We start from the raw sequence: 46,742 nt of genomic DNA on the forward strand, positions 1-46,742 counted from the left end.
TAGCGCCTTAGGCTGTGGCTGACCGTTGCACCTATGTCGCAGCCTCTGTGCACGACCCTCCTGTAGGAGCTGCGGAACGCTGCGATCTTTTTATTCCTGTGGTCAAGATCAGAAGATCGCAGCCTCGTTTCACTCGTCAGCTCCTACCGGGTTTTGCGTTGGAAATCGACCGCGAGCGCCGCGAAACCGTCCGGTCATGGCATAATCCGTCACCATTTTTTTCCAGCACCTGTAAAGGGGGCGATTCCTTGGCCGTTTCAAGTAAAACGTTGCACCTTTTCGGCATCAAAGCCTGCGACACCATGAAAAAGGCGCGCACCTGGCTCGATGAACACGCTGTCAGCTATGACTTTCACGATTACAAGACTGCCGGCATTGACCGTGAGCACCTGACCCAATGGTGCGACGAGCACGGCTGGCAAACCGTGTTGAACCGCGCCGGCACGACCTTTCGCAAACTCGACGACGAACGCAAAGCCGATCTCGACCAGTCGAAAGCCATCGAACTGATGCTCGCGCAACCTTCGATGATCAAGCGCCCGGTGCTCGATCTCGGTGACCGAACCCTGATTGGCTTCAAGCCAGATATCTACGCGGCCGCTCTGAAGTAAGCAGCCGTCACTCTTTGTAGAGGTATTCACATGTCCAATTCCCTGTTCAGCATCGCCTTTGGTGTCGGCACCCAGAACCGTCAAGGCGCATGGCTGGAAGTGTTTTATGCGCAACCCCTGCTCAACCCTTCGGCCGAGCTGGTCGCCGCCGTCGCGCCGATCCTCGGTTACAGCCAAGGCAACCAGGCCATCACCTTCACCACCGCCCAGGCGGCGCAACTGGCTGAAGCGGTGAAAGGCATCGACGCCGTGCAAGGCAAGCTGCTGACCCGTCTGGCCGAAAGCCACAAGCCGCTGGTCGCCACGCTGCTGGCCGAAGACGCGCAACTGACCTCCACGCCTGAGGCCTACCTCAAGCTGCACCTGCTCTCGCACCGTCTGGTCAAGCCGCACGGCGTCTGCCTCGCCGGTATCTTCCCGCTGCTGCCGAACGTGGCATGGACCAGCCAGGGCGCGATCGACCTGAGCGAACTGGCGGAAATGCAACTCGAAGCGCGTCTGCGCGGCGAGCTGCTGGAAGTGTTCTCGGTGGACAAGTTCCCGAAAATGACCGACTACGTCGTACCGGCCGGCGTGCGTATCGCTGATGCCGCGCGTCTGCGTCTGGGCGCCTACGTCGGTGAAGGCACCACCGTCATGCACGAAGGTTTCATCAACTTCAACGCCGGCACCGAAGGCCCGGGCATGATCGAAGGCCGCGTTTCCGCTGGCGTCTTCGTCGGCAAGGGTTCGGACCTGGGCGGCGGTTGCTCGACCATGGGCACCCTGTCGGGTGGCGGCAACATCGTGATCAAGGTCGGCGAAGGCTGCCTGATCGGCGCCAACGCCGGTATCGGTATTCCGCTGGGCGACCGCAACACCGTCGAGTCCGGCCTGTACGTAACGGCCGGTACCAAGGTGGCGCTGCTCGACGAAAACAACAACCTGGTCAAGGTAGTGAAGGCGCGTGAGCTGGCCGGTCAGACTGACCTGTTGTTCCGTCGTAATTCGGAAACCGGTGCCGTGGAGTGCAAGACCCACAAATCGGCGATCGAACTGAACGAAGCGCTGCACGCTCACAACTAAGCGCTTTAGGCCTGTGGGAGCGAGCCTGCTCGCGAAGCTTCTGGCGTCCTCAAGGACGCTTTCGCGAGCAGGCTCGCTCCCACAAGGTTTGGCGTACACCCCGCCCAATTTCACAGGGCTGAACACATGATGATTCCCTCCCCCTGGCGCGCCGATTTCCCGGCCATCGCCGCGCTGCAACGGCAAGACCAGACCTATCTGGACAGCGCTGCCACCACGCAAAAGCCCCAGGCCCTGCTTGACGCACTGACGCATTACTACGCCAACGGCGCGGCCAATGTGCACCGTGCGCAACACCTGCCCGGCGCCCATGCCACGCAGGCATTCGAAGACAGTCGGCGCAAGGTTGGCCAATGGCTGGATGCCGGTGACAGCGGGCAGATCATCTTCACCCACGGCGCCACCAGTGCACTGAATCTCCTCGCCTATGGCCTGGAACATCTTTTCAATCCGGGCGATGAGATTGTCATCAGCGCCCTGGAGCATCACGCCAACCTGCTGCCGTGGCAGCAACTGGCGCAACGCCGTCAGCTGAAACTGGTGATCCTGCCGCTGGATGCCGACGGTCTGATTGACCTTGCCGCCGCCGTGCATCTGATCGGCCCGCGCACCCGTTTGTTGGCGGTCAGCCAGTTGTCCAACGTGCTCGGCGCCTGGCAGCCACTGACCGCTTTGCTCGCCATGGCCAAGGCGCAGAACGCGCTGACCGTGGTCGATGGCGCGCAAGGCGTGGTGCACGGCCGGCATGATGTGCAGGCGCTGGGTTGCGACTTCTATGTGTTTTCCAGCCACAAGCTCTACGGCCCCGACGGCCTCGGCGTGCTGTTCGGGCGCAACGCTGCGCTTGAGCAGTTGCGGCCATGGCAATTTGGCGGCGAGATGGTGCTGGACGCCAACTATCACGACTCGCGCTTTCGTCCGGCGCCGCTGGGTTTTGAGGCGGGCACACCGCCGATCGCCAGCGTCATCGGACTCGGCGCGACCCTGGATTATCTGGCCGGGCTGGATCAGCAAGCCGTGTCGGCCCACGAAGCGGCGCTGCACGACTATCTGCTGCGCGGCCTCGCCGCTCGTAATGGCATTCGTCTGCTGGGCAAGCCGCAACTGGCGCTGGCCAGTTTCGTCGTCGAAGGCGTGCACAACGCCGATCTCGCGCACTTGCTCACCGAACAGGGCATCGCCGTGCGCGCCGGGCATCACTGCGCCATGCCATTGATGAAAAGTTTCGAACTGGCCGGCGCGATTCGCGTGTCGCTGGCGCTGTACAACGATTCGGAAGATCTCGAGCGCTTTTTCGAGGCGCTGGATCAAGCGCTGGAGTTGTTGCGATGAGCTTGCCGGTTGAAGCAGCCGAAGCGCTGCAGACTTTCCGGAATGCGTCGGGCTGGGAACAGCGGGCGCGGTTGCTGATGCAGTTTGGTGATCGTCTGCCGGCGCTGGATGACGCGCAAAAGTGCGAGGCCAATCGGGTGCATGGCTGTGAGAGTCAGGTGTGGCTGGTCGGGGAGTTGCGCGACGGGTACTGGCAGTTCAGGGCGAGCAGCGATGCGCGGATGATTCGCGGATTAGTGGCCTTGCTGCTACTGCGGGTCAATGGCTTGTCGGCGGCGGAGTTGCAGCAGGTGGATCTGCCTGAGTGGTTCACTCAGCTGGGGCTGTCGCGCCAGTTGTCGCCTTCGCGCAGTAATGGTTTGAATGCCGTGCTCACGCGGATGAATGAGTTGGCGCGCTAATCGCATTCGCGAGCAGGCTCGCTCCCACAGGGGAATGCATTTCAATGTGGGAGCGAGCCTGCTCGCGAAGAGGCCATCAGCCTCACCGATCAAACCTCGGGTTTAATGCGATCCGCCGGGCGCCGCACACCCGCGACAATCTTGTCCACAGCCTTGGTCGCCGCGACCATGCCAAACGTCGCGGTGACCATCATCACCGCGCCAAACCCGCCGGCGCAGTCGAGCTTTACGCCGTCGCCGACAAAACTCTTCTGCAGACAAATGCTGCCGTCCGGTTTCGGGTAGCGCAGCTGTTCCGTGGAGAACACGCACGGCACGCTGTAATGGCGGGTCACGGTGCGGGAAAAACCGTAATCACGACGCAAGGTCGAGCGCACTTTCGAGGCCAGCGGATCATTGAAGGTGCGGTTGAGATCGCAGACCTGAATCAGCGTCGGGTCGATCTGCCCGCCCGCTCCGCCGGTGGTGATGATCTGGATCTTGCGGCGTTTGCACCAGGCGATCAGCGCCGCTTTGGCGTTGACCGCATCGATGCAGTCGATCACGCAGTCGATGTAGGGTGTGATGTATTCGGCCATGGTGTCGCGGGTGACGAAATCGGCCACGGCGTGCACCGTGCAATCAGGATTGATCCCGCGCAGGCGCTCGGCCATCACCTCGACCTTGGGTTTGCCGACAGTGCTGTCCAGCGCATGCAACTGGCGATTGGCGTTGCTGACGCAGACGTCGTCGAGGTCGAACAGCGAGATCTCTCCCACCCCGCAACGGGCCATGGCTTCCGCCGCCCAGGAACCGACGCCACCGACGCCGACGATCGCCACATGGGCGGCGCGCAAGCGTTCCAGGCCCTCGATGCCATACAAACGGGCGATGCCTGCAAACCGCGGATCTTCTGTACTCATGACCATTACCCCAAAAACCGGCGCGCATTATAGGGCTACGCAGCGACAAGTTTTAAGCGGCAAGCGACAAGTGTAAGAACTTAAGTCAAAGAGGCTTGCCCAATGTGAGCCATTTCCCTGTCTGATGTACGACCGGCGAACTGTCGGTGTAGGATGCGCGCCCCTTTGGCGTATAGCCTACCGATCCTTCGTTCCACAGCCTTTGGAACCCGAAACAGCTATGTCATCGCGTAAATTTGGACTCAACCTGGTGGTGGTGCTGGCCATCGCTGCCCTGTTCACCGGTTTCTGGGCGCTGGTCAATCGCCCGGTCACGGCGCCGAACTGGCCGCAGCAGATCTCCGGCTTCTCGTATTCGCCATTCCAGCAGGGGCAGTACCCCCAAAGGGATCAGTACCCGTCGGACGACGAGATGCGCCGTGACCTGGAAATCATGAGCAAGCTGACCGACAACATCCGTATCTATTCGGTCGACGGTTCGCTGGGTGACATCCCGAAACTGGCTGAGGAGTTCGGCCTGCGCGTGACCCTCGGTATCTGGATCAGTCCGGATCAGGAACGCAACGAACGGGAAATCGTTAAAGCCATCGAACTGGCCAACACCTCACGCAGCGTCGTGCGTGTAGTGGTCGGCAACGAGGCGCTGTTTCGCGAGGAAATCACCCCTGAGGCCTTGATCGTTCTGCTGGATCGGGTGCGCGCTGCCGTCAAGGTGCCGGTGACCACCTCCGAACAATGGCACATCTGGGAGAAATACCCGCAACTGGCCAAGCACGTTGATTTGATCGCCGCCCACGTCCTGCCCTATTGGGAATTCATTCCCGTCGACAAGGCTGGCCAGTTCGTCTTCGACCGCGCCCGCGATCTGAAAAAACTGTTCCCGAAAAAACCGCTGCTGCTGTCCGAAGTCGGCTGGCCGAGCAACGGGCGCATGCGCGGTGGTGCCGATGCATCGCCAGCCGATCAGGCGATTTATCTGCGCACACTGGTCAACAAGCTCAATCGCCAAGGCTTCAACTACTTCGTGATCGAAGCCTTCGACCAGCCGTGGAAGGCCAGCGACGAAGGTTCGGTCGGCGCCTACTGGGGTGTGTTCAACGCCGCGCGCCAGCAGAAATTCAATTTCGAAGGCCCGGTGGTGGCGATTCCGCAATGGCGCGTGCTGGCGATCGGCTCGGTGGTGCTGGCGCTGCTGTCGCTGACCCTGCTGATGATCGACGGCTCGGCCCTGCGCCAGCGCGGCCGGACGTTCCTGACGTTCATCGCGTTCCTCTGCGGTTCGGTGCTGGTGTACATCGGTTACGACTACAGCCAGCAATACAGCACGTGGTTCAGCCTCACCGTCGGATTCCTTTTGGCGCTCGGTGCGCTAGGAGTATTCATCGTCCTGCTCACCGAGGCCCATGAACTGGCCGAGGCGGTGTGGATTCACAAGCGCCGGCGCGAATTCCTGCCAGTGCTTGGCGATTCCGACTATCGGCCGAAAGTGTCGATCCATGTGCCCTGCTACAACGAGCCACCGGAGATGGTCAAACAGACCCTCGACGCCTTGGCCAACCTCGATTACCCGGACTTCGAAGTCCTGATCATCGACAACAACACCAAGGACCCGGCGGTGTGGGAACCGGTGCGCGATTACTGCGAAACACTGGGCCCGCGCTTCAAGTTCTTCCACGTATCGCCGCTGGCCGGTTTCAAGGGCGGCGCGCTGAATTACCTGATTCCGCATACCGCCAAGGATGCCGAAGTGATCGCGGTGATCGACTCCGATTACTGCGTGCACCCGAACTGGCTCAAGCACATGGTGCCGCACTTCGCCGATCCGAAAATCGCCGTGGTGCAGTCGCCGCAGGATTATCGCGATCAGAACGAAAGCACCTTCAAGAAGCTCTGCTACGCCGAATACAAAGGCTTCTTCCATATCGGCATGGTCACCCGCAACGACCGTGATGCGATCATTCAGCACGGCACCATGACCATGACCCGCCGCTCGGTACTGGAGGAATTGGGCTGGGCTGACTGGTGCATCTGTGAAGACGCTGAACTCGGCCTGCGCGTGTTCGAGAAAGGCCTGTCGGCGGCGTATTACCACGACAGCTACGGCAAGGGCCTGATGCCGGATACCTTCATCGACTTCAAGAAACAGCGTTTCCGCTGGGCCTATGGCGCGATCCAGATCATCAAGCGCCACACCCGCAGCCTGCTGCGCGGCAAGGACACCGAACTGACCCGTGGCCAGCGTTATCACTTCCTCGCCGGCTGGCTGCCGTGGGTCGCTGACGGCATGAACATCTTCTTCACCGTCGGCGCGCTGTTGTGGTCGGCGGCGATGATCATCGTCCCGCAACGGGTCGATCCGCCGTTGCTGATTTTCGCGATCCCGCCGCTGGCGCTGTTCGTGTTCAAGGTCGGCAAGATCATCTTCCTCTACCGCCGCGCGGTGGGGGTGAACCTGAAAGATGCGTTCTGCGCGGCGCTGGCCGGCCTGGCGTTGTCGCACACCATCGCCAAAGCGGTGCTGTACGGTTTCTTCACCAGCAGCATTCCGTTCTTCCGCACGCCGAAAAACGCCGATAACCACGGCTTCTGGGTGGCGATCAGCGAAGCGCGTGAAGAGCTGTTCATCATGCTGTTGCTGTGGGGCGCGGCGCTGGGGATCTTCCTGGTCAACGGCATGCCGAGCAATGACATGCGCTTCTGGGTGACCATGCTGCTGGTGCAGTCGCTGCCATATCTGGCAGCGCTGATCATGGCGTTCCTGTCGTCGTTGCCCAAACCTGTGGCCCAGGCTGAGCCTGCCGCCGCTTGATCGGTTACTGCTTAACGTCAAACGGCGGCCTTCGGGTCGCCGTTTTGCATTAGAATGGTCGCCTTTTTCAATGCCAACACATCCCGTAGGAGCTGACGAAGGCTGCGATCTTTTGATTTTGCTGTTGATTTCAAAAACAAGATCAAAAGATCGCAGCCTTCGGCAGCTCCTACAGGTTTACCGTGCGCACCCCGGAGTTATTACATGACGGCCCACGCCGACCTATCGCCGACCCTTCAACTGGCCATCGACCTGATCCGCCGTCCCTCCGTGACCCCGGTCGACGCCGACTGCCAGAAGCAGATGATGCTGCGCCTGGGCGACGCCGGTTTCACTCTTGAGCCGATGCGCATCGAAGATGTGGATAACTTCTGGGCCACTCACGGCAACAATGACGGTCCAGTGCTGTGCTTCGCCGGTCACACCGACGTGGTGCCGACCGGTCCGGTTACCGCATGGCAGATCGACCCGTTCAACGCCGTGATCGACGAACACGGCATGCTCTGTGGCCGTGGCGCGGCGGACATGAAAGGCAGCCTGGCGTCGATGACCGTCGCCGCCGAACGCTTCGTCACCGACTATCCGAACCATAAAGGCAAGGTCGCCTTCCTGATCACCAGCGACGAAGAAGGCCCGGCGCATCACGGCACCAAGGCTGTGGTCGAGCGTCTGGTCGCGCGCAACGAGCGTCTGGACTGGTGCATCGTTGGCGAGCCGTCGAGCACCACGCTGGTCGGCGATGTGGTGAAAAACGGCCGTCGTGGCTCCCTCGGCGCCAGGCTCACGGTCAAAGGCGTGCAGGGTCATGTGGCCTACCCGCATCTGGCGAAGAACCCGATCCACCTCGCCGCTCCGGCGCTGGCGGAACTGGCCGCCGAGCACTGGGACAATGGTAACGATTTCTTCCCGCCGACCAGTTTCCAGATTTCCAACCTCAATTCCGGCACCGGCGCGACCAATGTCATTCCGGGCGATCTGGTGGCGGTGTTCAACTTCCGTTTTTCCACCGAATCGACCGTCGAAGGCTTGCAGAAACGCGTTGCCGATATTCTCGACAAGCACGATCTGGACTGGCACATCGACTGGGCGCTGTCCGGCCTGCCGTTCCTCACCGAACCGGGCGCGCTGCTCGATGCGGTGTCGTCGAGCATCAAGGACATCACCGGTCGCGAGACCAAGGCGTCGACCAGCGGCGGGACTTCGGATGGTCGTTTCATCGCGACCATGGGCACGCAAGTGGTTGAACTGGGCCCGGTCAACGCGACCATCCACCAGGTCAACGAACGCGTGCTGGCGGCGGATCTGGATGTGCTGACCGAAATTTATTACCAGACCCTGATCAAGTTGCTCGCCTGATGCTCGCATGCCCGATCTGCAGTGAACCGCTCAACGCGGTCGACAACGGCGTGGTCTGCCCCGCCGGGCATCGATTCGACCGTGCGCGCCAGGGTTATCTGAACCTGCTGCCGGTGCAGCACAAGAACAGCCGTGACCCGGGCGACAATCAGGCGATGGTCGAAGCGCGGCGTGATTTCCTCAACGCAGGGCATTACGCGCCAGTGGCCAAACGTCTGGCTGAATTGGCAGCCAGTTTTGCCCCGGAGCGCTGGGTCGACATCGGTTGTGGCGAGGGTTACTACACCGCGCAAATCGCCGAGGCTTTGCCCAATGCAGATGGCTATGCACTGGACATTTCCCGCGAAGCCGTCAAACGCGCCTGCAAGCGCAACCCGGCGCTTACCTGGTTGATCGCCAGCATGGCGCGGGTGCCGTTGGCTTCGGGCAGCTGCCAGTTTCTCGCCAGCGTCTTCAGTCCGCTGGACTGGGAGGAAGCCAAGCGTCTGCTCAGCGTTGGCGGCGGCCTGATGAAAGTCGGCCCGACTCGCGGCCATCTGATGGAGTTGCGCGAGCGCCTGTACGACGAAGTGCGCGAGTACACCGACGACAAGCATCTGGCTCTGGTGCCGGCCGGCATGGCGCTGGCACATAGCGAAACGCTGGAATTCAAGCTCACCCTGGACAAGCCCGAGGATCGCGCCAACCTGCTGGCGATGACGCCCCACGGCTGGCGTGCCAGTGCCGAGCGTCGCGCGGCAGTGATCGAACAGGCCGAGCCGTTCGAGACCACCGTGTCGATGCGCTACGATTATTTTGTTCTTCAATAACTTTTGGTCTCGGGCACAGGCCCGTGGCCGGCTAAATCCGCGAATGGATTTTTCAGACCCGCAGTGAGGACATCCATGCGCCAACCGGACATCGAGATTTACCTGAAAGACGCCGACGTCGACCACAAGGCCATTTCCGCCTGGCTCGGCGCAGCGCTGGGCCCGTGCAGCGATTGGGTACAGAAAGGCCAGACATACAAGTGCAAGGCCGGCAACGTGCCGGTGACCTGGCTGCCGAAAGCCGTAGGCAAGTGGAACAGCCTGTACCTGGAAAGCGACCAGACGCCCTGGGATGACGACATCGCCTGCGCCCGCGCAGCCTTTGCCGCGCTGAACGTCGAAGTGCGTTGCGCACCGGGGACGTGGGTCGAAGAAGAAGGAGAAGAAACCGCCGATCGCTGGATTCGCATCAGCGCAGACGGAGAAGAAGAGATCACCTGGAAAACGGCTTAAAAGCAGCTGCAAGTTACGAGCTGCAAGCTGCAAGCCTCAAGCGGAACTGCTTATAGCTTGTGGCTTGCAGCTTGAAACTTGAAGCTGCTGTTACAGACCTACAACATCCTCAGCCTGCAAGCCCTTCTCGCCGGTAATCACCGCGTACTCGACCTGTTGACCTTCGGTCAGCGAGCGATGCCCTTCGCCGCGAATCGCGCGGTAGTGCACGAACACGTCCACCCCGTCTTCGCGCTGGATAAAGCCGTAGCCTTTGGCGTCGTTGAACCACTTCACGTTGCCGGTTTCGCGTGTTGCCATCTGTTCATACTCCTTTTTTATTATTGAACAGGCTTTTCGCAGGAAAGCCTTCGAGGAACGTCAGCCTGCGTCCGACGTCCATGACAGGGCACCGGCAACAGAGCGCCGAGTATATGACAGGCGCAGAAACTCTCAACAGGAGATTAGTTCGGCGCTTTTTTGCCGATTTTCGCCTAATACGGCAAACTGTCCGCCCCGAGCGCCTGCTCGGTTTTATTCACTCACGCAGAAGCCGTATGACCCGTTCCCCGTTCCGCCGTCTTGTGTTTGGCACCCTGCGCCGCCTGTTGTATCTCTGGGTTCGCTCCGAGACCATCAATCAGTCGTCGTTCACCCTCAACCTCGACCGCAGTCGTCCGGTGTTCTACGTCCTGCAAAACCCCTCGCTGACCGATCTGGCCGTGGTCGACACCGAGTGCACCAAGGCCGGCCTGCCGCGTCCGGTGCTGGCAGTGTCGGTCGGTACGCTGATCGAGCCGGCAGCTTTTTTCTACCTGACGCCGGACCCGGACTGGCTCGGTCGCCAGGACAAACGCGGTGCGCCGCCGACCCTGACCCGTCTGGTCAGCGCGCTTACGCAGAACGCGGCCGAGGACGCACAGATCATTCCGGTCAGCGTGTTCTGGGGTCAGTCGCCGGACAGCGAAAACAGCCCGTGGAAACTGTTGTTCGCCGACAGTTGGGCGGTCACCGGGCGCCTGCGCCGGCTGCTGAGCATCATCGTCCTCGGCCGCAAGACTCGCGTGCAATTTTCCGCGCCAATCCACCTGCGCGAACTGATCGATCACAACAAGGGCCACGAACGCACCGTGCGCATGGCCCAGCGAATCCTGCGCGTGCACTTCCGCAACCTGAAAGCGGCGGTGATCGGCCCGGATATTTCCCACCGACGCAATCTGGTCAAGGGCCTGCTTAACCAGCCGCTGGTCAAGCAAGCGATCCTCGACGAAGCCGAGCGGGAGAACATCTCCCCGGAAAAAGCCAAGGCCCAGGCGCTGCGTTACGGCAACGAGATTGCCTCCGACTACACTTACACTGCGATCCGTTTTCTCGAAGTGGTGCTGAGCTGGTTCTGGAACAAGATCTACGACGGCATCAAGGTCAACCACATCGAGGGCGTGCAGAACGTCGCGCAGGGTCACGAAGTGATCTACGTGCCGTGCCACCGCAGCCACATCGACTACCTGCTGCTTTCGTATCTGCTGTTCCGCAACGGTCTGACCCCGCCGCACATCGCCGCCGGCATCAACCTGAACATGCCGGTGATCGGCAGCCTGCTGCGTCGCGGCGGTGCGTTCTTCATGCGCCGCACATTCAAGGGCAATCCGCTGTACACCTCGGTGTTCAACGAGTACCTGCACACCCTGTTCACCAAAGGTTTCCCGGTCGAGTATTTCGTCGAGGGCGGGCGCTCGCGCACCGGGCGCATGCTGCAACCGAAAACCGGCATGCTCGCGATTACTCTGCGCAGTTTCCTGCGTTCGTCGCGGATGCCGATCGTGTTCGTGCCGGTGTACATCGGGTACGAGCGCGTGCTCGAAGGCCGCACCTACCTCGGCGAACTGCGCGGGGCGAGCAAGAAGAAAGAATCGATCTTCGACATCTTCAAAGTCATCGGCGCGCTGAAACAGCGCTTCGGCCAGGTCGCGGTGAACTTCGGTGAGCCGATCAAACTCGCAGAATTCCTCGACACCGAGCAACCGGACTGGCGCCAGCAGGAACTCGGCCCGCAGTTCAAACCGGCGTGGCTCAACGAAACCACCAACCGCCTCGGCGAGAAAGTCGCCCGGCATCTCAACGAAGCAGCGGCGATCAACCCGGTCAATCTGGTGGCGCTGGCCCTGCTGTCGACTACGCGTCTGGCCCTGGACGATCGGGCCATGGCACGGGTGCTGGATCTGTATCTGGCGCTGCTGCGTAAAATGCCGTATTCGCCGCACACGACCTTGCCGGAAGGCGATGGCCGGGCGCTGATCGAGCATGTGAAAGACATGGATCTGCTCGCCGAGCAGAACGATGCGTTGGGCAAGATTCTGTATCTGGACGAGCAGAACGCGGTCCTGATGACTTACTACCGCAACAACGTCCTGCACATTTTCGCCCTGCCATCGTTGCTGGCGAGTTTCTTCCAGAGCACCTCGCGCATGAGCCGCGAACAGATCCTGCGCTACACCCGTGCGCTGTATCCGTACCTGCAATCGGAGTTGTTCATCCGCTGGAGCCTGGACGAACTCGACGCGGTGATCGATCAGTGGCTGGAAGCGTTCGTCGAGCAGGGCCTGCTGCGTTTCGAGAAGGATCTATACCTGCGCCCGGCACCGAGTTCGCGGCATTTCGTGCTGCTGACGCTGCTGTCGAAGAGCATCGCGCAGACCTTGCAGCGTTTCTACATGACCGTATCGTTGCTGCTCAACAGCGGCCAGAACAGCATCAGCGCTGAAGAGCTGGAAGACCTGTGTACGGTCATGGCTCAGCGCCTGTCGATCCTCCACGGTCTGAACGCCCCAGAGTTTTTTGACAAGAGCCTGTTCCGCCATTTCATCCAGACCCTGCTCGACCTCGACGTCCTGCGCCGCGACGAAGCCGGCAAGCTCAGCTACCACGAACTGCTCGGCGAGCTGGCCGAAGGCGCGGCCAAGCGCGTGTTGCCGGCAGAAATTCGCCTGTCGATCCGCCAGGTCGCGCTGCACCGCAGTGAAGATGCGGCGGATCAGGTCACGCCACAGCCTGAGGCTTGATGCCTTACCCCTGTGGGAGCGAGCCTGCTCGCGAAGGCGGATTGTCAATCGACATTTACATTGACTGAACCAGCGCTTTCGCGAGCAGGCTCGCTCCCACATTGAAAGGAGATTCATCCATGAAAAAACTACTAACCCTCGCCGCCGCCACCCTGCTCAGCGCCTGCCAATCAACCACACCCGCCGACAAGGCCAGCCTCGACGGCGAAGTCTTCTACCTGCAACGCATCGCCCTGCCGCCGAGCGCGACCCTGAGCGTGAGCCTGCAAGATGTGTCGCTGGCCGATGCGCCGGCCGTGGTCCTCGCCCAACAAAAAGGCCCGGTCAAAGGCCAGGTGCCGCTGCCGTTTCATTTGAGCTACGATCCGGCGCAGGTCAAACCCGGCCACCGTTACTCGGTCAGCGCACGCATCGAGGTCAACGGCGAGCTGATGTTCATCACCACCGAAAACCACGCCGTGCAACTCGACGGCAACGACCCGCAACCGCTGAAAATCCGCCTCGACGCCGTTCGTTAATCCATTTTTCGCCACAAGGAAGCCGCCATGCGCCGCCCTACCCTTCGCTTCGCCGCCGTCTGTGCCGGCCTGCTGATCTCCGCCAACGCCTTGGCCCTGTCGCTCAACGACCTGTCGCAGCAAGACGCCACCGGCGGCCTCAAGGACGCCTTGACCCAAGGCGCGCAGATCGCTGTGAAACAACTCGGCACCCCGGGCGGCTTCAGCAACAACCCCGAAGTGAAAATCGAACTGCCGGGCAAACTCGGCAAAGCCGCGAGCAAAATGAAAGCCTTCGGCATGGGCGCCCAGGTCGAAGAACTGGAAACCGCCATGAACAAAGCCGCCGAATCCGCCGTAACCCAGGCCCAGCCGATCCTCGTCGACGCGGTGAAGAAAATGAGCGTGGCCGACGCCAAAGGCATCCTCAGCGGCGGCAACGATTCGGCGACCCAATACCTGAACAAATCCAGCCGCGAACAGATCCGCGCGAAATTCCTGCCCATCGTCAAGCAAGCCACCGACAAGGTCGGCGTCGCGCAGAAGTACAACTCGTTCGCCGGCCAGGCAGCGGCATTCGGCGTGGTCGATGCCAAGAGCGCCAATGTTGAAAGCTACGTCACCGAACAGGCGCTCAATGGTTTGTTCGAGATGATCGGCAAGCAGGAAGAGACGATACGTCAGAACCCGGCCGCTGCGGCGACGAGTCTGGCGAAGAAGGTGTTTGGTACGTTGTAATTTCCGAACCACAAAAAAGCCCGCTGACCTTCATCGGTTCAGCGGGCTTTTTTGCGCATCAGCTTTGTGGTTCGACCGGACCGAGGACACGATTCACCGACAGTTCAGCAAGGGAAATTCTCTGCCGCTGCCCAGTCAAAGCGGCAAGTCCAACCGATTACGAGAGCAACTTCGGCTTGGGATACCGAGTCAGGATTCGCACAAGAAACAGATCAAAAGCCCCTCACCCTAGCCCTCTCCCGGAGGGAGAGGGAACTGATCGCGTTGTTTGGGCGAGGCACGCCGACGTGTGATATCGCGCCGAACACAGATTTTGAAAAGCCCAAAAGTCGGCCCCCTCTTCCTCACTCCCGGAGGGAGACGGGACTGATCGCGTTGTTTGGGCGAGGCACGCCGACGTGTGATATCGCGTCGAACACAGATTTTGAAAAGCCCAAAAGTCGGCCCCCTCTCCCTCGGGAGAGGGCTGGGGTGAGGGGCAAATCCACCACAAAATCAAAGCCAACCGCACGCCCTTCACCACTCAAAACAATGAGCGCAAGCTCGAGTACCGCTTTTGATCTTGCCGTGCCGGCCCCATCGGCAGGCTGAGTGGAGGGATTGATCCGGGCGTGGGAGCGCAGCGACCGTTTGGCGCAGCCAAACACAGCGGGAGGAGGTGCAGCGAAGCAAACCGGAGACGCTGCGCCCGGATCGATCCCGGAGCGAAGGAACCCCGAGCCCCAGCGAGGGGCCGAACGCCGGGGCCCAGCGTTTTGGTTACTTTTGGGCGTCTGCAAAAGTGACCCGCTGTAAGAGCGGAACCGCCAGCCGCAACACCAAAAAAAACGGATATTCACCCAGAACACCCAAAGCATGGTCGGCCCGAAGGCCGCCAAGGATCAACCCTCCCGACGAACCCTGAACCAAGCCGCATACAACGCCGGCAAAAACAACAAAGTCAGCGCCGTCGCCACAATCAACCCACCCATGATCGCCACCGCCATAGGCCCGAAAAACACACTGCGCGACAACGGAATCATCGCCAGCACCGCCGCCAGCGCCGTCAACACGATCGGCCGAAAGCGTCGCACAGTCGCCTCGATAATCGCCTGCCAAGGCCTGAGCCCGGAGGCGATGTCCTGCTCGATCTGATCGACCAGAATCACCGAATTACGCATGATCATCCCGGACAACGCGATCGTCCCGAGCATAGCCACAAACCCGAACGGCTGCCGGAACACCATCAAAAACAGCGTCACCCCGATCAAGCCCAACGGCGCGGTGAGAAACACCATTGCCGTGCGCGAGAAACTACGCAGTTGCACCATCAACAAGGTCAGCACCACGACAATGAACATCGGCACCCCGGCATTCACCGACTTCTGCCCGCGCTCGGAATCCTCCACCGTGCCGCCGACATCCAGCAGATAACCATCAGGCAATTCGGCGCGAATCGGGTCAAGCGTCGGCATGATCTGCTTGACCAGCGTCGCCGGTTGCTCCTTGCCATAAATGTCCGCCCGTACGGTTACGTTCGGCAGGCGATTGCGGTGCCAGATGATGCCCTCCTCGAAGCCATATTCCAGCGTGGCAATCTGCGACAACGCCACACTGCGTCCGTTATCGGTCGGCACCGCGAGACTCGGTAACAACGACAACTCAGTGCGCTCATGCACGGTGCCGCGCAGCAGAATCTCGATCAATTCGTTGTCTTCGCGGTACTGGCTGACCGTCGAGCCGGTCAGCGAGCTCTGCAGGAATTTCGCCAGATTGGCGGTGCTCACACCCAACGCCCGAGCGCGATCCTGATCGATGTTCAGGTAGACGACTTTGCTCGGCTCTTCCCAGTCCAGATGCACATTGACCACATGCGGGTTCTCGCGAACCTTGGCCGCCACTTTGCGCGCCAGCGCTCGAACCTCTTCAATGTGTTCGCCAGTGACGCGGAACTGCACCGGATAGCCAACCGGCGGACCGTTTTCCAAACGAGTAACCCGCGAACGCAGGGCCGGGAATTGCTCGTTGAGGGTTTCGATCAACCAGCTGCGCAGCGCTTCACGCTCTTCGATGGTTTTCGCCAACACCACAAATTGGGCAAAACTCGCCGCCGGCAGTTGCTGATCCAGCGGCAAGTAGAAACGCGGCGAGCCGGTGCCGACGTAGGCGACGTAATTGTCGATGCCGGCGTGCTCCTTGAGCAGCGCCTCGAGACGTTTGACTTCGCTGGTGGTATTGGCCAGCGAAACGCCTTCGGCCAGTTTCAGATCAACCATCAACTCCAGCCGGTTCGAAGCCGGGAAGAACTGCTGCGGGACGAAACGGAACAGCATCACCGAAGCGATGAACAGGCCGACGGTCAGTACGATCACCGTCTTGCGATGCGCCACGCACCACTCCACCAGACGCCGCACGCGCTGATAAAACGGCGTGGCATAGGGGTCCGGCTGACCATCAGCAGAGCCATGTTTCGCCGCATGAATTTTCGCCAGATCCGGCAGGAGTTTTTCCCCCAGGTACGGCACGAACATCACCGCCGCCACCCATGAGGCGAGCAAGGCAATGGTCACCACCTGGAAAATCGAGCGGGTGTATTCGCCAGTGCCGGACTGCGCGGTGGCAATCGGCAGGAAACCGGCGGCGGTGATCAACGTGCCGGTGAGCATCGGGAATGCGGTGCTGGTCCAGGCATAACTCGCCGCGCGAATGCGGTCGAAGCCCTGCTCCATTTTGATCGCCATCATTTCCACGGCAATGATCGCGTCGTCCACCAACAAGCCCAGCGCCAGCACCAGCGCACCGAGGGAAATCTTGTGCAGGCCGATGCCGAGGTAATACATGCAGGCGAAGGTCATCGCCAGCACCAGCGGAATGGTCAGCGCGACGACCATGCCGGTGCGCACGCCGAGGGAGAAAAAGCTCACCAGCAAGACGATCGCCAGCGCCTCGACCAACACCTGAACGAACTCGCCGACCCCGGTTTTCACTGCGGCTGGCTGATCGGAGACCTTGCGCAACTGCATACCGGCCGGAAGGTTTTTCTGAATGCGCGAGAACTCGCCCTCCAGCGCCTTGCCCAGCACCAGAATGTCCCCGCCATCCTTCATCGCCACCGCCAGACCGATCGCATCGTCGCCCATGAAACGCATGCGCGGCGCCGGTGGGTCGCTGAAACCGCGACGCACATCGGCGATATCGGAGATGCGAAACGTACGATCGGCGACGCGGATCGGAAAGTTCTTTATCTCATCAACTGTCTGAAAATTTCCCGAGACGCGCAGCTGCAAGCGCTCGCTGCCGGTCTCGAAGAACCCCGCCGTGGACACAGCGTTCTGCTCCTCCAGCGCCTGCTGCACCGCCTCCAGCGGCAGGCCCAGCGTGGCGAGTTTGACGTTGGACAGCTCGACCCAGATCTTCTCGTCCTGCAACCCAAGCAGTTCGACCTTGCCGACATCCTTTACCCGTTGCAGCTGGATTTGGATGCGGTCGGCGTAATCCTTGAGCACGGCGTAGTCAAAACCGTCGCCGGTCAGCGCATAGATATTACCGAAGGTGGTGCCGAACTCGTCGTTGAAAAACGGCCCCTGGATTCCCGGCGGCAGGGTCTGGCGAATGTCGCCGACCTTTTTGCGCAACTGATACCAGAGATCGGGGATGTCCTTGGAGTGCATCGAATCGCGGGCAATGAAAGTGACTTGGGATTCACCGGGGCGAGAGAACGACATGATGCGTTCGTACTCGCCGGTTTCCATCAGCTTCTTTTCGATACGTTCGGTGACCTGGCGCGAGACTTCCTGCGCGGTCGCGCCGGGCCAGCGGGTCTGGATGACCATCGCCTTGAAAGTGAACGGCGGGTCCTCGCTCTGGCCCAGCTTGGTGTAGGACAACGCGCCGACAACGGCGAGCAAAAGCATCAGGAACAGTACGATCTGGCGATTACGCAACGCCCATTCGGAGAGGTTGAAGCGCATCGGGGCTTACTCCTTGTTCGCCAGATTGACCACACGATTGGAGCGATCCACCGGTCGCACCTGCTGACCGTCGAGCAGCACGTGCACGCCCGCAGCTACCACCCAGTCGCTAGCGTTCAGACCTTCGAGCACCGCTACATTTTTCTCGCCGAACGGGCCGACCCGCACCGGGGTTTTCTTCAACGTGTTGTTGCCATTGACCACCCAGACGTAGGTCGCGCCGTTCTCAGCGGTCAGCGCCGAAAGCGGAATGGACAGCGAGACACTGTCGGCCGATTGCACGAACACCCGGGCGCTCTGCCCGAGTTCAGCCGGGACTTTGCCGCTGGTAAACGAGATTCGAGCGGCGAAGGTCCGTGAGCGCGGGTCGGCGGCTGGCGACAACTCGCGGATCTGCCCGGCGAAGCGCTGATTCTGCTGCGCCCACAACTCCACGGAGACGGGCTGACCGACCTTGAAGCGGCCGAAGCTTTGCTCCGGCAGGCTGATCAACACTTCGCGCTCACCATCGGTGGCGAGAGTGAACACGGTTTGCCCGGCGGCGACCACCTGGCCGACTTCCACCGAACGCTTGGCCACCACGCCATCCTGTGGCGCACGCAGCACCGCGTAACTGGCCTGGTTGGTCGAAACGTTGAATTCAGCTTTGATTTGTTTAAGGCGGGCTTCGCCGGAGCGATATAGATTTTCCGCGTTGTCGTAGGCCGAGCGACTGACCATCTGCCGCTCCATCAGGGTTTTGTAGCGATCGCGCTCGGCGCGCACCAGGTTCAGATTGGCCTCGGCGGCGGCGACCTGCGCGCGGGTGGCCTCCAGTTGCAATCGTACGTCTTGCGGATCGAGTTCGGCCAAGGGCTGATCGGCCTTGACCCGCTGACCTTCGTCGACCAGTCGTCGGCTGACTTTGCCGCCGATGCGGAACGCCAGATCAGGCTCATAACGGGCGCGAACCTCGCCCGGATAACTTTCCATCGCCTGCGCCGAAGGCTCGGGCTGCACCACCATGGCCGGTCGCACGGTGACTTTCGTCACCTCTTCCTGACCGCACGCCGATAACAGGAACGCCAGACTGACTGGCACGGCAAAGGACAACGCATGGCGGAACATGGTGACGGACCTTTCGCGAATGAGGCTTGGAATATTTATACTGGCCGGTATGGTATTAATAGCAAACTCACCAGTCCAGTATTAAAAGCGAAGAATGTCGAACAATCTTTCAGCTCCAAACGGCCCGGGCCGCCCCAAGGATCTGGCCAAGCGCCAGGCGATCCTCGACGCGGCGAAAACCCTGTTTCTCTGTCATGGCTACGCCAACACCAGCATGGACGCGGTGGCCAGCGAGGCCGGCGTGTCCAAGCTGACGGTCTACAGCCATTTCAACGACAAGGAGACGCTGTTTTCCGCCGCCGTCGTCGCGAAATGCGAGGAGCAACTGCCGCCGCTGTTCTTCGAATTGCCGGAAAACATTCCGGTGGAAAATGTGTTGCTGAACATTGCCCGGGGCTTTCACCAACTGATCAACAGCGATGAATCAGTGAACCTACACCGGCTGATCATGGCGCTCGGCAGTCAGGATCCGAAGCTGTCGCTGATCTTCTTCGAGGCCGGCCCGGAGCGGGTGGTCAACGGCATGGAAGGTTTGCTGGCGAAGATTCATGCGTCCGGCGCGCTAAGCATCGACCAGCCACGCAATGCCGCCGAGCATTTCTTCTGCCTGATCAAGGGCGCGGGGAATTTTCGTTTGTTGTATGGCTGCGGCGAGCCGCTGACGGGTGAGGCAGCGGAACGGCATGTGCGCGAGGTGGTGGGGTTGTTTATGAGGGCCTATGGGAGAGAGGCAGCTGCGAGCTTCTAGCTGCAAGCTGCAAGAAAAAGCAAAAGCAAAAGCAAAAGCAAAAGCAGTGACTTGGCTCTGGCTTGTAGCTTGCAGCTTGCAGCTTGTAGCTTGTAGCTTGTAGCTTGCAGCTTGCAGCTTGCAGCTGCTTCTAGGGCTTCAGCGCTTTCTTTGGATAAATGTCATACCGGCTCGATTTGCCATCCAGCGCATGGCTCGGTTTCGGCCCTTCGATGCACGGTGCCTTGCGCGGGCGTTTGACGACGACCCGGTGCGTGGCCAGCGCCAGTGCCGCTTCAAGCAAGGCCGGTGCGTCCGGATCATCGCCGACCAGCGGGCGGAACAGGCGCATCTCTTTTTTCACCAGCGCGGTTTTCTCACGGTGCGGGAACATCGGATCGAGATAGATCACCTGCGGCGGCTCGCCTTGCCAATTTTGCATGACCTCAATGGAGTTGCCCTTGAGCAATTTCATCCGCGCCACGATCGGCGCTACGTCAAAATCCTCCGCCGCCCTCGCCAGACCATCCTCGAGCAATGCACCGATCAACGGCTGACGCTCGATCAGGCTCATTTCACAACCGAGACTGGCCAGCACGAACGCATCCTTGCCCAGCCCCGCCGTCGCGTCGAGCACGCGCGGGCGCACGCCTTGGGCGATGCCGACGGCCTTGGCGATCATCTGCCCGCTGCCGCCGCCATACAAACGCCGATGCGCCGCGCCGCCCTCGACAAAGTCGACCCGCACCGGTCCCGGCGCGTCCGGGCCGAGCTGCTGCAACTGCAAACCCTGCTCGCCGACCTGCAAGGCGAACTCGCCGTCGGCCTCGCCGAGTGGCAGACCGAGACGTTCGGCCCAGTGCTCGGCTTGCGCTTGAAACGCCGGGACCAAGGCCTGGACATGGATGCGGCAGGCCGCGGGTGACTCGATCATGAAAAAACGCTCAAAAAAGTTAAGGATCGACAAAAACCGCCGATAAACCATTCAACGCGCATTTTGCCAGAGCTGAGCGTCAACCGAAAAAAATGTCAGGCATTCTTCCCACATCGATTGGCTACGTTTCGCCCCATGGCGACTTCAGCCGTCATAACACTCAAGCACTGAGCGGCGTCAGTCACCTGTGGCAGGATTTCTTTGCCCAGGCCCTGGCCGAACAGACGAGTGAAGTGGTGCCTGCCTGTGGCACGTTTCCACCGGTTGACCTGAACAGCCCGGAAGAACCGACCGTTGGCAGCGAGTTGCACGCCCATATCGTCAGCCAGCGTGAGTGCGACGTGGTAGAAACCCAGGTTCGTCCACCAGAGCCACTGTTCCTGCCGATCGCCGAGTTTGAAATGGAGCTGCTGGACAAGCCGTTCCCACCGTTCCCGCCTGAAGAACTCAAGGCTCAGCAAGAGCAACAGGATTTCGACAGCAGCTGGGTACGTCCGATCGTGATCAACAATGGCCAGCCACTGCCGGAGCCAGGCCCGGCGCCGCAGAAACGTGCGCTGTACCTGCCGATCGCCGAGTTCGACCTGGACTTGCTGCAGAAGCCTTACCCGCCGTTCCCGCCGGAAGAGATCGTCGAGCAGCAGAAAGCCCTGGACTTCGATAACGGCTGGGCTCGGCCGATCGTTCTGCAGAACCTGCGTCTCGCCGCCTGACTCTCAGCGACACACGCTCCAGCGCCCGACATCGACATGAAAGTGATTGCGATGAGCGGCGTTGTAATCCGGACTCAACACCACACTGAATGACTTACAGGCGCCGTCACGCAGCTGACGCAGAAATTGTGCGTCCTGATTCTGTTTTGGCCAGTCCTTGAGTACGCTGATCGTGCGTCCGTCAGCGAGGCGGAAGCCGGCGATGTCCAGCGCGTCGGCACTGGCGTGTCGACTGAGCGCGCCGCTCTCACGGTTGTAGACATTGCGACAGGCAAAGCTGCCGAGATGGTCGACCCGCGTGATCTTCTGGCCGTAAACCGATTGCGCCGCCGGTTGCAGGGTGTGGTGTTCGAACATGGCGTACGAAACCGCGAGGGGGCAACTGGCGATGAAACTGCTGCTCAGCGCCACTTCACCGCCCTGCACACGCAGAGCGCCGATCAGCGGGCACTTGGCACCGGGGCTGTCGGCCTGGCGGCTGACGCGCAGATCCGAGCTGCCCAGCACCTGTGCGCACAACTCAGGATCGCTGCGCAGGCGCATGAGTTTGTAACCGGTCAGCCAATTGGGCGCGGCTTTTACGTCCAGCGGTGCCCACGGATTCCACTGCGGCGGCACGTCCAGCCAACCGCGCCAGACACTGACCGCCGCACCGCCGATCGCCAGCAACACCAACCAGAACAGCCAGCGCCCCATGCTCAGTCCTTGAAGAACTGATTGGCCTTGGCGTACGGCATCGACTGCGATGTGAAGCCAAAGGTGCCGGACTGCTGGATTTCTTCAGCAGCGCGGAAGAACTCGCCGAACGCCGCCAGTGCCAGTGCCGAGCCGGTACTGATGCGCCGTACGCCCATTTCCTCAAGCTGTTGCACGGTCAGTTTCAAACCGCCAGACATCAACACATTGACCGGTTTCGGCGCCACGGCCTGCACCACTGCGCGCACTTCTTCGGCGCTGCGCAAACCTGGCGCATAGAGCACGTCGGCACCCGCTTCGGCAAATGCCTGCAAGCGGCGAATGGTGTCATCGAGGTCTGGGTTACCGTGCAGATAGTTTTCCGCGCGAGCGGTGAGGACAAAGGGAAACGGCAGCGTGCGCACCGCCGCAACGGCGGCTTCAATGCGCGCCACGGCGTGTTCGAAGCAATAGATCGGCGCGCCCGGACGCCCCGTGGCATCTTCGATCGAACCGCCCACCGCGCCCGCCTCGGCTGCGCGTAAAAGACTCTGTGCGGATTCACCCGGGTCATCGGCAAAACCGTTTTCCAGATCCACCGCCACCGGCAGATCCGTCGCTGCGACAATCGCGCGGACGTTGGCCAGGGTCTCGTCGAGACTCAACGCGCCATCGGCCTTGCCCTGGGAAAACGCGTAACCGGCGCTGGTGGTGGCCAAGGCCTGATAACCCAGACTGACAAGCATCTTCGCCGAGCCGGCGTCCCACGGATTGGGTATCACAAAGATCCCCTGCTGATCATGCAGGGCCTTGAAGGCTTGGGCTTTACGCAGTTGCGCTGGACTGGCTTGGACGTTCATCGACGGGCTCCCGGGCAGAAAAAACCCGCCTCAGAGCAAGCCAAGCTGCTCGGCGGCGGGTTCTCTGTATAGCTCAGGCAGCGCGGGCAAGCCAGGCAAACGTTGCATCAGCTGAGCGTGAAAACGTTGCGCCAGTTTCGCTGCCAACAGGTTGTCGGCGGTGTGCAGGAAGATGTACGGCGTGCGGCCCTCTTCGATCCATTCAGCAATCTTCGCCACCCACGGCACGAGAAACGCATCGTTGGCCTCAAGCTCGGGATGGCCGATGAAGCGCACCTGTGGAACCTGCGTGAACGCTGCCGGGCGCGTCGGCACTCGCGGCTTCTTCGATTGCGCGTGGATCACAGAAGACTCGGTCGACAAGCAACTGAACAACGCACGCGGATCGAGGCAGATGCGCTCGACACCGCGATCCAGAAGCAGACGATTGAGCAGGCGTTCGCTCTCGCCTTTGGCGAAGAATTGTTCATTGCGAACTTCCACTGCGAGCGGGCAATCCAGCGCGTCGATAAATGCCACCAATTCCGGCAGACGCTGCGGCGTGAAGCTTTTCGACAGTTGCAGCCACAACGGCGAAACACGCTCACCGAGGGGTTTGAGTAGTTGCAGGAAGGTTTCGGCAGCGGTCAGTTGCTCGCGCAGATCGCCACTGTGGCTGATGTCGCCGGGAAATTTGGCGGTGAAGCGAAAGTGCGCTGGCATGATCTCGGCCCAGCGCTGCACCGTGGCTGGCGACGGGCTGGCGTAGAAGGTGGTGTTGCCTTCGACGGCGTTGAACACCTGGCAGTAAAGCGCGAGAAAATCGGAGCTCTTTGCGTCTACCGGATACAGATACTCGCGCCAGGCATTTTCGCTCCAGGACGGGCATCCGAGGTAGTAAGGCAGATCCATCAGATATACAGATCGAGGCCCAGCACGTCCGCGTCCCAATCGACAAAACCGGCAGTACTCAGGTAGCTGGCCAGAGCCATGGCTACGCTTTTCTTCATCGCGCGGTGGTAAATCATGTCTTGCTGACGGGCCGGCAGGTTGCTCAGGCGTTGCGCAGCGGCTTGCGCGGCACGAGCAGCGAGTTGCTCCTCGCTCGGAAATTCCAGCTCGCCGTCGATGATGTCGACGGACTCATCCAGCGCCGCATTGCCTTTGCGCGGCTTGCGCTTGATGGGGTAGGACTGAGTGGAAACGCCGTCTATACGCATAATGTCATGCTCGGTATCGATGATGGCAATTTAGCGGCACTTGACCGACTTAGCAAACTGCCGAGTGATAACTAGAACACAGAAAGCGCAAAAGGTTTTAAGCGAGGGGCAGAAACTGACGATTGGCGATATTTGTATGTGACCAGCGAACCTGTGGGAGCGAGCCTGCTCGCGAAGAGTCCGGCACATTCAGCACATGCATTGACTGACCAGAAGCCTTCGCGAGCAGGCTCGCTCCCACAGGAGAAAGTGTCGTGTCAGCGGGCTTTCGGGGTGGCGACTTTATCGCGCAGGTAGACGGGTTGTGCGTCGTCCGCCGGGATCGTTTCGCCACGTTCCCAGGCGAAACGCGCCAGGGTCAGCAGGTCTTCGGCGTGGGGCAGCATGCCAGCGTCGGAGCCGGTCAGATTGACCGCAATGCGCTCACCATAACCCCAACCGGTTCCGGCACCGAACCAGTCGCCGCTGGCATCGGCCGGCAACGCAGCCACTTCCGGCGGCAGCACCGCTTCGGCGCCAACCAGACGCATCTCCCCCGCCGTCTCGCGATAGCAGCCCCAATACACTTCATCCATCCGCGCATCGATGGCGGCCGCCACCTGGCTGACGCCCTGCTCACGCAAGGCACGCTGCGCCAGCACGGCAAGGTTGGACACCGGCAACACCGGACGATCCAGAGCAAAGGCCAAACCCTGCACTACGCCGATGGCAATGCGCACACCGGTAAACGCGCCCGGACCACGGCCGAAGGCGATGGCGTCGACCGCTTGCAGCGTGGTGCCCGCATCGGCGAGCAATTGCTGGATCATCGGCAGCAGCTTCTGCGCGTGCAAACGCGGGATCACCTCGTAATGGCTCGTGACCTTGCCGTCATGCAGCAAGGCAACGGAGCAAGCTTCAGTCGCGGTGTCCAGGGCCAGCAAGGTGCTCATCGATGTTTCCAAAACAGGGGTGGGAAAAAAGTGCGTCAGTATAAACAACTACGGCCCGCAAGCGGGCCGTGGATGATGCGCCGGTGCAGACTTTTCAGCTCAGCGCGGCCAGTACCTTGGCGGTGATCGCATCGACCGAACCCACGCCCGGAATGTGGCTGTACTTCGGCTTGCCACCATTAGCGGCAGACAGCTTCTGATAGAACTCCACCAGCGGCTTGGTCTGCGAATGGTAGACCGACAGGCGATGACGCACGGTTTCTTCGGTGTCGTCCTTGCGCTGTACCAGCTCTTCGCCGGTGATGTCGTCCTTGCCTGCCAGTTTCGGCGGGTTGTAGACGATGTGGTAAACGCGTCCGCTGGCTTCGTGAACACGGCGACCGGCGATGCGCTGGACGATTTCTTCGTCTTCAACAGCGATTTCCACCACGGCATCCAGCTCGACACCGGCAGTGACCAGTGCTTCAGCCTGCGGAATGGTGCGCGGGAAGCCGTCGAACAGGAAACCATTGGCGCAATCAGGTTGAGCGATGCGGTCCTTGACCAGCGCAATGATCAGGTCATCCGACACCAGGCCGCCGGCATCCATGATGCTCTTGGCTTGCACGCCCAGCGGAGTGCCAGCCTTGACCGCAGCACGCAGCATGTCGCCGGTGGAGATTTGCGGAATGCCGAATTTCTCGGTGATGAACTTTGCCTGAGTACCTTTACCGGCCCCGGGAGCTCCCAGCAGAATGACGCGCATCGATGTGCTCCTCAATTTTTTATATAAAAGCTTTACAAAACAAAGGATTCGCTCGTAACCGGCGGATCCTGAAAATACGGGTCGTGGCCGCACAAACGGCCAAAGGCTGATCAAGATACACAGCAGGCTGCGCCCACACAAGACGCCAAAAGTCGGAGAAACCGACGCCCGCCGTGACCTCGCGACGCGGTAACCCAAGTCGCAACCCCAACATTAACTGTCGCCTCGCGGCACTTTCCTACAGCACAAGTGGCGGCATCCGCCCCTCATCGCGGATGCCGCCTGACGTGCTCAGCAACCTTAGCCGGTATTGCGCAATCCGGCGGCAATCCCCGCCACAGACACCAGCAGCGCCTGTTCCACCGGGCTGCCCTGCTCGACATCCTGCTGCCGCGAACGCGCCAAGAGTTCGGCCTGCAATAGATGCAGCGGGTCGAGATAGGTATTGCGCAAGCGGATGAATTCGAGGGTGTCCGGGCTGTGCGCCAGCAGCTGCGACTGCCCGGTCAGACCGAGCACCACTGCGCACGCCTGCGACAATAGGTCGCGTAACTGCGCGCCCAACGGCAGCAGATCAGCCTCGACCAGACGCTCGTCGTAGGACTGCGCGATATCCGCGTCTGCCTTGGCCAGAACCATTTCGAGCATATCGATGCGGGTGCGGAAGAACGGCCACTGCTCGCGCATCTGCCCGAGCAACTCGCCTTCGCCGCGCTCCAGCGCCTTGCTCAGCGCTGTCTCCCAACCCAGCCACGCCGGCAGCATCAGCCGCGTCTGGGTCCAGCCGAAGATCCACGGGATCGCCCGCAGGCTTTCGATGCCGCCGGCACGGCGCTTGGCCGGACGACTGCCGAGCGGCAAACGTCCCAACTCTTGTTCCGGGGTCGACTGGCGGAAGTACTCAACGAATTGCGGATTTTCCCGCACCACCTGACGGTAAGCGCTGACGCCGTCCGCCGCCAATTCGTCCATCAGGTGCCGCCATTCAGGCGTCGGCGGCGGCGGTGGCAGCAAGGTTGCCTCAAGCACGGCGGCCAGATACAGATTGAGGTTTTGCTCGGCGATGTCCGGCAGGCCGAATTTGAAACGAATCATTTCGCCCTGCTCAGTAGTACGGAAACGCCCCGCCACCGAACCCGGCGGCTGCGACAGAATCGCCGCGTGCGCCGGACCGCCGCCACGGCCCACGGTGCCGCCGCGACCGTGGAACAGCAGCAGTTCGACTTGCTGCTCACGGCAGATTTCCACCAGCCGCTCCTGCGCGCGATATTGCGCCCACGCCGCAGCAGTGGTGCCCGCATCCTTGGCCGAGTCGGAATAGCCGATCATCACTTCCTGCGGGCCGTGCAGGCGCGCGCGGTAACCCGGCAGCAGCAACAGACGCTCCATCACCGGCCCGGCGTTGTCGAGGTCGGCGAGGGTTTCGAACAGCGGCACCACGCGCATCGGCCGCAGCACGCCGGATTCCTTGAGCAGCAGTTGCACGGCGAGCACGTCGGAAGCGGCGCCAGCCATGGAGATCACGTAGGAGCCCAGCGACGCAGCGGGGGCGGCGGCGATTTCCTTACAAGTGTTGAGCACTTCAGCGGTGTCCGCCGACGGTTTGAAATGCGCGGGCAGTAATGGGCGGCGATTGCTCAGTTCCTCGGTGAGGAAGTTGATGCGCTGTTCTTCGTCCCAATCCTCATAGCGGCCGAGGCCGAGGTAATCGGTGATTTCCGTCATCGCCGAACTGTGCCGCGTCGAATCCTGACGCACATCGAGGCGCACCAGGAACAGGCCGAACGTCACCGCCCGACGCAGGCAATCGAGCAACGGCCCGTCGGCGATAACGCCCATGCCGCATTCGTGCAGCGAGTTGAAACATAGCTGCAACGGTTCGAGCAGCTCGCGGTTGTCGTGCAGCACATCGGCGCTGGCCGGGGATGGTGCGGTCAATGCAGCGTGCGCCCAGTTGCGTGTGGCGCGCAGGCGTTCGCGCAATTGCTTGAGCACCGCGCGATAGGGTTCGGCGCTGTCGCCAGCCTTGGCCTTGAGCGCGTCGCTGGCCTGTTGCATCGACAGCTCGGCAGCAAGATGATCGACATCGCGCAGGTACAAATCAGCGGCCATCCAGCGCGCCAGGAGTAAAACTTCGCGGGTTACGGCAGCGGTGACATTGGGGTTGCCGTCACGGTCGCCACCCATCCACGAGGCGAAGCGGATCGGCGCGGCTTCCAACGGCAAGCGCAGGCCCGTCGCGGCGAACAGCGCCTGATCGGCCTTGCGCATGTGGTTGGGGATCGCCTGCCACAACGAGTGCTCGATCACCGCAAAGCCCCACTTGGCTTCATCGACCGGAGTCGGTCGGGTGCGGCGGATTTCTTCGGTGTGCCAGGCTTCGGCGATCAGCCGCTGCAGTTTGCTCTGGATCTGCTCGCGCTCGGCGCTGGTCAGGTCACGATGATCCTGTGCGGCCAGTTGCGCGGCGATCGCGTCGTACTTCTGGATCAGGGTGCGCCGTGCCACTTCGGTCGGGTGCGCGGTCAGCACCAATTCGATTTCCAGTCGCGCCAGTTGCCGGGCCAGGGATTCGGCGCTGTGACCTTCGCTGCGCAGGCGCGCGAGCAGCTCCGGCAATACCCGCGACTCGAACGGCGCCGGTTGCGACTCCTCGCGGCGATGGATCAACTGATATTGCTCGGCGATGTTGGCCAGATTGAGGAACTGGTTGAAGGCCCGGGCGACGGGGAGCAATTCGTCTTCGCTCAATTGATTGAGGCTGGCGCTCAGTTCGGCGTCCATCGAGCCGCGCCGGTCGGCCTTGGCGCCTTTGCGAATCTGCTCGATCTTGTCGAGGAACCCCTCGCCGTACTGGTCTCGAATGGTGTTGCCCAACAGCTCTCCGAGCAGGTGAACGTCTTCGCGCAAGCGTGCATCAATATCGGTCATCAGCAGTTCTCCAGCGGTAATCGGGGACAGCGCAGAAACGAATGCTTTGCCAGAGAGTGCCGCTCTGCGCCGCTTCTTACAAGCAGGTGACGAACTGACTTAAACCTTGCGCGTGAAAGCCAGTCTCAACAGTAAGCCGTACGACGGCTCGCCGCCGGCGCTGCCGGACACTCACCCAGGCCTGCCAGCGGCAGGCTGCGAAATGAGGTCATCATGAAAATTCGTGAACTCGCCCAGCATTGGGAAGAAAACGCCAAAGGTCGCCTGACCGACACCGGCTACACGATTCATCTGGACGTCGAAGCCGCCGCGCGCCTGGCGGCGATTGCCGAGATGTATCCCAAGCGTCATCCCGAAGAATTGCTCGGCGAACTGATCGGCGCCGCGCTTGAGGAGTTCGAGGCGAGCCTGCCGTATATAAAGGGTTCGACGGTGGTGGCGACGGATGAGGAAGGCGATCCGTTGTACGAAGATATCGGCCCGACGCCGCGTTTCCTGGCGTTGTCGCGGCGCCATTTGCATGATTTGTCCTCGGCTGAGAACAAGCAGAAGCACTGACCCGACACACATCACAAATGTGGGAGCGAGCCTGCTCGCGAATGCGGATTTTCATCCAACATTTGCGCTGACTGACACATCGCATTCGCGAGCAAGCTCGCTCCCACATGGGTCATATTCCAAATTGCAGATTGGTTTATCAGCGGACAAATTACACCCGCGCGTACCGCTCCGAACTGCCAAAGTTCCCGTCCCAGAGCCTTGTCCAAACGGTCAATTTAATTTTTGGCGATAGGCCATCTTTTCTGAACTTTTCAAAAATGCCGCCGGTCGGAACAGGTAACCACGCCTGGAACGAGCGTTTCAATTCGCGTCAACAAGCGATGCTTTCGGCTCCTCTGCCAGGATGGATTCAGTTGTATTTTCAGGAGATGCCTAATGGAGTTGAAGACCATGAAAACCCAAACCTCGTTTTCCCACATGCGCGGTCTGAAACTGGCCGCTCTGGCCATCGGCACCAGCTTCGTGCTGGCCGGTTGCGCGGGTAACCCACCGACCGAGCAGTACGCCGTGACCCAATCGGCCGTCAACAGCGCCGTCAGCGCTGGCGGTACCGAATTCGCCGCGGTGGAAATGAAGCAGGCTCAGGACAAACTCAAACAAGCTGAAATCGCCATGCACGACAAGAAGTATGACGAGGCCCGTCGCCTGTCCGAACAGGCTGAATGGGACGCTCGCGTCGCTGAACGCAAGGCTCAGGCCGCCAAGGCCGAACAGGCTGTGAAGGATTCCCAGAAAGGTGTTCAGGAACTGCGTCAGGAAAGCCAGCGCACTGTGCAGTAAGCGCGCATCCCGACCGCAAAGCTGAAACTCTTACCGATAGAAAGGACGACAAATTATGCGTAAGCAACTGATGATTCCCGCTCTTCTGGCCGCAAGCGTTGCCCTGGCTGCCTGCTCCACCCCGCCTAATCCTAACCTGGAACAGGCGCGCACCAACTACGCCGGCCTGCAGGCCAACCCACAGGCGAGCAAAGTCGCAGCACTGGAAACCAAAGACGCCAGCGATTACCTGGACAAGGCCGACAAGGCCTATCTGGACAAGGAAGACGCCGCCAAGGTTGACCAACTGGCTTACCTGACCAACCAGCGCGTGGAAGTGGCCAAGCAGACCATCGCTCTGCGCACCGCTGAAAACAACCTGAAAAACGCCGCTGCTCAACGCGCTCAGGCTCGTCTGGATGCCCGTGACCAGCAGATCAAACAGCTGCAGGACAGCCTTAATGCCAAGCAGACTGATCGCGGCACGCTGGTGACTTTCGGTGATGTGCTGTTCGCCACCAACAAGGCTGATCTGAAATCCAGCGGTCTGGTCAACATCAACAAACTGGCGCAATTCCTTCAGGAAAACCCGGATCGCAAAGTGATCGTCGAGGGTTACACCGACAGCACCGGCACCGCGAGCTACAACCAGTCGCTGTCCGAGCGCCGCGCGACTTCCGTGCAGATGGCCCTGATCAAGATGGGCGTCGACCCTTCGCGCATCGTCGCTCAGGGTTATGGCAAGGAATACCCGGTAGCGGATAACGGCAGCGTCTCGGGCCGTGCGATGAACCGTCGCGTGGAAGTGACCATTTCCAACGACAACCAGCCAGTAGCACCGCGTTCTTCGGTGAGCTCGAACTAAGCTTCAGCCGGTAACGCAAAAGCCCCGCCTGACTTGATCAGGCGGGGCTTTTTTGTGGGAGCAGACATCGTAGCCCCTCACCGCAGCCCTCTCCCGAGGGAGAGGGAGCCGATCGGGGGATGCAGTTGAGATGCGCCAGCGGGGAAGATTTGCTGTGAATCCATAATCGATCTGGTCTGTCAGGTCGACGAATAGCCCAAGACACCTCGGTCAGTCCCCTCTCCCTCTGGGAGAGGGTTAGGGTGAGGGCTTCTGCGGGGTTTCTTCGCCCATGCAGCGCACGGCTTTCTTCTGCGCATTGACCAGCACCCCGGTCAGGCCTTTCTGCTCGGTATCGAACAACACCAGCACGCCATCAATGCACTGCGCCACTTGCGGCGCCGGGGTCAGCGAGAGTTTGTAGTCCTCGCCCGGCACGGTCTTGAGCATGGTGAATTCGTTGAGCAGCAACGCATCCTCCGGCTTGGCAAAGTGCAGATAGCCGTAGTACCACAGCGCTCCGACGGTGCCGAGGATGCTGCAGATACCGGTGATGATCAACGGGATGGCGTTGCGTTCTTCAGTCATTGCGGGGTCTCATCTTCATTGTTCGGAGGCGGCGGATAGTTGGGGATTTCGCCGAGGCGGCGCAGGCCGTCGAAGTGTTGGGGATCGTCGAGATAGCGCAGCATGACCTGACGCCACACCGGGTCGCCGAAGGTTTGCACATGACCGCCACGGGTCAGCTGCAACACGCGCGGCGGCGGCGCGGCCTGATACAGGCGAATGCCGTTGGCCATCGGCACCAGCGGATCGTCGATGCTGTGGAAGATCAGCTTGGGCACGCCCGTCAGCTGCGCCATCGAATTGATTGCGCTGTCGCCGTCGGGTACCAGCCACGACAGCGGCACCTGCAACGGCCAAGTCAGCCATGAAGTGCTTAGGGCGAACTGGCCGACACTGCGATAACTGGCGGGCACGCCATCCAGCACCAGGGCCTTGAGTCGTTTCTGTCGCTCAGGATGCTGCGCCAGCCAATGAACCGACATCGCGCCACCGAGGCTCTGCCCGAGCAGCACCAGCGGTTTGCCTTTGACCTCGGGCGCGTTGTCGAGCCAGGCGAACGCCGCGTCGATATCCTGATAGATCGCCGGCAGGCTCGGCTTGCCCTCGGACAAACCGTAGCCGCGATAATCCACCAGCAGCACCTGATAGCCGTTCTTCGGCAACCACCAGCTCCCGCCCAAGTGCATCGGCAGATTGCCGCCGTTACCGTGCAGATGCAGGACCGTACCTTTGACCTCGACACCGGGTTTGGCCGGCAGCCACCAGGCGTTGAGTTTCAAGCCATCGGCGGTGGTCAGGGTGACGGTGCGGAATTCGAGTTTGGCTTTGTCCGGGGTGAAGATCTGGCCCGGTTCAGGGTAGAACAGCAGCGAACTGCAACCGCCGAGGGTCAAGAGCAGGCAAAGGATGCCGAGGATTCTCATCCGGTGAAACCTCGCAAAGAAGAGAGCTGAACACAAATCAAACCTGTGGGAGCGAGCCTGCTCGCGAAAGCGGTTTATCAGCCAACATCAATATTGAAGGTGAGATCGCATTCGCGAGCAGGCTCGCTCCCACAAGGGGTTCGGTGCTGGGTCTAGAGGATATTGGAGTAATCAGCTTCGATCCGGTCCAGACTCAAATGGTTGAGGAAGTTGGAGAAACACATCCACGCCGACAATGCATTCATATCCCGGAACTGATCCGGCAGATACTTCGGCGGCACCACCAGCCCTTCATCCACCAACTGGCGCAAAGTGCGCATATCTTCCAGCGTGGTCTTGCCACAGAACAACAGCGGAATCTGCTCGAGCTTGCCTTTGCGCACGGCCAACTGAATGTAGTTGTAAACCATGATGAAGCCCTTGAGGTAGGACAAGTCTTTGGTGAATGGCAGACCGGTCGGCGTCGAGCCGCGGAACACCCGGCTGGCATTGCCGTAGCTTTCGGCCATTTCGAAACCCTGATCGCGGAAGAATTCGTAGATCTGCAAGAAGTCCGCGCCCTCCTCGACCATATGGATCGCACGGGTGCGGTTGGTCAGTTTGCGCAGGCGACTCGGGTAGGAGGCAAAAGTGATGATTTCCATCAGGATCGCCAGGCCCTCCTGGGTCACCGTCGACGAGGGCGGGCCTTTCGACAGGAACGTACAGATCGGCTGGTTCAAACCATTAAGCGTGGTGCCGACATGCACCAGGCCTTCGTGGACTTCCAGGGCGCGCACGTCGCGGTCGTTGAACAGCGCGTCGGTGCGGATCTTGATGTAGTCGGCGCCCGCTGCGGCGTCGGCGACGATGCCGTCGGACTCGAACACGCGAATGGTTTCTTCGGCCTCGCCGAACACCTTGTTCAGGCGGGTTTGCAGCAGGTGTACCGCGTCTTTCGCGGTAAGGATTTTCGGCTCGTCCTTGAGGTCCCCGCGCCCGTCGATGTTGTTCAGGTAGTCGGACATCATCAGGCCAAGGTCGGCCAGGGTCGGGTCACCGGCATGGAAAGCATCGGACGCGGCGCCGTACAGCTCCTGCGAGATCAGGCCGAAGTCCTCGGTGCCGCGCGCTTCGAGCATGCGCACCACCATGCGATATTCCTTGCACATGCGCCGCATGATCTGCCCGACCGGGTTGAACTGGCCGAGCTGGCGGGTGATGTCGCGCTCGATGTTCTGGAACTCCAGTTTGACCTGGCTCGAATCGAACGACAGCGGGCGGTTGAGGTAGTAGTCGCGATCGACCGCCGGCATTTCCTTGCCCTTGGCCTTGAGGAAACCCTTGCGCACGTTGTCGTCCCACTTGACCGCATCGAGCACGCGGATCGGCGTCTGCGCCAGCACAATGCGATCGGACAACATGCGTATCGTCTGCTGGTAATCGTCCACCCGAAACTCCTGTAGAAAACGTGACGTGCTGAAACTCAGACTTTAAGCCTTTGTGGGAGCGAGCCTGCTCGCGAATGCACTGTGTCAGACAACGCAGATGTTGAATATCAGAGCGCTTTCGCGAGCAGGCTTGCTCCCACAGGGTGTAGCGTGAAACGCTAGACCGACGCCAGCACCAGGTGCATGTACCGCGTCAGGATCCCGAGCATGTCCTCTTCGGCCAGAGGCTCGGCGTCGTTGAGCAGGCCCTGATATTCCATCCGCCCGATAATCGCCGTCAACACCTTGGCATCCTGCTGCGGTTCGCGCGAGCCCAATACCTGGAACAACTGGCAAGTACCCTGCAGCAGAATCTGCTGATGCGAACGCACCAGAATCGCCAGACGCGGGTTGAGCAGCGCTTCCTGGCGAAACGCCTGTTCGGCCATCAGGTGCTCGCGACGGTTGATCAGTTGCCGGTGCACGTAATCGGCCATCAGCCGCGCGATGTCATCGGCCAATTGCGAGCGCGACTCGGGGCTGCCATCCGCGCTGACCACCATTTCGCGCAGCAGACCTTCGTTGTTGATCCACAACTTGGCCATGTACGCCGCGCTGCGCTCCACGTATTGAGCGAAGGTATCGGTGAGCAGGTCATCGATGTCCTTGAAGTAATACGTGGTCGCCGACAGCGGCACACCGGCCTCTGCCGCGACCGCACGATGGCGCACGGCACGCACGCCGTCGCGCACGACAATGCGCATCGCGGCGTCGAGAATGTCCTGGCGACGCTGCTCACTGCCCTGTCGGCTGGCCTTGCGGCCCTGGTACTGAACACTTTCAGCGACCGCAGTGGCGATACCCGCTGCACCTTCTTGAGCTATTGCACCCATCACGACAGCACTTCCTCTGCTATTTGCAAATTAACCAATTGATACATTTGTACCAGACAGGCAATAAAAAGCCGCCTGTTTTAGGCGGCTTTTCAACTGAAACGTTTACGCTTGCGGTCGCATGTGCGGGAACAGGATCACATCGCGGATCGACGGCGAGTTGGTCAGCAACATCACCAGACGATCGATGCCGATACCTTCACCGGCGGTTGGCGGCATGCCGTACTCCAGCGCACGGACGAAGTCGGCGTCGTAGTGCATGGCTTCGTCGTCGCCGGCGTCCTTGTCGGCCACCTGCGCCATGAAACGCTCGGCCTGGTCTTCGGCGTCGTTCAATTCGGAGTAGGCGTTGGCGATTTCACGGCCACCGATGAACAGCTCGAAGCGGTCGGTGACGTTCGGGTTGTCGTCATTGCGACGGGCCAGCGGCGACACTTCGAACGGGTACTGAGTGATGAAGTGCGGCTGCTCCAGCTTGTGCTCGACCAGCTCTTCGAAAATCATCACCTGCAGCTTGCCCAGACCTTCGAAGCCCAGCACCTTGGCGCCGGCCTTCTTGGCAATGGCACGAGCCTTGTCGATGTCGTTCAGATCATCGGCAGTCAGCTCAGGGTTGTACTTGAGGATCGAGTCGAACACCGACAGGCGCACGAACGGTTCGCCGAAGTGGAACACCTTGTCGCCGTACGGCACGTCGGTGCTGCCCAGAACCAGCTGCGCGAGTTCGCGGAACAGTTCTTCGGTGAGGTCCATGTTGTCTTCGTAATCGGCGTACGCCTGATAGAACTCCAACATGGTGAATTCCGGGTTGTGACGGGTCGAAACGCCTTCGTTACGGAAGTTGCGGTTGATCTCGAACACTTTCTCGAAACCGCCAACCACCAGACGCTTCAGATACAGCTCTGGGGCGATACGCAGGAACATTGGCAGGTCGAGCGCATTGTGATGGGTTTCGAACGGCTTGGCCGCAGCGCCGCCGGGAATGGTCTGCAGCATCGGCGTTTCGACTTCGAGGAAGTCGCGTTTCATCAGGAAGCTGCGGATGTGCGCGATCACTTGCGAACGCACGCGGAAGGTCTGGCGCACGTCTTCGTTGACGATCAGGTCGACGTAACGCTGACGGTAGCGCTGTTCGGTGTCGGTCAGGCCGTGGTGCTTGTCCGGCAGCGGGCGCAGCGACTTGGTCAGCAGGCGCACGCTGGTCATTTCAACGTACAGGTCCCCCTTGCCGGAACGCGCCAGGGTGCCTTCGGCAGCAATGATGTCGCCCATGTCCCAGGTTTTCACCGCGGCCAGGGTTTCTTCGGACAGGGTCTTGCGGTTGACGTAGACCTGAATGCGCCCGGTCATGTCCTGAATGACCATGAACGAGCCACGGTTGAGCATGATGCGACCGGCAACCTTGACCGGGATTGCAGCCTCTGCGAGCTCTTCCTTGGTCTTGTCCGCGTACTGTTTCTGCAAGGCATCGCAGTAGTTTTCGCGGCGGAAGTCATTCGGGAAGGCATTGCCCTTGGCGCGCTCGGCAGCAAGCTTTTCCTTGCGCAGGGCGATCAGGGAGTTTTCTTCCTGTTGCAGGGCTTGCGGGTCGAGTTGTAGGTCGCTCATGTCTTTAAGTATTCCATCAGGTTCGTTGCCCCCAGCCTTCGGCTGGGGATCGCGGGCGAGCCCGCTCCCACAGAGGGTGTTACAGGCCGGATTTCAGGCTGGCTTCCAGGTATTCGTCGATGTCGCCGTCGAGCACCTTGTCGCAATCGCTGCGTTCGATGTTGGTCCGCAGATCCTTGATCCGTGAGGCATCAAGCACGTAAGAGCGGATCTGATGACCCCAGCCGATGTCCGACTTGGTGTCTTCCAGCGCTTGCGAGGCGGCGTTGCGCTTCTGCATTTCCTGCTCGTACAACTTGGCCCGCAGCATTTTCATCGCGGTGTCCTTGTTGGCGTGCTGGGAACGTTCGTTCTGGCAGCTGACCACGGTGTTGGTCGGTACGTGGGTGATACGTACGGCCGAGTCGGTGGTGTTTACGTGCTGACCACCGGCACCGGAGGAACGATAGGTGTCGATCCGCAGGTCTGCCGGGTTGATTTCGATTTCCACCTTGTCATCGATCTCTGGCGAGACGAAAACCGCGGAGAACGAAGTGTGGCGACGGTTGCCGGAGTCGAACGGGCTCTTGCGCACCAGACGGTGCACGCCGATCTCGGTACGCAGCCAGCCAAAGGCGTATTCGCCCTTGATGTGCACGGTCGCGCCCTTGATCCCGGCGACTTCACCGGCGGACAGTTCCATGATGGTTGCATCGAAACCGCGTTTGTCGGCCCAGCGCAGATACATGCGCAGCAGGATGTTGGCCCAGTCCTGCGCTTCGGTACCACCGGAACCGGCCTGGATGTCCAGGTAGGCGTTGTTCGGGTCCATTTCATGGCTGAACATGCGGCGGAATTCCAGCTTGGCCAGATTTTCCTCGAGACGGGCCAGCTCGGCGACAACATCGCCCACTGCGCCTTCGTCGTTTTCTTCGACGGCCATCTCCAGCAGGTCGCGGCAATCGGCCAGACCGCCGTTCAGTTCGTCGAGGGTGTCGACGATCTGCGCCAGCGCGGCGCGCTCGCGGCCCAGCTCCTGGGCGTATTCAGGTTTGTTCCAGACACTCGGATCTTCAAGCTCGCGATTGACCTCGGTCAGACGCTCATGCTTTTGATCGTAGTCAAAGATACCCCCGAATAGTTTCGGAGCGCTCGGACAGGTCCTTGATGGTGTTCAGGATCGGGTTGATTTCCATGACGGGCAGCACTCGTTGGCGAACTTTTGAAAGCCGGCGAGTATAACGTAAACAGGCTGTCGCGGCAGCCCGTCTGGCGGGTGTGGGGGTGATTCACTTGCCACTGACCTGACGCGATCTGCTGTGGGAGCGAGCCTGCTCGCGAAGGCGACCTGCCAGCCGCGAGCAATATTGAATGCACGACCGCTTTCGCGAGCAGGCTCGCTCCCACAGGTGGACTGCATTGTCAGGGTAGTTACTCGATCCCGACCTGATTGCGGCCGTTGTTCTTCGCCAGATACAAGCCGCGATCCGCCGCCGAAATCAGCAACCGGCAATCACTGCCCGCCTGCGGCACCATGGTCGCCAGACCGATGCTGATGGTCAGACTGGAACCCTCGCTCGGGGTGTTATGCGGGATCTTCAGCGCCGCCACGGTCTGGCGCAGCTTCTCGGCCAACAGCCTCGCGCCGCCCGGCGAGGTGTTCGGCAGGACCAGCACGAATTCCTCGCCGCCATAACGCGCCGGCAGATCCGACGGTCGCGCGCTGGCCTCGCGGATCGCCGTGGCGACCTTGCGCAGCGCTTCGTCGCCTTCAACGTGGCCGAAGCTGTCGTTGTACGACTTGAAGTAATCGACGTCGATCATCAGCAATGACAGCTGCGTCTGATCGCGCAGCGAACGGCGCCACTCCAGTTCCAGGTATTCGTCGAAATGACGGCGGTTGGACAGCCCGGTCAGGCCGTCGGAGTTCATCAGCCGTTGCAGCACCAGATTGGTGTCGAGCAATTGCTGCTGGCTGACCCGCAACGCACGGTACGCGGCATCGCGTTGCAGCAATGTCATGTAGGAGCGCGAGTGGTAGCGAATGCGCGCGACCAGTTCGATGGTGTCGGGCAGCTTCACCAGATAATCGTTGGCACCGGCGGAAAACGCCGCGCTCTTGATCAGCGGGTCTTCCTTGGTCGAGAGGACGATGATCGGGATGTCCTTGGTCGCCGGATGATTGCGATATTCGCGCACCAGGCTCAGGCCATCGAGGCCGGGCATCACCAGATCCTGAAGGATTACCGTCGGTTTGATCCGCACTGCCTGGGCAATGGCCTGCTGCGGGTCGGAGCAGAAGTGGAAGTCGATGTTTTCCTGATCCGACAGCCCACGGCGCACCGCTTCGCCGATCATCGCCTGATCATCCACCAACAACACCATGGCGGCGTTCTCGTCGGTTTTAATGTCGTCGATCTGTAAATCATTCATGAGCGGTCACCTGAGTACTGCGGGGGCCTGGATTGCCGATCAACCTGTTCATTTGGGGAAAATCTCCAGCAATCGTGGCGCTATCTTTACCAGCGGGCGAATTTCCACCGCGGCATCGATCGCCGCGGCAGCCTTGGGCATGCCGTACACCGCACTGCTGTGCTGATCCTGAGCGATGGTCAAATAACCCTGCTGGCGCATGAGCTTAAGCCCTTGCGCACCATCGCGCCCCATCCCGGTCAATAAAACCCCGACCGCGTCACCGTTCCAGTAACTGGCCACGCTCTCGAAAAACACGTCGATCGAGGGACGATAGATCTCGTTGACCGGCTCGGCGGTGTAGGCCAGCGTGCCGTTTTTCAACAGGCGAATATGGTGATTGGTCCCGGCCAGCAACACCGCGCCACTTTGCGGCGGCTCGCCTTCACGGGCCAGACGCACATCAAGACCGCTGGCGCTGGCCAGCCATTCGGCCATGCCGGCGGCGAACACCTGATCGACATGCTGCACCAGCACGATCGCCGCAGAAAAATCCTTCGGCAGGCCTTTGAGCAACACTTCCAGCGCCGCCGGCCCGCCCGCAGACGAACCGATCGCCACCAGCCGCTGACGTGTCGGCGAACTGCGCGGCGAACTCGGCGCCGGGCGCGAACGTGGCGCCTTGTCGCCGATCAGCCAGCCGATGTTGAGGATCTTGCGCAGCAACGGGGCCGCCGCTTCCTGGGCATTGCCGGCGCCGATCGCCGGGGTGTCGACCACGTCCAGCGCGCCGTGGCCCATGGCCTCGAACACGCGGTGCACGTTCTGCTGGCGGTCGACAGTGACGATGACAATCGCGCACGGCGTCTCGGCCATGATCCGCCGCGTGGCTTCGACGCCGTCCATGATCGGCATGATCAGGTCCATCAGAATCAGGTCCGGGGTGTATTCGGCGCAGCGTTGCACCGCCTCGGCGCCGTTGCTGGCGACCCAGATCACCTGATGCGCCGGCTCGAAGGCCAGCGCACGGCGCAGGGCCTCCACTGCCAGGGGCATGTCGTTGACGATTGCGATCCTCATGTCCGCGCTCCTCCGATGAGCTCGACCACTGCATCGAGCAGGGCGTCGTCATGAAAACTGGCTTTGGCTAGATAATAGTCGGCGCCGGCGTCCAGTCCACGGCGACGGTCTTCTTCGCGATCCTTGTACGACACGACCATCACCGGCAGCGACTGCAGACGGTTGTCGCGGCGCAACAGGGTGACCAGCTCGATGCCGTCCATGCGCGGCATGTCGATGTCGGTGATCAGCAGGTCGAAGTTCTCCGAACGCAGCGCGTTCCAGCCGTCCATGCCGTCCACCGCCACCGCGACGTCGTAGCCGCGATTGAGCAGCAGTTTGCGTTGCAGCTCGCGCACGGTCAGCGAATCGTCGACCACCAGCACCCGCTTGCGCGCGGCTTCGGCAGCTTGATTGCCATGGCGGGCAATGCGTTCCAGGCGCCCGGTATTGAGCAGTTTGTCCACCGAACGCAGCATGTCTTCGACATCGACGATAAGCACCACCGAACCATCATCGAGCAAGGCCCCGGCGGAGATGTCCTGAACCTTGCCAAGGCGCTCGTCCAGCGGCAACACCACCAGCGTGCGCTCACCGACGAAACGCTCGACCGCCACGCCGTAGATTGCCTCGCGCTCACGGATCACCACGACTTTGAGGGTAGCGCCGGCGTTCTGGCTGGCCGGACGATTGAGCAACTGACTCGCCGCCACCAGGCCGACATGGCGGCCCTCGTGCCAGAAATGCTGGCGGCCTTCGACCTGCACGATGTCTTCGGGGGCCAGATCGCACATGCGTTCGATGTGCGCCAACGGGAACGCGTAAGCCTCTTCGCCGACTTCCACCACCAAGCTGCGCACCACCGACAAGGTCAGCGGCACCTCCAGGTGGAAACGACTGCCCTCGCCCGCCGTCTGTTCCAGTACCACGGCCCCGCGCAATTGGCGAACCATGTGCTGAACAGCGTCCAGACCGACGCCACGGCCGGACACCTCGGTGACCTTGTCGCGCAAGCTGAAACCGGGCAGAAACAGGAAGGTCAGCAGTTCCTCTTCGCTCAATTGCGCTGCAGTTTCGGCTGGGGATAACTGGCGCTCGATGATGCTGCGGCGGACTTTCTCCAGATCGACACCATTGCCGTCATCGCTCAATTCCAGCACCAGCAAACCGGCCTGATGCGATGCACGCAGGCGGATCAGACCTTCTTCGGGCTTGCCCTTGAGCAGACGTTGCTCCGGGGTTTCGATACCGTGATCGACGGCGTTGCGCAGCAGATGCGTGAGCGGCGCTTCGAGCTTTTCCAGAACATCGCGATCGACTTGGGTTTTCTCGCCTTCGATCTCCAGGCGCACTTGTTTGCCAAGGCTGCGACCGAGGTCGCGAACCATGCGCGCCTGGCCGCTCAGCACGTCGGCGAACGGGCGCATGCGGCAGGCCAGCGCGGTGTCGTAGAGCACTTGTGCGCGCTGGCTGGCTTGCCAGGCGAACTCGTCGAGTTCGGCGTTTTTCTCGCTGAGAAGTTGCTGCGACTCGGCGAGCAAGCGCCGCGCATCTTCCAGCGATTCGAGCGCTTCCAGGCTCAGCGCATGCTCCTTGAGGTGCACATTGAGATTTTCCAGAGCGCGCAGGCCATTGTTCTGCATGCGTTTGAGACGCTGCATGGTTGCCAGATGCGGTTTCAAACGCTGGGTTTCCACCAGCGATTTGCTCGACAGATCGAGCAGGCTGTTCAGGCGTTCGGCGGTGACGCGCAGGACGCGCTCGCCGCCCTCAGTAGTACGTTTGTTTTTGCGCAGTGTTGGCTCGGCGGGCTCGTCGACAATCGGCGCCGACACTATCGGCGCTGGTTCGATCTGCAACCCGGCCATTGGCGGCGTGGCAACCACCGCGGCTGGCGCCGACGGATCGAGCAAACGCCCCATCAGCGCCACGTAGGCTTCAATGTCCGCAGGTTGCGGCGCGTTGGCCGGCGTGGCGATGCGCATCAGCAGATCGGTGCCCTGCAACAACGCGTCGATGTGCTCGGGACGCAGCAGCAAACGCCCTTCCTGCGCGCTGACCAGGCAATCTTCCATGACGTGGGCGACGCTGACGCCGCTGTCGATACCCACAATCCGCGCCGCGCCCTTGAGCGAGTGCGCCGCGCGCATGCACGACTCCAGTTGATCGGCCTGGGTCGGATTGCGCTCCAGCGCCAGAAGCCCGGCGCTGAGCGCCTGGGTCTGGGCCTCGGCTTCGAGGCTGAACAGTTCGAGCAGTGAGGCGTCGCGCATTTGCTCGGGGGTCATGTCAGGCTCCGGGTCACGGCAGACAACAGCTGTTCTTCATCCAGCCAGCGCAGGCTGCGACCGCGATATTGCAGAACGCCACGGGTGTATTTGGCACTGGCCTGCGCACCGGACTGCGACGCGGCATCGAGGATGCGTTCGTCGATGGCATGAATGCCGTCGACCTCATCCACCGGCACCACCACTGGCCCGCCGTGTGCGGCGATGATCAGCATGCGCGGCATGACTCGCCCGCCGCTGGCCGGCGCAACGCTGCCGTCGAGGTCGAGCAATTCCACCAGCGACAGGCACGCGACCAGGGCGCCACGCACATTGGCCACGCCGAGCAAGGCGCGCGAGCGCTGGTGCGGCAGCGAATGAATCGCCTGCAGCGGCGCGACTTCAACGAGGCTGCGCGTCGCTAGTCCGAGCCATTCCTCGCCGAGGCGGAACATCAGCAAAGAGCGGGTCTTGACGTCGGTTTCGACTTTGCTGACGACCGCGTCGCGCTGGTCCTGCTGCAACGAATAGCGGTCGAGCAGGCGCGTGGCAGCGGCGGAATACACCGAACAGTTGCGGCAATGGATGTGCTCTTCCAGAAGCGGGCAGGACTTGTCGCCATGAATGCCGATGCGGTTCCAGCAATCGTCGATGGCGCGGGCGTCTTCGTGGGTAACGTTCAAGGTGTCGGACCCGTTCATCGTTTACGCTCACTGTCGGCGGCGCGCCCGCTGCGGGCGGCGCGCTCCTGCAATCGTCGGGCACCCACCGAGTCGCCCTGGGCCTGGAGCAACGCGGCCAGGTGCATCAGCGCTTCGGGGTGTTGCGGTTCGAGGTACAAGGCCTTGCGGTAATAACCCTGGGCTTCGAGGCTCAGCCCGGCGACATCGCTGAGCAGGCCGAGCCAGTAGAACACCTGCGCCACCGGTTCATGACTGCGCAGATAGTGTTCGCACGCGGCACGGGCCTCGGCGCTTTTGCCTTCGTTGGCCAGTGCGGCAATCTGCGCCAGCAACGTTGCGGCGTCCGGGTTGGCGGTTTTTTTCGTCACCGGCAAAGCCGTCACGGCAGCGAACGGCCGGTTGCGCACTGGCGCTGGCGGCGCGCTGCGCAGTGGTTGGCTGACCGGCACGGCGAGCGGTCTGGGCGTCGGCAGCGGTTCGGGGTGCGGCTCGCTGTGGCGGCTGAAGGCGAACGACTGCGGGATGCCGATCGAACGCATGCCCAAGCGCCCCAGCAGGCTGCCCTCCGCCGGGCCGATGAACAGCACGCCGTCGACATGAGTCAGGCGCTTGAGCACTTCGAATACCTGCTTCTGCGTCGGCTGGTCAAAGTAGATCAGCAAGTTGCGGCAGAACACGAAATCGAAGGCAGGCTCGGTCGCCAACAGCATCGGATCGAGGACATTGCCGACCTGCCAGCGCACTTGTTCGCGAACGTAGTCGTTGACCCGGTGGCCGTCCTGCTCAGGCATGAAATGCCGCTCGCGAAACTGCAGATCCTGCCCGCGAAAGGAGTTCTTGCCGTAGACAGCGCGGCGCGCCTTGTCCACCGACAGCGGGCTGATGTCCATGCCATCGACTTTGAACTGATGCGGTTTGAGCCCGGCATCGAGCAAGGCCATGGCGATCGAATAGGGTTCTTCGCCGGTCGAGCACGGCAGGCTGAGGATGCGCAATGCGCGCATGTTGTTCAGCTCGGCGAGGCGTTGACGGGCCAGTTTACCCAAAGTGGCGAAGGACTCCGGGTAACGGAAAAACCACGTCTCCGGGACGATCACCGCTTCGATCAACGCCTGCTGTTCATCCCGCGAGCCTTGCAACAATTGCCAGTATTCGTCGGCGTGGGCAGCCTGGGACAGCGTGGTGCGCTGGCGCACGGCACGCTCGATGATCGCCGTGCCCACCGAAGCGACATCGAGGCCGATGCGTTCCTTGAGGAAATCGAAAAAGCGCTGCTCACCGCTCATGGCTGCGCCTCAAGCTGCGCCGGATCCCGCGGCGGATCGGGAAACAGCAAATTGCGCACGGCGTCATCGAGCAAATCATTGACCCGCACCCATTGCAGTAAGCCCTGCGCATCTTCACGCACCGGGCCGAGGTACGGCGCCTCGCGGTTGTCGAGGCCGTAGGGCTGAAAATCTTGCGGATGACAGCGCAGCGTGTCGGTAGCCTGTTCGAGGACCAGTCCGAGCCACTGCGTGGGCTGCGAATCATCCGGCCGGTAATTGACCAGCACCAGCCGCGTGCTGGTGCGCGCCTCGGCGGGCTGGCCGAAAGTCAGCGCGCTGAGATCGATCACCGGCACCACCGCACCGCGATAGGCGAACACCCCGGCCACCCAATGCGGCGCGCGGGCGATCGGCTTCAACGGCAGGCGCGGCAGCACTTCGGCCACTTCGGTGGCACGCAGGGCGTAGCGTTCGCTGCCGATGCGAAACAGCAGAAACAGCGCCTGCTTCGCCACTGGCGCGCTGCCCCGTTTGGCGATGATTTCGCTCATCAGACTTTGAATCGCGAAACGCCGCTGCGCAGGCCGACGGCCACCTGGCTCAGTTCGTCGATGGCGAAACTGGCCTGACGCAGCGATTCGACGGTCTGGCTGCTGGCATCGCCCAACTGCACCAGCGCATGGTTGATCTGCTCGGCGCCGGTGGCCTGGGCCTGCATGCCCTCGTTGACCATCAGCACGCGCGGCGCCAGCGCTTGCACCTGATGGATGATCTGCGACAGCTGCTCGCCGACCTGCTGTACCTCCGACATGCCGCGGCGTACCTCCTCGGAAAACTTGTCCATGCCCATCACCCCGGCCGACACCGCCGACTGGATCTCGCGGACCATTTGCTCGATGTCATAAGTGGCCACGGCGGTCTGATCCGCCAGACGCCGGACTTCGGTAGCGACCACGGCGAAACCGCGACCGTACTCGCCAGCCTTCTCGGCTTCGATCGCTGCGTTGAGCGACAGCAGGTTGGTCTGGTCGGCAACCTTGACGATGGTCACCACCACCTGATTGATGTTGCCGGCCTTCTCGTTGAGGATCGCCAGTTTGGCGTTGACCAGATCGGCCGCGCCCATTACCGAGTGCATGGTGTCTTCCATGCGTGCCAGGCCTTGCTGACCAGAGCCGGCGAGCACCGAGGCCTGATCGGCAGCGGTGGACACTTCGGTCATGGTGCGCACCAGGTCACGCGAAGTGGCGGCGATCTCGCGGGAGGTCGCGCCGATTTCGGTGGTGGTCGCTGCGGTTTCGGTGGCGGTAGCTTGTTGCTGCTTGGAGGTGGCGGCGATCTCGGTTACCGAGGTGGTCACCTGCACCGAGGAACGCTGGGCCTGGGAGACCAGCGAGGTCAGCTCGGTCATCATGTCGTTGAAGCCGGTTTCGACCGCGCCGAACTCGTCCTTGCGATCGAGGTTCAGGCGCGAACTGAGGTCGCCGGTGCGCATGATGTCGAGGATGGTCACGATGCGGTTCATCGGCGCCATGATCGCGCGCATCAACAGCAGACCGCAGAGGCCGGCGGCCAGTACCGCGACCAGCAGGGAAATGACCATGCTGACTTTTGCCGTTGCGACTGCGTCGTCGATATTGGCCATGGCGGTATCAGCGACGACTTTGTTTTCGCCAATGATGTCGTTGAGTTTCATCCGTCCGGTGTACCACGCCGGGGTCAGTTTTTCGTTGAATAACTTGACCGCATCCGCCTCAAGATTGCGACTGCGCAGGTCCAGCACAGCGTTCTGAATCTCGATGTAGGTGTCGTGGTATTTCTCGAACAGGGCGAACTCGGAACGGTCTTCATCGGTAGCCATGGTTTTGCGATAGTTGGCCATCTGCTCCTGCAGACGCGCCTCGAACGCCTTGTAGTCCGCCGCATCTTCGCTGGAAATACTTTGGCCTTCCTTGAGGCCGAGCAGCTCCTGGGTCTGCAAATAACTGTCGACCCACGCGCCGCGAATCATCGAGCTGTAATAGACGCCGGGGATGGCATCGTCGCGCACGCTGCTTTCACTGGCCTCGATCTTCAGCAATCGTGAATAGGACAGCACCACCATCAACAGCATGATGGCGATAATCACCGCAAAGCTCGCCAAAATGCGTTGGCGCAACGTCCAGTTCTTCACAGTGAATCCTCGTGCCTGATCGAAATGCGGGGAGTATAGCCGAGGGCGGTGTTTCATTTATAAGACGCTTTCCAACTCGCGCCTCCGGCAGGTTTCGCGGACAAACTCGATTCGGGCATCGCACAAATCCCTTGTAGGAGTGAGCCTGCTCGCGATAGCGGTGTGTCAGGCGCTGATGTTTTGCCTGAACAGACGCCTTCGCGAGCAGGCTCGCTCCCACAGGTTCTGCGGTGAACCGGGGCTTTCGGGCAAACCATAAATCATGTGGGAGCGAGCCTGCTCGCGAAGACAACACCTCGCTCCCGGCAAATCCCCAACTGCGCAAGAAGTTGCGCAGTTGGTCGTAATATTTCAGCGGGTAAATCCTCTGCAGCCCCCGCGGTCAAAGGCCTGCAGCCAAGTGCGCAAGAAGTTGCGCAGTACTGCGCAACTTCTTGCGCACTTTCTCCCGACATTTCCGCTGAAATTCGCCCCGGATGATCACCGACCACCGCGGCGTCCCCGCCAGCCGGGCACTTCACAAAACCTGGCACGCTCCTTGATAACTCTCAGC

At 61.2% G+C, this 46,742-nt stretch carries 41 protein-coding genes; 16 read left to right on the forward strand and 25 right to left on the reverse strand.

Going from position 1 to position 46,742, the window contains the following annotated elements; translation table 11 throughout:
- Positions 1-248: 248 nt before the first annotated feature.
- The 4 genes from GXB78_RS25380 (at position 249) to GXB78_RS25395 (ending at position 3,409) form a co-directional block, all read left to right on the forward strand.
- Positions 249-611, forward strand: coding sequence for an ArsC family reductase (locus GXB78_RS25380; protein WP_093104271.1), 363 nt, complete (start codon positions 249-251; stop codon positions 609-611).
- A 30-nt stretch (positions 612-641) separates the two neighbouring features.
- The gene (dapD, locus tag GXB78_RS25385; protein WP_329517474.1) at positions 642-1,676 is read left to right on the forward strand and encodes a 2,3,4,5-tetrahydropyridine-2,6-dicarboxylate N-succinyltransferase; all 1,035 of its coding nucleotides are present in this window, start codon (positions 642-644) and stop codon (positions 1,674-1,676) included.
- A gap of 126 nt (positions 1,677-1,802) precedes the next feature.
- Entirely contained in the window at positions 1,803-3,008 is a 1,206-nt protein-coding gene (locus GXB78_RS25390) for an aminotransferase class V-fold PLP-dependent enzyme (RefSeq protein WP_329517475.1), read from the forward strand.
- Complete coding sequence (locus GXB78_RS25395) at positions 3,005-3,409, forward strand: SufE family protein (protein ID WP_329517476.1); 405 nt, start codon at positions 3,005-3,007, stop codon at positions 3,407-3,409. Before GXB78_RS25390 ends, GXB78_RS25395 begins: the two co-directional genes overlap by 4 nt.
- A gap of 89 nt (positions 3,410-3,498) precedes the next feature.
- On the opposite strand, the gene tcdA is transcribed toward GXB78_RS25395, so the two are convergent.
- Positions 3,499-4,317 (reverse strand): tRNA cyclic N6-threonylcarbamoyladenosine(37) synthase TcdA, encoded by an 819-nt coding sequence (gene tcdA, locus GXB78_RS25400; protein ID WP_329517477.1) that lies wholly within the window; start codon positions 4,315-4,317, stop codon positions 3,499-3,501.
- A 214-nt stretch (positions 4,318-4,531) separates the two neighbouring features.
- Between tcdA and GXB78_RS25405 the strand changes: the two genes are divergently transcribed.
- From GXB78_RS25405 to GXB78_RS25420, 4 genes are all read left to right on the forward strand, one after another.
- Positions 4,532-7,120, forward strand: coding sequence for a glycosyltransferase (locus GXB78_RS25405; RefSeq protein ID WP_329517478.1), 2,589 nt, complete (start codon positions 4,532-4,534; stop codon positions 7,118-7,120).
- Positions 7,121-7,324: 204 nt separating this feature from the next.
- Complete coding sequence (gene dapE / locus GXB78_RS25410; protein WP_329517479.1) at positions 7,325-8,476, forward strand: succinyl-diaminopimelate desuccinylase; 1,152 nt, start codon at positions 7,325-7,327, stop codon at positions 8,474-8,476.
- Positions 8,476-9,285 (forward strand): putative RNA methyltransferase, encoded by an 810-nt coding sequence (locus GXB78_RS25415; RefSeq protein WP_329517480.1) that lies wholly within the window; start codon positions 8,476-8,478, stop codon positions 9,283-9,285. Before dapE ends, GXB78_RS25415 begins: the two co-directional genes overlap by 1 nt.
- A gap of 75 nt (positions 9,286-9,360) precedes the next feature.
- On the forward strand, positions 9,361-9,738 hold the full coding sequence (locus GXB78_RS25420; protein ID WP_064364265.1) for a hypothetical protein: 378 nt from the start codon (positions 9,361-9,363) through the stop codon (positions 9,736-9,738).
- A 90-nt stretch (positions 9,739-9,828) separates the two neighbouring features.
- Here GXB78_RS25420 and GXB78_RS25425 read toward each other — a convergent pair whose 3' ends face one another.
- Positions 9,829-10,038, reverse strand: coding sequence for a cold-shock protein (locus tag GXB78_RS25425; protein WP_007908870.1), 210 nt, complete (start codon positions 10,036-10,038; stop codon positions 9,829-9,831).
- A gap of 236 nt (positions 10,039-10,274) precedes the next feature.
- On the opposite strand from GXB78_RS25425, the gene plsB reads away from it, so the two are divergent.
- From plsB to GXB78_RS25440, 3 genes are all read left to right on the forward strand, one after another.
- Positions 10,275-12,776 (forward strand): glycerol-3-phosphate 1-O-acyltransferase PlsB, encoded by a 2,502-nt coding sequence (gene plsB, locus GXB78_RS25430; RefSeq protein WP_329517481.1) that lies wholly within the window; start codon positions 10,275-10,277, stop codon positions 12,774-12,776.
- Between the two features lie 119 nt (positions 12,777-12,895).
- Positions 12,896-13,294, forward strand: a complete 399-nt coding sequence (locus tag GXB78_RS25435; RefSeq protein WP_329517482.1) for a YbaY family lipoprotein — start codon at positions 12,896-12,898, stop codon at positions 13,292-13,294.
- A 27-nt stretch (positions 13,295-13,321) separates the two neighbouring features.
- Positions 13,322-14,011, forward strand: coding sequence for a DUF4197 domain-containing protein (locus GXB78_RS25440; protein ID WP_042606965.1), 690 nt, complete (start codon positions 13,322-13,324; stop codon positions 14,009-14,011).
- An 881-nt stretch (positions 14,012-14,892) separates the two neighbouring features.
- Here GXB78_RS25440 and GXB78_RS25445 read toward each other — a convergent pair.
- Together GXB78_RS25445 and GXB78_RS25450 are read right to left on the reverse strand one after the other, a co-directional pair.
- Positions 14,893-17,961 (reverse strand): efflux RND transporter permease subunit, encoded by a 3,069-nt coding sequence (locus tag GXB78_RS25445; RefSeq protein ID WP_329517483.1) that lies wholly within the window; start codon positions 17,959-17,961, stop codon positions 14,893-14,895.
- 6 nt (positions 17,962-17,967) lie between these two features.
- Positions 17,968-19,068 (reverse strand): efflux RND transporter periplasmic adaptor subunit, encoded by a 1,101-nt coding sequence (locus GXB78_RS25450; RefSeq protein WP_329517484.1) that lies wholly within the window; start codon positions 19,066-19,068, stop codon positions 17,968-17,970.
- 94 nt (positions 19,069-19,162) lie between these two features.
- Here GXB78_RS25450 and GXB78_RS25455 point away from each other — a divergent pair, with 94 nt between their 5' ends.
- Positions 19,163-19,816 (forward strand): TetR/AcrR family transcriptional regulator, encoded by a 654-nt coding sequence (locus GXB78_RS25455; protein ID WP_329517485.1) that lies wholly within the window; start codon positions 19,163-19,165, stop codon positions 19,814-19,816.
- 130 nt (positions 19,817-19,946) lie between these two features.
- On the opposite strand, the gene GXB78_RS25460 is transcribed toward GXB78_RS25455, so the two are convergent.
- Positions 19,947-20,729, reverse strand: coding sequence for a class I SAM-dependent methyltransferase (locus GXB78_RS25460; protein ID WP_408005158.1), 783 nt, complete (start codon positions 20,727-20,729; stop codon positions 19,947-19,949).
- Positions 20,730-20,821: 92 nt separating this feature from the next.
- On the opposite strand from GXB78_RS25460, the gene GXB78_RS25465 reads away from it, so the two are divergent.
- Positions 20,822-21,442: an energy transducer TonB gene (locus tag GXB78_RS25465; protein ID WP_329517486.1), complete on the forward strand. Its 621-nt coding sequence runs from the start codon at positions 20,822-20,824 to the stop codon at positions 21,440-21,442.
- 3 nt (positions 21,443-21,445) lie between these two features.
- Here the strand turns inward: GXB78_RS25465 and GXB78_RS25470 are convergent, their stop codons facing one another.
- The 7 genes from GXB78_RS25470 to ppc form a co-directional block, all read right to left on the reverse strand.
- On the reverse strand, positions 21,446-22,138 hold the full coding sequence (locus GXB78_RS25470) for an extensin-like domain-containing protein (RefSeq protein ID WP_329517487.1): 693 nt from the start codon (positions 22,136-22,138) through the stop codon (positions 21,446-21,448).
- A gap of 2 nt (positions 22,139-22,140) precedes the next feature.
- Complete coding sequence (locus GXB78_RS25475; protein ID WP_329517488.1) at positions 22,141-22,977, reverse strand: isocitrate lyase/PEP mutase family protein; 837 nt, start codon at positions 22,975-22,977, stop codon at positions 22,141-22,143.
- A gap of 30 nt (positions 22,978-23,007) precedes the next feature.
- Positions 23,008-23,868, reverse strand: a complete 861-nt coding sequence (locus GXB78_RS25480; protein ID WP_329517489.1) for a DUF72 domain-containing protein — start codon at positions 23,866-23,868, stop codon at positions 23,008-23,010.
- Entirely contained in the window at positions 23,868-24,176 is a 309-nt protein-coding gene (locus GXB78_RS25485) for a hypothetical protein (RefSeq protein ID WP_186533202.1), read from the reverse strand. Before GXB78_RS25485 ends, GXB78_RS25480 begins: the two co-directional genes overlap by 1 nt.
- Before the next feature lie 257 nt (positions 24,177-24,433).
- Positions 24,434-25,108, reverse strand: coding sequence for a tRNA (adenosine(37)-N6)-threonylcarbamoyltransferase complex dimerization subunit type 1 TsaB (gene tsaB / locus GXB78_RS25490; RefSeq protein WP_329517490.1), 675 nt, complete (start codon positions 25,106-25,108; stop codon positions 24,434-24,436).
- Between the two features lie 94 nt (positions 25,109-25,202).
- Entirely contained in the window at positions 25,203-25,853 is a 651-nt protein-coding gene (gene adk / locus GXB78_RS25495; protein WP_217864255.1) for an adenylate kinase, read from the reverse strand.
- A gap of 300 nt (positions 25,854-26,153) precedes the next feature.
- A complete protein-coding gene (gene ppc, locus GXB78_RS25500; RefSeq protein WP_329517491.1) occupies positions 26,154-28,784 on the reverse strand; it encodes a phosphoenolpyruvate carboxylase in 2,631 nt (876 codons plus the stop codon).
- 213 nt (positions 28,785-28,997) lie between these two features.
- Between ppc and GXB78_RS25505 the strand changes: the two genes are divergently transcribed.
- The 3 genes from GXB78_RS25505 (at position 28,998) to GXB78_RS25515 (ending at position 30,969) form a co-directional block, all read left to right on the forward strand.
- Positions 28,998-29,342, forward strand: a complete 345-nt coding sequence (locus GXB78_RS25505) for a pilin assembly protein (RefSeq protein WP_329517492.1) — start codon at positions 28,998-29,000, stop codon at positions 29,340-29,342.
- 378 nt (positions 29,343-29,720) lie between these two features.
- Positions 29,721-30,125, forward strand: a complete 405-nt coding sequence (locus GXB78_RS25510) for a DUF4398 domain-containing protein (protein WP_329517493.1) — start codon at positions 29,721-29,723, stop codon at positions 30,123-30,125.
- A 55-nt stretch (positions 30,126-30,180) separates the two neighbouring features.
- Complete coding sequence (locus GXB78_RS25515; protein ID WP_024011746.1) at positions 30,181-30,969, forward strand: OmpA family protein; 789 nt, start codon at positions 30,181-30,183, stop codon at positions 30,967-30,969.
- A 237-nt stretch (positions 30,970-31,206) separates the two neighbouring features.
- Here the strand turns inward: GXB78_RS25515 and GXB78_RS25520 are convergent, their stop codons facing one another.
- The 13 genes from GXB78_RS25520 to GXB78_RS25580 all read right to left on the reverse strand — a co-directional run bounded on the left by GXB78_RS25520 (position 31,207) and on the right by GXB78_RS25580 (position 46,189).
- Entirely contained in the window at positions 31,207-31,536 is a 330-nt protein-coding gene (locus GXB78_RS25520; RefSeq protein ID WP_329517494.1) for a hypothetical protein, read from the reverse strand.
- Positions 31,533-32,438: an alpha/beta hydrolase gene (locus tag GXB78_RS25525; RefSeq protein WP_329517495.1), complete on the reverse strand. Its 906-nt coding sequence runs from the start codon at positions 32,436-32,438 to the stop codon at positions 31,533-31,535. The genes GXB78_RS25520 and GXB78_RS25525 overlap by 4 nt, the downstream gene beginning before the upstream one ends.
- Before the next feature lie 152 nt (positions 32,439-32,590).
- Positions 32,591-33,841 carry a flavohemoglobin expression-modulating QEGLA motif protein gene (locus GXB78_RS25530; RefSeq protein ID WP_329517508.1) on the reverse strand — a complete coding sequence of 417 codons (1,251 nt, stop codon included), beginning with the start codon at positions 33,839-33,841 and terminating at the stop codon, positions 32,591-32,593.
- Positions 33,842-34,026: 185 nt separating this feature from the next.
- Positions 34,027-34,740 (reverse strand): TetR/AcrR family transcriptional regulator, encoded by a 714-nt coding sequence (locus GXB78_RS25535; protein ID WP_056783159.1) that lies wholly within the window; start codon positions 34,738-34,740, stop codon positions 34,027-34,029.
- A gap of 105 nt (positions 34,741-34,845) precedes the next feature.
- The gene (gene lysS, locus GXB78_RS25540; protein ID WP_329517496.1) at positions 34,846-36,348 is read right to left on the reverse strand and encodes a lysine--tRNA ligase; all 1,503 of its coding nucleotides are present in this window, start codon (positions 36,346-36,348) and stop codon (positions 34,846-34,848) included.
- A 79-nt stretch (positions 36,349-36,427) separates the two neighbouring features.
- Positions 36,428-37,523, reverse strand: a protein-coding gene (gene prfB, locus GXB78_RS25545) for a peptide chain release factor 2 (protein WP_116658289.1) whose coding sequence is annotated in 2 segments (ribosomal slippage) — positions 36,428-37,450 and positions 37,452-37,523 — 1,095 coding nt in all. Because the reading frame shifts where the segments join, the coding sequence is not laid out codon by codon here.
- Positions 37,524-37,758: 235 nt separating this feature from the next.
- Entirely contained in the window at positions 37,759-38,760 is a 1,002-nt protein-coding gene (locus GXB78_RS25550) for a PleD family two-component system response regulator (RefSeq protein ID WP_329517497.1), read from the reverse strand.
- Between the two features lie 48 nt (positions 38,761-38,808).
- Positions 38,809-39,819 (reverse strand): chemotaxis response regulator protein-glutamate methylesterase, encoded by a 1,011-nt coding sequence (gene cheB / locus GXB78_RS25555; RefSeq protein WP_329517498.1) that lies wholly within the window; start codon positions 39,817-39,819, stop codon positions 38,809-38,811.
- Positions 39,816-42,086 carry a hybrid sensor histidine kinase/response regulator gene (locus GXB78_RS25560; protein WP_329517499.1) on the reverse strand — a complete coding sequence of 757 codons (2,271 nt, stop codon included), beginning with the start codon at positions 42,084-42,086 and terminating at the stop codon, positions 39,816-39,818. Before GXB78_RS25560 ends, cheB begins: the two co-directional genes overlap by 4 nt.
- A complete protein-coding gene (locus tag GXB78_RS25565; protein ID WP_329517500.1) occupies positions 42,083-42,766 on the reverse strand; it encodes a chemotaxis protein CheW in 684 nt (227 codons plus the stop codon). The genes GXB78_RS25560 and GXB78_RS25565 overlap by 4 nt, the downstream gene beginning before the upstream one ends.
- A complete protein-coding gene (locus GXB78_RS25570; RefSeq protein WP_329517501.1) occupies positions 42,763-44,034 on the reverse strand; it encodes a CheR family methyltransferase in 1,272 nt (423 codons plus the stop codon). The genes GXB78_RS25565 and GXB78_RS25570 overlap by 4 nt, the downstream gene beginning before the upstream one ends.
- Positions 44,031-44,567 carry a chemotaxis protein CheW gene (locus GXB78_RS25575; protein ID WP_329517502.1) on the reverse strand — a complete coding sequence of 179 codons (537 nt, stop codon included), beginning with the start codon at positions 44,565-44,567 and terminating at the stop codon, positions 44,031-44,033. The genes GXB78_RS25570 and GXB78_RS25575 overlap by 4 nt, the downstream gene beginning before the upstream one ends.
- On the reverse strand, positions 44,567-46,189 hold the full coding sequence (locus GXB78_RS25580; protein WP_329517503.1) for a methyl-accepting chemotaxis protein: 1,623 nt from the start codon (positions 46,187-46,189) through the stop codon (positions 44,567-44,569). Before GXB78_RS25580 ends, GXB78_RS25575 begins: the two co-directional genes overlap by 1 nt.
- Positions 46,190-46,742 lie beyond the last annotated feature (553 nt).

Source organism: Pseudomonas moraviensis subsp. stanleyae (assembly GCF_036283065.1).
GTDB classification, from domain to species: Bacteria; Pseudomonadota; Gammaproteobacteria; order Pseudomonadales; family Pseudomonadaceae; genus Aquipseudomonas; species Aquipseudomonas stanleyae.

What these genes read in the sequence shown, in the direction of transcription:
- GXB78_RS25525 (WP_329517495.1), bottom strand. Translation starts at nt 32,438, where the DNA reads ATGAGAATCCTCGGCATCCTTTGCCTGCTCTTGACCCTCGGCGGTTGC.
- GXB78_RS25575 (WP_329517502.1), bottom strand. Translation starts at nt 44,567, where the DNA reads ATGAGCGAAATCATCGCCAAACGGGGCAGCGCGCCAGTGGCGAAGCAG.
- GXB78_RS25460 (WP_408005158.1), bottom strand. Translation starts at nt 20,729, where the DNA reads ATGATCGAGTCACCCGCGGCCTGCCGCATCCATGTCCAGGCCTTGGTC.
- cheB (WP_329517498.1), bottom strand. Translation starts at nt 39,819, where the DNA reads ATGAGGATCGCAATCGTCAACGACATGCCCCTGGCAGTGGAGGCCCTG.
- GXB78_RS25450 (WP_329517484.1), bottom strand. Translation starts at nt 19,068, where the DNA reads ATGTTCCGCCATGCGTTGTCCTTTGCCGTGCCAGTCAGTCTGGCGTTC.
- GXB78_RS25395 (WP_329517476.1), top strand. Translation starts at nt 3,005, where the DNA reads ATGAGCTTGCCGGTTGAAGCAGCCGAAGCGCTGCAGACTTTCCGGAAT.
- GXB78_RS25565 (WP_329517500.1), bottom strand. Translation starts at nt 42,766, where the DNA reads ATGAACGGGTCCGACACCTTGAACGTTACCCACGAAGACGCCCGCGCC.
- adk (WP_217864255.1), bottom strand. Translation starts at nt 25,853, where the DNA reads ATGCGCGTCATTCTGCTGGGAGCTCCCGGGGCCGGTAAAGGTACTCAG.
- GXB78_RS25425 (WP_007908870.1), bottom strand. Translation starts at nt 10,038, where the DNA reads ATGGCAACACGCGAAACCGGCAACGTGAAGTGGTTCAACGACGCCAAA.
- GXB78_RS25515 (WP_024011746.1), top strand. Translation starts at nt 30,181, where the DNA reads ATGCGTAAGCAACTGATGATTCCCGCTCTTCTGGCCGCAAGCGTTGCC.
- GXB78_RS25570 (WP_329517501.1), bottom strand. Translation starts at nt 44,034, where the DNA reads ATGAGCGGTGAGCAGCGCTTTTTCGATTTCCTCAAGGAACGCATCGGC.
- GXB78_RS25415 (WP_329517480.1), top strand. Translation starts at nt 8,476, where the DNA reads ATGCTCGCATGCCCGATCTGCAGTGAACCGCTCAACGCGGTCGACAAC.
- GXB78_RS25485 (WP_186533202.1), bottom strand. Translation starts at nt 24,176, where the DNA reads ATGCGTATAGACGGCGTTTCCACTCAGTCCTACCCCATCAAGCGCAAG.
- GXB78_RS25550 (WP_329517497.1), bottom strand. Translation starts at nt 38,760, where the DNA reads ATGAATGATTTACAGATCGACGACATTAAAACCGACGAGAACGCCGCC.
- lysS (WP_329517496.1), bottom strand. Translation starts at nt 36,348, where the DNA reads ATGAGCGACCTACAACTCGACCCGCAAGCCCTGCAACAGGAAGAAAAC.
- GXB78_RS25535 (WP_056783159.1), bottom strand. Translation starts at nt 34,740, where the DNA reads ATGGGTGCAATAGCTCAAGAAGGTGCAGCGGGTATCGCCACTGCGGTC.
- GXB78_RS25505 (WP_329517492.1), top strand. Translation starts at nt 28,998, where the DNA reads ATGAAAATTCGTGAACTCGCCCAGCATTGGGAAGAAAACGCCAAAGGT.
- GXB78_RS25445 (WP_329517483.1), bottom strand. Translation starts at nt 17,961, where the DNA reads ATGCGCTTCAACCTCTCCGAATGGGCGTTGCGTAATCGCCAGATCGTA.
- GXB78_RS25510 (WP_329517493.1), top strand. Translation starts at nt 29,721, where the DNA reads ATGGAGTTGAAGACCATGAAAACCCAAACCTCGTTTTCCCACATGCGC.
- GXB78_RS25405 (WP_329517478.1), top strand. Translation starts at nt 4,532, where the DNA reads ATGTCATCGCGTAAATTTGGACTCAACCTGGTGGTGGTGCTGGCCATC.
- GXB78_RS25480 (WP_329517489.1), bottom strand. Translation starts at nt 23,868, where the DNA reads ATGGATCTGCCTTACTACCTCGGATGCCCGTCCTGGAGCGAAAATGCC.
- GXB78_RS25440 (WP_042606965.1), top strand. Translation starts at nt 13,322, where the DNA reads ATGCGCCGCCCTACCCTTCGCTTCGCCGCCGTCTGTGCCGGCCTGCTG.
- ppc (WP_329517491.1), bottom strand. Translation starts at nt 28,784, where the DNA reads ATGACCGATATTGATGCACGCTTGCGCGAAGACGTTCACCTGCTCGGA.
- GXB78_RS25465 (WP_329517486.1), top strand. Translation starts at nt 20,822, where the DNA reads ATGTCAGGCATTCTTCCCACATCGATTGGCTACGTTTCGCCCCATGGC.
- GXB78_RS25520 (WP_329517494.1), bottom strand. Translation starts at nt 31,536, where the DNA reads ATGACTGAAGAACGCAACGCCATCCCGTTGATCATCACCGGTATCTGC.
- dapE (WP_329517479.1), top strand. Translation starts at nt 7,325, where the DNA reads ATGACGGCCCACGCCGACCTATCGCCGACCCTTCAACTGGCCATCGAC.
- GXB78_RS25420 (WP_064364265.1), top strand. Translation starts at nt 9,361, where the DNA reads ATGCGCCAACCGGACATCGAGATTTACCTGAAAGACGCCGACGTCGAC.
- dapD (WP_329517474.1), top strand. Translation starts at nt 642, where the DNA reads ATGTCCAATTCCCTGTTCAGCATCGCCTTTGGTGTCGGCACCCAGAAC.
- GXB78_RS25435 (WP_329517482.1), top strand. Translation starts at nt 12,896, where the DNA reads ATGAAAAAACTACTAACCCTCGCCGCCGCCACCCTGCTCAGCGCCTGC.
- GXB78_RS25530 (WP_329517508.1), bottom strand. Translation starts at nt 33,841, where the DNA reads ATGTTGTCCGATCGCATTGTGCTGGCGCAGACGCCGATCCGCGTGCTC.
- plsB (WP_329517481.1), top strand. Translation starts at nt 10,275, where the DNA reads ATGACCCGTTCCCCGTTCCGCCGTCTTGTGTTTGGCACCCTGCGCCGC.
- GXB78_RS25390 (WP_329517475.1), top strand. Translation starts at nt 1,803, where the DNA reads ATGATGATTCCCTCCCCCTGGCGCGCCGATTTCCCGGCCATCGCCGCG.
- tsaB (WP_329517490.1), bottom strand. Translation starts at nt 25,108, where the DNA reads ATGAGCACCTTGCTGGCCCTGGACACCGCGACTGAAGCTTGCTCCGTT.
- GXB78_RS25455 (WP_329517485.1), top strand. Translation starts at nt 19,163, where the DNA reads ATGTCGAACAATCTTTCAGCTCCAAACGGCCCGGGCCGCCCCAAGGAT.
- GXB78_RS25470 (WP_329517487.1), bottom strand. Translation starts at nt 22,138, where the DNA reads ATGGGGCGCTGGCTGTTCTGGTTGGTGTTGCTGGCGATCGGCGGTGCG.
- GXB78_RS25560 (WP_329517499.1), bottom strand. Translation starts at nt 42,086, where the DNA reads ATGACCCCCGAGCAAATGCGCGACGCCTCACTGCTCGAACTGTTCAGC.
- GXB78_RS25475 (WP_329517488.1), bottom strand. Translation starts at nt 22,977, where the DNA reads ATGAACGTCCAAGCCAGTCCAGCGCAACTGCGTAAAGCCCAAGCCTTC.
- tcdA (WP_329517477.1), bottom strand. Translation starts at nt 4,317, where the DNA reads ATGGTCATGAGTACAGAAGATCCGCGGTTTGCAGGCATCGCCCGTTTG.